Annotated in this window: 53 protein-coding genes (2 of these 53 cut by a window edge); 36 read left to right on the forward strand and 17 right to left on the reverse strand. The window is 66.7% G+C overall.

Features of this window, described 5'->3' with window-relative positions; genetic code table 11:
• The 3 genes from AC5P57_RS16120 to AC5P57_RS16130 all read left to right on the forward strand — a co-directional run.
• A protein-coding gene (locus tag AC5P57_RS16120) for a hypothetical protein (protein WP_099551024.1) crosses the window boundary here: on the forward strand, window positions 1-197 show its 3' portion. 151 nt of this gene lie to the left of the window's left edge; 197 of the gene's 348 nt are visible here — the last part of the coding sequence; its start codon lies beyond the left edge, outside the window; the stop codon is at window positions 195-197.
• Window positions 198-217: 20 nt separating this feature from the next.
• On the forward strand, window positions 218-1,297 hold the full coding sequence (locus AC5P57_RS16125; protein ID WP_099551025.1) for a hypothetical protein: 1,080 nt from the start codon (window positions 218-220) through the stop codon (window positions 1,295-1,297).
• Window positions 1,298-1,509: 212 nt separating this feature from the next.
• On the forward strand, window positions 1,510-1,746 hold the full coding sequence (locus AC5P57_RS16130; RefSeq protein ID WP_142806019.1) for a hypothetical protein: 237 nt from the start codon (window positions 1,510-1,512) through the stop codon (window positions 1,744-1,746).
• Window positions 1,747-1,801: 55 nt separating this feature from the next.
• Here AC5P57_RS16130 and AC5P57_RS16135 read toward each other — a convergent pair whose 3' ends face one another.
• On the reverse strand, window positions 1,802-3,307 hold the full coding sequence (locus tag AC5P57_RS16135; protein ID WP_099551027.1) for a helix-turn-helix domain-containing protein: 1,506 nt from the start codon (window positions 3,305-3,307) through the stop codon (window positions 1,802-1,804).
• Window positions 3,308-3,777: 470 nt separating this feature from the next.
• On the opposite strand from AC5P57_RS16135, the gene AC5P57_RS16140 reads away from it, so the two are divergent.
• From AC5P57_RS16140 to AC5P57_RS16165, 6 genes are all read left to right on the forward strand, one after another.
• Complete coding sequence (locus AC5P57_RS16140; RefSeq protein ID WP_142806021.1) at window positions 3,778-4,038, forward strand: CD225/dispanin family protein; 261 nt, start codon at window positions 3,778-3,780, stop codon at window positions 4,036-4,038.
• Window positions 4,039-4,095: 57 nt separating this feature from the next.
• Window positions 4,096-4,980: an NAD(P)-dependent oxidoreductase gene (locus AC5P57_RS16145; RefSeq protein WP_262235083.1), complete on the forward strand. Its 885-nt coding sequence runs from the start codon at window positions 4,096-4,098 to the stop codon at window positions 4,978-4,980.
• A gap of 101 nt (window positions 4,981-5,081) precedes the next feature.
• A complete protein-coding gene (locus AC5P57_RS16150; protein WP_099551030.1) occupies window positions 5,082-6,221 on the forward strand; it encodes an SPFH domain-containing protein in 1,140 nt (379 codons plus the stop codon).
• 21 nt (window positions 6,222-6,242) lie between these two features.
• Window positions 6,243-7,595, forward strand: coding sequence for a hypothetical protein (locus AC5P57_RS16155; protein WP_099551031.1), 1,353 nt, complete (start codon window positions 6,243-6,245; stop codon window positions 7,593-7,595).
• Entirely contained in the window at window positions 7,592-7,852 is a 261-nt protein-coding gene (locus AC5P57_RS16160; protein WP_099551032.1) for a hypothetical protein, read from the forward strand. The genes AC5P57_RS16155 and AC5P57_RS16160 overlap by 4 nt, the downstream gene beginning before the upstream one ends.
• Before the next feature lie 64 nt (window positions 7,853-7,916).
• The gene (locus tag AC5P57_RS16165; protein WP_143567557.1) at window positions 7,917-8,291 is read left to right on the forward strand and encodes a hypothetical protein; all 375 of its coding nucleotides are present in this window, start codon (window positions 7,917-7,919) and stop codon (window positions 8,289-8,291) included.
• A 101-nt stretch (window positions 8,292-8,392) separates the two neighbouring features.
• Here the strand turns inward: AC5P57_RS16165 and AC5P57_RS16170 are convergent, their stop codons facing one another.
• Together AC5P57_RS16170 and AC5P57_RS16175 are read right to left on the reverse strand one after the other, a co-directional pair.
• Window positions 8,393-9,289, reverse strand: coding sequence for a tyrosine-protein phosphatase (locus AC5P57_RS16170; RefSeq protein WP_262235082.1), 897 nt, complete (start codon window positions 9,287-9,289; stop codon window positions 8,393-8,395).
• Window positions 9,290-9,306: 17 nt separating this feature from the next.
• A complete protein-coding gene (locus AC5P57_RS16175; protein WP_495219666.1) occupies window positions 9,307-11,595 on the reverse strand; it encodes a TonB-dependent receptor in 2,289 nt (762 codons plus the stop codon).
• Between the two features lie 123 nt (window positions 11,596-11,718).
• Between AC5P57_RS16175 and AC5P57_RS16180 the strand changes: the two genes are divergently transcribed.
• From AC5P57_RS16180 to AC5P57_RS16195, 4 genes are all read left to right on the forward strand, one after another.
• Window positions 11,719-12,363, forward strand: coding sequence for a TetR/AcrR family transcriptional regulator (locus AC5P57_RS16180; protein WP_099551036.1), 645 nt, complete (start codon window positions 11,719-11,721; stop codon window positions 12,361-12,363).
• Window positions 12,364-12,433: 70 nt separating this feature from the next.
• Window positions 12,434-13,018: an AprI/Inh family metalloprotease inhibitor gene (locus AC5P57_RS16185; protein WP_142806027.1), complete on the forward strand. Its 585-nt coding sequence runs from the start codon at window positions 12,434-12,436 to the stop codon at window positions 13,016-13,018.
• Window position 13,019: 1 nt separating this feature from the next.
• Window positions 13,020-14,204, forward strand: a complete 1,185-nt coding sequence (locus AC5P57_RS16190) for a M23 family metallopeptidase (protein WP_262235080.1) — start codon at window positions 13,020-13,022, stop codon at window positions 14,202-14,204.
• A gap of 165 nt (window positions 14,205-14,369) precedes the next feature.
• Window positions 14,370-16,079 carry a sensor domain-containing diguanylate cyclase gene (locus AC5P57_RS16195; RefSeq protein ID WP_262235079.1) on the forward strand — a complete coding sequence of 570 codons (1,710 nt, stop codon included), beginning with the start codon at window positions 14,370-14,372 and terminating at the stop codon, window positions 16,077-16,079.
• A gap of 25 nt (window positions 16,080-16,104) precedes the next feature.
• Here the strand turns inward: AC5P57_RS16195 and AC5P57_RS16200 are convergent, their stop codons facing one another.
• Window positions 16,105-18,048 (reverse strand): MacB family efflux pump subunit, encoded by a 1,944-nt coding sequence (locus AC5P57_RS16200; RefSeq protein WP_262235078.1) that lies wholly within the window; start codon window positions 18,046-18,048, stop codon window positions 16,105-16,107.
• 2 nt (window positions 18,049-18,050) lie between these two features.
• Complete coding sequence (locus AC5P57_RS16205; protein ID WP_262235077.1) at window positions 18,051-19,232, reverse strand: efflux RND transporter periplasmic adaptor subunit; 1,182 nt, start codon at window positions 19,230-19,232, stop codon at window positions 18,051-18,053.
• 236 nt (window positions 19,233-19,468) lie between these two features.
• Between AC5P57_RS16205 and AC5P57_RS16210 the strand changes: the two genes are divergently transcribed.
• The 4 genes from AC5P57_RS16210 to AC5P57_RS16225 all read left to right on the forward strand — a co-directional run bounded on the left by AC5P57_RS16210 (window position 19,469) and on the right by AC5P57_RS16225 (window position 22,999).
• Complete coding sequence (locus tag AC5P57_RS16210) at window positions 19,469-20,026, forward strand: hypothetical protein (protein WP_239503775.1); 558 nt, start codon at window positions 19,469-19,471, stop codon at window positions 20,024-20,026.
• Window positions 20,027-20,073: 47 nt separating this feature from the next.
• Complete coding sequence (locus AC5P57_RS16215) at window positions 20,074-20,790, forward strand: response regulator (RefSeq protein WP_099551042.1); 717 nt, start codon at window positions 20,074-20,076, stop codon at window positions 20,788-20,790.
• A gap of 3 nt (window positions 20,791-20,793) precedes the next feature.
• A complete protein-coding gene (locus AC5P57_RS16220) occupies window positions 20,794-21,870 on the forward strand; it encodes an ATP-binding protein (protein ID WP_099551063.1) in 1,077 nt (358 codons plus the stop codon).
• 202 nt (window positions 21,871-22,072) lie between these two features.
• Window positions 22,073-22,999 carry an ABC transporter six-transmembrane domain-containing protein gene (locus AC5P57_RS16225; RefSeq protein ID WP_099551043.1) on the forward strand — a complete coding sequence of 309 codons (927 nt, stop codon included), beginning with the start codon at window positions 22,073-22,075 and terminating at the stop codon, window positions 22,997-22,999.
• 93 nt (window positions 23,000-23,092) lie between these two features.
• Here the strand turns inward: AC5P57_RS16225 and AC5P57_RS16230 are convergent, their stop codons facing one another.
• Window positions 23,093-23,707, reverse strand: coding sequence for a TetR/AcrR family transcriptional regulator (locus AC5P57_RS16230; protein ID WP_099551064.1), 615 nt, complete (start codon window positions 23,705-23,707; stop codon window positions 23,093-23,095).
• 169 nt (window positions 23,708-23,876) lie between these two features.
• Between AC5P57_RS16230 and AC5P57_RS16235 the strand changes: the two genes are divergently transcribed.
• From AC5P57_RS16235 to AC5P57_RS16255, 5 genes are all read left to right on the forward strand, one after another.
• The gene (locus AC5P57_RS16235; protein WP_262235076.1) at window positions 23,877-24,710 is read left to right on the forward strand and encodes a siderophore-interacting protein; all 834 of its coding nucleotides are present in this window, start codon (window positions 23,877-23,879) and stop codon (window positions 24,708-24,710) included.
• A gap of 195 nt (window positions 24,711-24,905) precedes the next feature.
• The gene (locus AC5P57_RS16240) at window positions 24,906-27,083 is read left to right on the forward strand and encodes a TonB-dependent receptor (RefSeq protein ID WP_262235075.1); all 2,178 of its coding nucleotides are present in this window, start codon (window positions 24,906-24,908) and stop codon (window positions 27,081-27,083) included.
• 52 nt (window positions 27,084-27,135) lie between these two features.
• Window positions 27,136-27,435, forward strand: coding sequence for a DUF3649 domain-containing protein (locus tag AC5P57_RS16245; RefSeq protein WP_099551046.1), 300 nt, complete (start codon window positions 27,136-27,138; stop codon window positions 27,433-27,435).
• The gene (locus tag AC5P57_RS16250) at window positions 27,432-29,039 is read left to right on the forward strand and encodes a PepSY-associated TM helix domain-containing protein (protein WP_099551047.1); all 1,608 of its coding nucleotides are present in this window, start codon (window positions 27,432-27,434) and stop codon (window positions 29,037-29,039) included. Before AC5P57_RS16245 ends, AC5P57_RS16250 begins: the two co-directional genes overlap by 4 nt.
• On the forward strand, window positions 29,036-29,314 hold the full coding sequence (locus AC5P57_RS16255; RefSeq protein ID WP_099551048.1) for a DUF3325 domain-containing protein: 279 nt from the start codon (window positions 29,036-29,038) through the stop codon (window positions 29,312-29,314). The genes AC5P57_RS16250 and AC5P57_RS16255 overlap by 4 nt, the downstream gene beginning before the upstream one ends.
• Before the next feature lie 52 nt (window positions 29,315-29,366).
• On the opposite strand, the gene AC5P57_RS16260 is transcribed toward AC5P57_RS16255, so the two are convergent.
• The 3 genes from AC5P57_RS16260 to AC5P57_RS16270 all read right to left on the reverse strand — a co-directional run bounded on the left by AC5P57_RS16260 (window position 29,367) and on the right by AC5P57_RS16270 (window position 32,027).
• On the reverse strand, window positions 29,367-30,044 hold the full coding sequence (locus tag AC5P57_RS16260) for an alanyl-tRNA editing protein (RefSeq protein WP_495219667.1): 678 nt from the start codon (window positions 30,042-30,044) through the stop codon (window positions 29,367-29,369).
• Window positions 30,045-30,249: 205 nt separating this feature from the next.
• The gene (locus tag AC5P57_RS16265; protein WP_262235072.1) at window positions 30,250-31,338 is read right to left on the reverse strand and encodes a DNA glycosylase AlkZ-like family protein; all 1,089 of its coding nucleotides are present in this window, start codon (window positions 31,336-31,338) and stop codon (window positions 30,250-30,252) included.
• Window positions 31,339-31,442: 104 nt separating this feature from the next.
• Window positions 31,443-32,027 (reverse strand): TetR/AcrR family transcriptional regulator, encoded by a 585-nt coding sequence (locus AC5P57_RS16270; protein ID WP_014647283.1) that lies wholly within the window; start codon window positions 32,025-32,027, stop codon window positions 31,443-31,445.
• 259 nt (window positions 32,028-32,286) lie between these two features.
• On the opposite strand from AC5P57_RS16270, the gene AC5P57_RS16275 reads away from it, so the two are divergent.
• Window positions 32,287-34,482: a TonB-dependent receptor gene (locus AC5P57_RS16275; protein WP_262235071.1), complete on the forward strand. Its 2,196-nt coding sequence runs from the start codon at window positions 32,287-32,289 to the stop codon at window positions 34,480-34,482.
• Window positions 34,483-34,638: 156 nt separating this feature from the next.
• Here the strand turns inward: AC5P57_RS16275 and AC5P57_RS16280 are convergent, their stop codons facing one another.
• Entirely contained in the window at window positions 34,639-35,304 is a 666-nt protein-coding gene (locus tag AC5P57_RS16280) for a TraX family protein (protein WP_262235188.1), read from the reverse strand.
• A 114-nt stretch (window positions 35,305-35,418) separates the two neighbouring features.
• Between AC5P57_RS16280 and pip the strand changes: the two genes are divergently transcribed.
• The 7 genes from pip to AC5P57_RS16315 all read left to right on the forward strand — a co-directional run bounded on the left by pip (window position 35,419) and on the right by AC5P57_RS16315 (window position 42,972).
• A complete protein-coding gene (pip, locus tag AC5P57_RS16285; RefSeq protein ID WP_262235070.1) occupies window positions 35,419-36,366 on the forward strand; it encodes a prolyl aminopeptidase in 948 nt (315 codons plus the stop codon).
• A gap of 234 nt (window positions 36,367-36,600) precedes the next feature.
• Window positions 36,601-36,900, forward strand: a complete 300-nt coding sequence (locus tag AC5P57_RS16290) for an EF-hand domain-containing protein (RefSeq protein WP_099551053.1) — start codon at window positions 36,601-36,603, stop codon at window positions 36,898-36,900.
• Window positions 36,901-37,192: 292 nt separating this feature from the next.
• Complete coding sequence (locus AC5P57_RS16295; protein ID WP_099481573.1) at window positions 37,193-37,492, forward strand: hypothetical protein; 300 nt, start codon at window positions 37,193-37,195, stop codon at window positions 37,490-37,492.
• A 63-nt stretch (window positions 37,493-37,555) separates the two neighbouring features.
• On the forward strand, window positions 37,556-40,315 hold the full coding sequence (gene mgtA, locus AC5P57_RS16300; protein WP_262235069.1) for a magnesium-translocating P-type ATPase: 2,760 nt from the start codon (window positions 37,556-37,558) through the stop codon (window positions 40,313-40,315).
• Window positions 40,316-40,346: 31 nt separating this feature from the next.
• On the forward strand, window positions 40,347-41,084 hold the full coding sequence (locus tag AC5P57_RS16305) for an MgtC/SapB family protein (protein ID WP_005416700.1): 738 nt from the start codon (window positions 40,347-40,349) through the stop codon (window positions 41,082-41,084).
• 198 nt (window positions 41,085-41,282) lie between these two features.
• Entirely contained in the window at window positions 41,283-42,338 is a 1,056-nt protein-coding gene (locus AC5P57_RS16310; RefSeq protein WP_262235068.1) for a sensor histidine kinase, read from the forward strand.
• Complete coding sequence (locus AC5P57_RS16315; protein ID WP_142806061.1) at window positions 42,331-42,972, forward strand: response regulator transcription factor; 642 nt, start codon at window positions 42,331-42,333, stop codon at window positions 42,970-42,972. Before AC5P57_RS16310 ends, AC5P57_RS16315 begins: the two co-directional genes overlap by 8 nt.
• A gap of 13 nt (window positions 42,973-42,985) precedes the next feature.
• Here AC5P57_RS16315 and AC5P57_RS16320 read toward each other — a convergent pair whose 3' ends face one another.
• The 4 genes from AC5P57_RS16320 to AC5P57_RS16335 form a co-directional block, all read right to left on the reverse strand.
• Entirely contained in the window at window positions 42,986-43,378 is a 393-nt protein-coding gene (locus AC5P57_RS16320; RefSeq protein WP_262235067.1) for a DUF3224 domain-containing protein, read from the reverse strand.
• 33 nt (window positions 43,379-43,411) lie between these two features.
• A complete protein-coding gene (locus tag AC5P57_RS16325) occupies window positions 43,412-43,846 on the reverse strand; it encodes an EamA family transporter (protein ID WP_071305278.1) in 435 nt (144 codons plus the stop codon).
• Between the two features lie 87 nt (window positions 43,847-43,933).
• Window positions 43,934-45,106, reverse strand: coding sequence for a low temperature requirement protein A (locus tag AC5P57_RS16330; RefSeq protein ID WP_099551060.1), 1,173 nt, complete (start codon window positions 45,104-45,106; stop codon window positions 43,934-43,936).
• 9 nt (window positions 45,107-45,115) lie between these two features.
• A complete protein-coding gene (locus AC5P57_RS16335) occupies window positions 45,116-45,382 on the reverse strand; it encodes a hypothetical protein (RefSeq protein WP_099551061.1) in 267 nt (88 codons plus the stop codon).
• A 202-nt stretch (window positions 45,383-45,584) separates the two neighbouring features.
• On the opposite strand from AC5P57_RS16335, the gene AC5P57_RS16340 reads away from it, so the two are divergent.
• The 4 genes from AC5P57_RS16340 to blaL1 all read left to right on the forward strand — a co-directional run bounded on the left by AC5P57_RS16340 (window position 45,585) and on the right by blaL1 (window position 50,423).
• On the forward strand, window positions 45,585-46,109 hold the full coding sequence (locus AC5P57_RS16340; protein ID WP_099550930.1) for an RNA polymerase sigma factor: 525 nt from the start codon (window positions 45,585-45,587) through the stop codon (window positions 46,107-46,109).
• The gene (locus AC5P57_RS16345; protein WP_099550931.1) at window positions 46,106-46,954 is read left to right on the forward strand and encodes a FecR family protein; all 849 of its coding nucleotides are present in this window, start codon (window positions 46,106-46,108) and stop codon (window positions 46,952-46,954) included. The genes AC5P57_RS16340 and AC5P57_RS16345 overlap by 4 nt, the downstream gene beginning before the upstream one ends.
• 71 nt (window positions 46,955-47,025) lie before the next feature.
• Window positions 47,026-49,455 carry a TonB-dependent receptor gene (locus AC5P57_RS16350; RefSeq protein WP_099550932.1) on the forward strand — a complete coding sequence of 810 codons (2,430 nt, stop codon included), beginning with the start codon at window positions 47,026-47,028 and terminating at the stop codon, window positions 49,453-49,455.
• Window positions 49,456-49,550: 95 nt separating this feature from the next.
• Window positions 49,551-50,423 (forward strand): L1 family subclass B3 metallo-beta-lactamase, encoded by an 873-nt coding sequence (gene blaL1 / locus AC5P57_RS16355; protein WP_262235066.1) that lies wholly within the window; start codon window positions 49,551-49,553, stop codon window positions 50,421-50,423.
• A gap of 125 nt (window positions 50,424-50,548) precedes the next feature.
• Here blaL1 and AC5P57_RS16360 read toward each other — a convergent pair whose 3' ends face one another.
• Both AC5P57_RS16360 and AC5P57_RS16365 read right to left on the reverse strand, forming a co-directional pair.
• Complete coding sequence (locus AC5P57_RS16360) at window positions 50,549-51,085, reverse strand: DUF411 domain-containing protein (RefSeq protein ID WP_099550934.1); 537 nt, start codon at window positions 51,083-51,085, stop codon at window positions 50,549-50,551.
• A 482-nt stretch (window positions 51,086-51,567) separates the two neighbouring features.
• Window positions 51,568-53,853, reverse strand: a complete 2,286-nt coding sequence (locus AC5P57_RS16365; protein ID WP_262235064.1) for an FdhF/YdeP family oxidoreductase — start codon at window positions 53,851-53,853, stop codon at window positions 51,568-51,570.
• Window positions 53,854-54,097: 244 nt separating this feature from the next.
• On the opposite strand from AC5P57_RS16365, the gene fdhD reads away from it, so the two are divergent.
• Window positions 54,098-54,937, forward strand: a complete 840-nt coding sequence (gene fdhD / locus AC5P57_RS16370; RefSeq protein ID WP_126928980.1) for a formate dehydrogenase accessory sulfurtransferase FdhD — start codon at window positions 54,098-54,100, stop codon at window positions 54,935-54,937.
• 71 nt (window positions 54,938-55,008) lie between these two features.
• Here fdhD and AC5P57_RS16375 read toward each other — a convergent pair whose 3' ends face one another.
• Window positions 55,009-55,545 carry a carboxymuconolactone decarboxylase family protein gene (locus AC5P57_RS16375; protein ID WP_262235063.1) on the reverse strand — a complete coding sequence of 179 codons (537 nt, stop codon included), beginning with the start codon at window positions 55,543-55,545 and terminating at the stop codon, window positions 55,009-55,011.
• Between the two features lie 112 nt (window positions 55,546-55,657).
• Between AC5P57_RS16375 and AC5P57_RS16380 the strand changes: the two genes are divergently transcribed.
• Window positions 55,658-56,363, forward strand: partial view of an AraC family transcriptional regulator gene (locus AC5P57_RS16380; protein ID WP_262235062.1) — the 5' portion only. It continues 170 nt past the right edge of the window; 706 of the gene's 876 nt are visible here — the first part of the coding sequence; its start codon is at window positions 55,658-55,660; its stop codon lies beyond the right edge, outside the window.

Raw genomic sequence — 56,363 nt, forward strand, 5'->3', positions numbered from 1 at the left:
CCGACGCGCTGCGCAACGTCTCCACCATCGCCACCACCGCCGCCGGTGTGGCCATGGCCCAGTACCTGGCGACGGGGGACGAGAAGTATGCGAGGGTGCTCACCCAGGCGCAGACCATGATGCAGGGCGCCACCGACGACTTCACCCGCGTCGGCAGTGCGGCTGCGACCGTCCTCAAGGATTTTCCGGCCACGTGAGGCCGCCAGGAGAGCCACGCATGAGCGTTTTCATTGACGGTCGTTCCATCCCCCATCCCGGCCAGCTTGGTTCACGCACCCGACGCGTGCTGCCCTTCATCGACGGCGGCCAGTACTGGCTGCAGTGGGCCATCGATTCGCACGAGCACCGCTACGGGTTCAGCGACGAAGGCATGATGCTCGACGGTGTGCAGCAGGGCCTGCATGGTTCGCGCATGACCTGGCTGCCGAACGCCGGCGTGCAGGTCAGCCCGGTCAAGCTGCTCAGCCTGAACAATGACGAGCTGGACGCACTGCGCCAGCTCGAAGCGGGCCAGCCCAGCAACCTGCTGAGCCATGAGGTGCAGGGCGTGCTGGCCCGCCACAGCCTGCTCAGCAACCAGGCACTGGGCGCGTATCGTGCCTTCCTCGTCGCAGTCGGCGCCGGCGATGCACCGTTGCTGCAGCAGCTGGACTTCCGCGAGTCGCTGGCGCTGTGCCAGCTGGCCAGCGAGCAGGGCGGCCAGGGACACGCCTCCGAGATGCAGGCCGAGGCAGCCCGCTTCGCGTTGCTGCATGCACGCAGGCCGATCGAGTTCGCCGACTACTTCCGTTTCTACCAGCGCTCGCATCCCACCGGCTCCAGCAGCGAGTTGCGCCTTGAACGTGCAACCCATGCCCTGCAGACCCTGTTGCCGATGCTGTTCGGTTACCTCGACGGCCCCCAGCTCCCGCACCTGCCGTCGCCGGACCAGGTGCGCGCGGCGATGGTCGAGACATTGGCGGCGAACCGCCAGATCGGCTACGCCCGCATCTCGCTGGCCGCCCAGCAGGTCGCCCAGTTCATGAGCGATGGCAGCGGCGTACCCCTGGACGGCGAGCGCCTGCGCGAGGCCGCGCGCCGGCAGCTGCGCAGCGCGCAGGAGTTCCTCGACAGTCACCCGGTCTCGCACGGCCGGCTTGGCCAGGATGGTGCCAGCGTCCAGTTTGCCATCGACGGCTCGAAGGAACAGGCGGTCATCCAGGTGGAAGACAACGTCATCAGCCTTCTCGACTACCGCCGCATCCGTCGTTTCGCCGAGGATGAGGCCGAGATCGGCTACCAGGCGGATGCGGTATGAGCTGGGAATCCTCCGCCGCCGGGCCTGATCAAGGTCCGCAGGCGACGACGGCAGCACTGGGATCGGCTGCCGGCGTGGCAGTCGCTGCCGGGCGCGTGGCCGCACGGCAGCAGGCCCAACAGATCCTGGCCGATGCCCAGGCGGCATTGCGCCATATCCTGGGGGACCGCAACGGCGGTCCCCCATCCCCAGCCCCAGAAGGAGTTCCAGCGATGACCTTCCCGATCCCGCCCTCTCCGTTCCCCACACCGGACCATCCCGGCGGCAAGACCCCCATGCAGATCGCGCAGGAGCTGGCCGATGCGGCAATGGCCGCCAGCGAGGAAGGCATCCGCGCGGCAATGGCGGTGTCGCAGCAGGCAGTCGAGGCTGCCAGCCACGCGGCGCGACTTGCCGACGAGGCCGCCGAAGAAGCGGTGCGCCGCGCGACCGAAGCGAGCGCCAGGTAGCGCCCGCTGCGGCGATGACCAGCCCCGGCCAGGCCCGCGCCTGCGCCGGGGTTTTTCATTGCTCCGTCGTGCGGCGATAGCTGCGCGGGCTGACCCCGACCACGCGCCGGAAACTCTTCTCGAAATGACTCAGGTCGCCGAAGCCGACCTGCAGCGCGACATCGGTGATGCGCAGGCGCTGGCCACCGCGCAGCAGTTGCTTGGCGTGTTCGATGCGCAGCTGCTGCAGCAGCAGCTTGAAGGTGGTGCCCAGTTCGCTGCGGAACAGGAAGCCCAGGTGTGACTGGCTGACATGCGCCTGGCGAGCCAGGTCACCCAGCGTCACCGGTTCGGCGGCGTGATCCTTCAGGTAAGCCAGCGCACGTTTGAGGCCCTCGTGCAGGCCCTCGCGTGAAGCAGCCGCGGGGTCCGTCGCAGCCGGTTCCGGCACAGGCGCCGGCACGCCCGCCAGCGGATCGTCCGCACGCCGCAGAGGCATCTCGCTGCCGGCAGGACCGGTGCAGGCCAGCTTCAACCCTGGTGCATGGCGCAGCACGTCCTCGCGGCGGATGTTGCGGCCACCCGTCATCACCGCAAGACGGACCACCACACGCTCCATCTCCAGAAGATTGCCCGGCCAGTCATGGCCGCGCAGCGCTTCCAGCACGTCTTCACTGATGACCTGCGGGTTGAACCCATGCAGCTGCAGCGAACGCGCCACCAGCGCATCGACGTCCTCGCTGCGCTCGCGCAGCGGGGGAATGTCCACGGTCAGGAACTCCAGCCCGGCCAGCAGTGCGCGCGAGAACTGGCGTTCCCGCACGCGCTGCTCCAGGTCGGCACTGGTCGAGGCGATGACCCGGATCGCGCGCGCAGAACCGGCGTCGGTCGAGGCTGGCTGCAGGCCGCGAATGCAATGCGAGAGTTGCGCCTGCAGCGGCACCGGAAGTTCGTCCACCTCATGGAAGTACACGGTTCCGCCACGGGCCCGGTCGAACCAGTCGGCGGGTCCTTCCTGCGGATGGGCGCAGTTGACCTCGACGAAGGGTCCGCGCCGGCGCGGGCCGCAACTGTGCAGGGCAGCGGCCAGCTCCATCTTCTCGGTGCCGAACTCGCCACGCAGCAGCACCGGCAGCCGGCTGGCGGCGGCGCGCTCGACGAACTCCTCCATCCGCTTCAGCGCGTCGCAGGCACCCACCAGCAGCAACGACCGGCTGAGCGTCTGCTCCGCCCAGGCCTGCGCCTCGTAGCGTTTGATCAGGTGCGCGCAACGGTGTGCGAACACCTCGCCCAGCGCCAGCGCACTGCTGTCCAGATCACCGGCGTCCCCTTCCAGTTGCAGCTCACCCAGTACTTCGCCGCCATAGCGGATCGGCAAGCGCTGGCTGCCGCCGCGCGCCCGCGTACCGCCCGCGTCGTGGCCTGCTTCCGACGCGTTGGCGCCAGGGCCGCGCAGATGGACGCGACCTCCGCGCAATGCATGGTGCTGCGAGAACTCCTTGACGAACGCACCCAGCAGGTCGGGCAAGGACCGGTAGGGTTGATAGGCGCGCTGCAACATCTCACTGACTTGCCTGTGCATTGAAACTCCCCTTGCGAATGGCGCCCCGGTGCTTCTGCACCAGGCGATCGCGCAATGCGTAGCGTCTGGCTTCATTGCGTGATGCTGCGATGCCTACGCCGCGCTTCGCGCCAGCCGCTGCACGCACAGATCAACGCGCACGCTGTCCGCCCCCATGCACCCAGGGGGTCGCCGTCGGTGGGTCGACGATGCGGACGTCGGACGGATCAGGAGCCCGACGGCGTCTTCACAGCGCCGGCGTTTCCGATTATCGAATCGGAGTTTCAAGAGAAACATGATGATAATCACGTGAATATCCATGGCATCCAGGCGCCTTCACGCCTCACAGGTTGCCGCACCGGCAGGAAGCACCCTTTTTCACAGGCTCTGGCGCGGCCCAGCGATGTCTGCTCAGCGCGCAGTATTCCGCCCCTGTCCTGCACCGGGAACGGACCACATAATCCGCTCCCCCGATCAAGGAGATTCAATACATGGAACACACCACCCCGGCGGCCCCGAAGAACCATCTGATGTGGGCGATCCTGAGCATCTTCGGTGGCTTCTGGCCCTTCGGCATCGTCGCCACGGTCTACGCCAACCGCACCTCCTCGTTGCTCGCCGCCGGCCAGATCGGCCCGGCCACGGTGGCATCGCGCAAGGCGCTGCGCTGGATGATCGCCTCCTTCGTCACACTGCCGCTGTGCGTCCTGCTGCTGGTGGGCTACGCATTGATCCTGCGTGCGGGCACCTGAGCCACAGGGCGCCCATCTGCGTCATGATGGGCGCCCTGTCCAGATCTGGAGTCGGCCATGCCCGTTGGATTCATCGGCCTGGGCGTGATGGGAACGCCGATGGCGGCGCATCTGGCGCATGCCGGTCACATCGTGCGTGGCTGGTCGCGCTCCGACCGCAACCATGCTGCCGCGCGCACCGCCGGCATCGACGTCTGCGGGACAGTGGACGAGGTATTCGCGGCCTGCGACACCCTTATCCTGATGCTGGCCAATGACGATGCCATCGACAGCGTGCTCGATCGGCATGGTGCGGCGTTCGGCGAGCGGGTCGAGGGCCGCCTGCTGATCAACATGGGCACCAGCTCGGCAGCGTACTCGCAGGCGCTGGACGAGCAGATCCGTGCCGCGGGCGGCCGCTACGTGGAAGCGCCGGTATCCGGCTCACGGGTGCAGGCCGAAGCGGCGCAGCTGGTGATCCTGCTGGCCGGTGCGGATGCCGACCTCGCGGCGGCCGCCCCACTGGTTGCGCCGATGGGCAGGCAAACGGTGTGCTGTGGTGCAGTGCCGTCCGCGCTGCGCATGAAACTGGCGGTGAACCTGTACCTGATCACTCTGGTCACCGGCCTGGCCGAAGCGGTGCACTTCGCCGAAGCCCACGACATCGAGCTGGACCGCTTCGCGCAGGTGCTCAACGCAGGACCGATGGCCAGCGAAGTTTCCCGCATCAAGCTGGACAAGATGGTCCGTGGTGACTTCACCGTGCAGGCGTCGATCACCGACGTGCGCAAGAACAGTGGGCTGGTGGCTGCTGCCGCCCATGAGGTGGGCATGCATGCGCCCTTGATCGACGCCAGCGATGCGCTGTTCGCACAGGCACTTGCGTCCGGGTCGGGGGCGCTGGACATGGCTGCCGTGCTGCAGGCTGTACGGGCCGGGCCAACCGGCCCTGGCCGGCGCTGATCCGGATTCATGTTCCGGCACTACTGCCGCCCCCCACCGCTGCTATATTCAGTCCAGCTCGGCAGGCACGGTGCCTGCCCTCGAATCACAGGGAGTTGGACATGGGTCTGGTACAGGCGGTGAAGGGTGCGGTTGGCGGTGTTCTGGCCGACCAGTGGAAGGACTTCTACACCGTGCCGGCGGGCCTGCCGTCCACGGCGGCCCTGTTCGCGGCGGTGCCGCAGGGCACCAATGCCGGCCGCGGCTCCAACACCAGCGGCTCGTCCAACATCATCACCAACGGCTCGAAGATCATCGTGCCCGAAGGTTACGGCCTCCTGCTGTTCCAGGACGGCGCGATCACTGCGTTCGTCGCCGAACCGGGTGGCTATGAGTGGCGCTCGGACGATCTGAACTCGCAGTCGATCTTTGCCGGCGACGGCCTGGTCAGCACCTTCATCAAGCAGAGCTGGGAGCGTTTCAAGTTCGGCGGCCAGCCGGGCTCGCAGCAGGCCGCCTACTTTGTCTCGCTGAAGGAACTGCCGGACAACCGCTTCGGCACCCAGTCGGAAATCTACTGGGACGACGGCTTCCTCAACACCCAGGTCGGCGCGGTCACCCGTGGCTCGTACACGCTGAAGATCGTCGACCCGATCCTGTTCGTGAAGAACTTCGTACCGGCCAGCTACCTGCGGCCCGGCCAGGTGTTCGACTTCACCGATCTGGACAATGCCGCCGCCAGCCAGCTGTTCAATGAAGTGGTCGGCTCGCTGGCACCGGCCTTCAGCCTGTACACCAACGATCCAGGCAAGGGCAACCGCATCACCAAGCTGCAGCAGGACTCGCTGGGCTTCGCGCAGAGCCTGTCGGCCGCGGTCGAGCAGGGCTACCAGTGGAAGTCGGACCGCGGCCTGGCCATCGTCAAGACCGCCATCGTCTCCATCGAATACGACGCCAACACCCGCGAACTGCTGAAGACCGTGCAGCGCGCCGATGCGCTGTCCGGTGCGCGTGGCAACTCCAACCTGCAGGCCAGTGTTGCCCAGGGCATCCAGTCGGCAGGCGAGAATGGCGGCGCGGCAGGCCTGGTCGGTGTCGGCATGGCATCTGGCATGTTCGGTGTCGGCGGCATGCAGCAGCCGGTGGCCCCGGCTGCGGACGACCCGGTCGCCAAGCTGAAGAAGGCCAAGGAAATGCTGGACCTGGGCCTGATCACGCAGAGTGACTACGACGCACTCAAGGCCAAGGCACTGGGCCTGTAACCGGCAGGACGCATACACAACATGTCCGATCCCCGAAACGGCCCACCGCCGCTGCCCGGATCCCTGCCCGCGACGCCGCCGCCCTTGCCGGCGGCGTCGTTGGATGGGCCGGGTTCGCCGCAGGACGTCCCTCCCCTGCCCGGCAGCTTCCCATTGGACACCTCGAAGCTGCCGCAGGCGATCCGCGATGAAGTGGAAGCGCCTGATCCGGTCGCCATCGACACCTCGGCCAGCGAGCTGAAGGATGGCCTCAACCGCTGCCCGAAGTGCGGCGCCACCGACATCCGGCCCAAGGCCGGCACCGATATCCTGGTCTGCCTGTACTGCCGTCACGAATGGCATGGTGCGCGGGTCGAGGAGGAATTCGGGCTGGGTGAGGCCATCGACCAGCTGCGCGGCACCGTCGTCGCCTCCGGCGCACGCGACATCGACGCCGACACCTCGGCATTGATGACGTTCAAGTGCACCGGCTGCGGCGCCGAAGTCACGGTCAATACCGAAAGCACGATGACAGCCCGCTGCCACTGGTGCCGCCACGTCTTCGGCGTCAACGAACAGATCAGCAATGGCGCGGTGCCTGATGCGGTGCTGCCCTTCCATATCCGGAAGGACGACGCGGTCGCGCGCATCCGCCAGTTCGTCGACAAGCGCCGAATGTTCGCGCTGAAGGCATTCAAGGACCAGTTCACCCCGGAGAACGTGGTGGGCGTGTTCCTGCCCTACATGATCGTCGACAGCAATGTCAGCGCGGCCGTGGCCGGCAAGGGCGAGATCAAGACGCGCGAATACACGGTGGGCAGCGAGAAGAACAAGCGCACCCTGTACGACGCCGATGTCTACCAGGTCGAGCGCCAGGTGGATTTCACCGTCGATGACCTGCCACTGGAATCCTCGGCCGAGCGCGGGAATCTCGATACCCGCGCCAACACCAACAACATCATCAACACCATCCTGCCGTTCGACACCAAGAACGCGGTGAAGTGGAACGCCTCGTACCTGGCCGGCTTCACTTCGGAGAAGCGTAACCTGGACGTGGAGAAACTGCGGCCGCGACTGGAAGACCAGCTGCTGTCGATCGCCCGTTCGCAGGTGGAAGGTTCGGTGAAGCGATACAACCGTGGCGTGCGCTGGGAACAGGAACAGCTGGAGGTGCATGGTACCCGCTGGGTATCGATGTACCTGCCGGTGTGGCTGTACTCCTACCACCAGCCTGGAAAGAACGGCGGCATGCTGCACTACATCGCAGTGAATGGCCGCACCGGCGAGACCATGGGCAGCGTACCCGTGCAGCAATGGAAGATGCTGCTGGCGGCACTGGCCACCGGCACCGTCATTGAAGCCCTCGCAATTGCCTTCCTGGTGGCATCGACATGAGCGACGACAGTGGCCTCTGGCTGTTGGCGGCAGGTCCGGCCGGCGCAACCGCGCTGTACTGGGCGCTGTACCGCTATTACCGCAACACCGACAAATCCCACTCCTTCGAGCATGAAACCGAGATCGAGGCGAAGCCCATCACCGGCTCGGACCAGCAGGTGGGCAGGGTCACCGGCACCGAGGAGAAGCGCATCCGTGGTGACAACGTCTACGAGTACCGGAAGCGAGTGGTGAGGGTGAAGCCGGACGGGGATTGAAAACTTCGGCCAGCGGTTCCACGCTGCGCTACGCTGTTGCACAACCCAACAAGGAAGCAGGTTCATGCAGCGCATTCCAAGAGTGGTCGCGGGGCTTCTGGTCGCCATGGCGGCAGGCGCCGCGACGGGCCCCGCCCATGCCCAGAAGGTGTGCAACGTCATCGGAAAAGTCGCGGGCCTGATCCCGTCGCAGGGCGTCGCTGGTTTCGGCATGACAGTGCCGCTGACCGGCTGCTCCTGCGATCACTCCATGATCTGGATTGATACCTCTACGGATGGTGGAAAGGCCATGTACGCAGCGGTTCTGGCAGCGAAATTGAATGGCAGCCTGGTGCAGGCGACCTTCCAGGATGGCCAGGGCGCCAGCGCACCGGGAAATTCCTCGATCGTGTTCCGCTATTCGGCCACCTGCAAACTGGCGGCGTTCGAAATGCTGTAGCCGGTGTGGGCCTCGGCCCACCACCGGTCAAGACCGGCGCGGAACCCGTGGGCTCGCCCGCAGATCGCTGCGGGGGAGCCCCTACCTGGCCACTGCCCTGCTCAGCCGGCCTGACCCAGCCGCACCTTCAACTGCTGGATCTCCTGCTCGCTGACCCCGATCGACTTCAGGTACCCTTCCGCACCACCGTACTGGCGGTGCAGCGCCGCCAGGAACTGCTCCATGTTGTCCGGCGCGGTACCGGCCATGCCTGCCATCCTGCGGCCGATCTCCGGGTTCTGCTTGACCAGCGCCATGATCTGCGCGTTCATCGCGCTGTCCTTCGGCTGCCCTTCCAGGTAATGCGCGGAGATCGCGTAGTTGTGCACGATCTCGGCCTTGGGCACGCCGGCCAGGTCCAGCAACAGCCCGGCGATGATGCCGGTGCGGTCCTTGCCGGCCGTGCAATGGAACAGCACCGCGCCGTCCTGCTGCGCGGCGATGCGCTGGAACACCTGCTTGAACTGCGGCTGGCTGTGACCCAGCCACTGCACATAGGCTTCGCCCAGCGAATCCGGGAAGCTGGTCATCATCTTCTGCAGGTCCATCTTCTCCGTACCCATCAGCGAGATGCGCTGATAGTTGAAGCGACCGTCCTTGGCCAGCAGGTCCGGTGACTGTGCCTCCTCATCGGCGGTGCGCAGGTCGATGTCCAGCTTCACACCGGCGGCGACCAGCGCATCACGGTCGGCGTCGGTCAGGCGGCCGAGGTCAGCGGTACGCACGAACGCATCGGCCGGAATCGGGCCGTGGCGGCCCTGGAGGCCGGCGAACGTGCGCACGTTCCAGGCGCCCTGCAGCGGGATCACCCGCTGCGCATCGGCAGCGACGGGTTTCACATTGGCGGCGGCCGTCGTCTTCGCGGCGACAGCCTGCGGCGCATCAGCGGCAACAGCCGTCGCGGTCAGCGGCAGGCCCAGCATCAGGGCCAGGGCGAGTCCGGTATGGCGGGTCTTCATGGGGTTCTCCGTTCGAATCAGAAGTTGACGGCCACATCCAGGCCGAAGGTACGCGGGTCGTTGAAGATGCCGCTCTGGCCCGGTGCCGCGCTGTTGATCTTGTAGAACAGGTGCTGCTCATCCAGCAGGTTGCGTGCCCACAACGAGAACGACATCGTGGTGCCGGTGCTGTTGACCGGCACATCCACCAGCGCCACCCGTGCATTCACCACGAACGAACTGTCGGTGAGCATCTGGTCGTATTCGCTGGTGTAGTACCCATCAGACCAGTTGCCGTCCACATGGAACTTCAGCGCCGAGAAGTTGGCGAACGGCACCAGATAGTCGGCCGACAGGCTGCCCGCATTCTTCGGTGCCAGCAGCGGCTGCACGGTCACCTGCACGCCAGCGCCGAACGGGTCGGATGCTGTCTGCGCATCGATCTTCGTATAGGCGTAGTTGAGGCCGAGGGTGAGGTTGTCCACCGGCATCACGTTGAATTCCAGCTCCGCACCCCGGGACTTGCCATCGCTCAGCGCGTTGGTGGTGACCATGGTGGTGCGGGTTTCACCGCTGTTCGGGTCGAACGGCAGCGAGAAGTCCATCTGCTTGTGTGCGATGGTGGAATCGAACACCGCCAGGTTCAGGCGGGCACGGTTGTCCCAGAACTGCGATTTGAAGCCGAGCTCGTAGGCTGTCACCTCTTCCGGGCCGAACGCGCTGTAGTTGGTCGAACGCGAGTTGGCACCGCCGGCCTTGAAGCCGGTGCTGTACTTGGCATAGACCATCGCGTGCTCGCCCAGGTCGTAGGCGATGTTGACCATCGGGTCGAAGCGGCTCCAGCGGTCCTTGAATGCAAGGTTCGTTGCCGTGCCGTTGACGATGTACAGGCTGCCCTTCTTGTCATCACGGGTGTAGCGACCACCCGCGGTCAGGTGCAGGCGCTGCATTGCTTCCGGCGTCCACGTAGCCTGCCCGAACACGCCCAGGCTGTCGGTCCACGCGTTGCTGGCACGGTCGATGCGCACGCGCGAAAGATCCAGCGGATTGGTCGCCGGGTTCACCGTGTAGCTGTTGCCACCCGGCCCCCACACCAGCATGTTCGGGGTCTGCGCATTGTCGCCTGCGGTCTCATGGTAGTAGAACGCACCGCCGAGGAACTGCACCTGCGAGGTGTTTCCAATCAGCTGGAATTCCTGGCTGTACTGGTGCTGGTAGACCTGCGCCAGGCTGTAACGCCCGAACGGCGTGCCGGCGCCACCGTAGGCCGATATCGCATCGACCAGGCCCATGTCGAACTGGCCCTGGGTCAGTTCGCGGTAGGAGCTGATCGACTTCAGCTCAAGGGTGTCACTCAATGTCCACGACAGGTTCAACAGATGGCCACTGGTGCGACCGATGTTGTCTTCCTGCGGCCCGCCCAGGATGGCGCTGTCGCGGCGGTCCTGGCTGGCGCCGGCCTTCTGCAGCGGGCTGAGGTAGGCGCCCGGTACCAGCACCTGGGTGTGGTACGGCGTGGTGGCATCGTAGGAGCGGTCGAAGGCATACAGCAGCGAGAAGTCATCACTCGGCTGCCACAGCGCGCTCAGGCGTGCGCCGCGCTTGTCGTAGCTGTTGAAGTCACGCTCGCCACGCATGGGATTGTCCGTGGTGCCACCCCGCTTGGCCTGCACGGCGTCGATCTTGAAGCTGACATCGCCCACCTTGGGCAGGTCCAGGTGCAGTGCGCTGTTGTAACCGCTGAAGTTGGACACCCCTGCGCTGACGCTGCCACCAAACTCGCCGGTCGGCGCCTTGGTCACGATGCTCACCGCGCCGCCTTCGGTATTGCGGCCGAACAGCGTGCCCTGCGGGCCCTTCAGCACTTCGATGCGCTCCACGTCGTAGAGCATGCTGCCCAGGCCCTGCGCGCGGCCCATGAACACACCATCGACATAGATGCCGACGCCCGCGTCGCGGGCTGGCTGGTTGGCATCACCGGAGGCACCGATGCCGCGGATCCCGATATTCAGCGCCGAACTGCGGGTGGCAAACGGCGTGACCCGTAACGATGGAATGGAACCATCGGACAGGCTGCCCAGTGAGATCGCGCTGCGATCCTTCAGCGCTTCGGCATCGACCACCGACACCGAGATGGGTGTCTCCTGGAGGTTGGTGGCACGCTTCTGCGCGGTCACCATCACCTGGTCGAGGGCGACCACGGTGCGTGCGGCATCGGCGGACGCGCTGGCGTCGGCGCCCGGACTGTCTTCGGCATGGGCCAGCGCCGGCAGCGCGGCGGCGATGGCGAGGGTGAGCAACGGGCGGTGCAGCGTGGCGTGGCGCATCGGACTCATTCGCGGAAGGAGAAGGCCGGCGCAGTCTGGGAGGCGGGAATTACAAATGAATGACCGTTCATTCACACCTTTTGTGACGTACTATCCCGCCTCTGGACGCCCTGACCGCACGCAATGACGCCGAAATCCGCCGAAGCCCCGACCACCGAAGATCCTGCTGCAGCCCATGCCGAGGCCCAGCGCCGCCGCATCCTCGACGCCGCCCAGAAGTGCTTCATCACCCGCGGTTTCCATGCCGGTTCCATCGGCGACATCGCCGCCGAGGCCGAGATCAGCCAGGGGCTGATGTACCGCTATTTCGCCAACAAGCGCGCCCTGATCCTGGCCCTGATCGAACGCCAGCTGCGCCACGACCAGGCATCGATCAGCGCGATGCCGGCCGCGTCCGATCTGGTCGACGGACTGCTGGAGTGCTACCAGCAATGGGCGCGCGGCGAAGTGCTGCCGATCCATGGCAATGCCATCGCCAGCGTGGCGCTGTACGCGGAAATCAACGCCGAGGCCCATCGCGATCCGGAGCTGGCCGGTGTGCTGCGTACCCATGACAAGCAGACCAGCGCCGCCATCCAGGCTTGGCTGCGCCAACGCGATGCCAGCCTTGGCAAGGTTCTGGACGAAGAGCGGATTGCCGGCCGCACCCTGTTGCTGCGGTTGCTGGTGGAGGGCCTGGCGATGCGTGCCGTGCGCGATCCGGACCTGCCGCCGGCGCGCGTGCGCGCCCTGCTGGCCGATGCCATCGGGCGGGTGATGGCCGATTGAGCCGCCCTCACACGGTCTCCCACCCCACCGGCTCGATACTCGCGCGGCCCACCCTTCCGAGGATCCTGCGATGGCTGCCCTGCTTGCCCGTAGCTGCCTGTCCGCGCTGTGCTGCCTGGCCCTGCCCGCCCTGGCCCAGGATGCCTCGTTCGGCTTCGGCGAACAAACCACCCGTACCGAACAGACCACACAATCGAGCAGCACCGAGACCCGGACCAGTGGCGCGATGACCACCCAGACCACCACCAGCGGCAGCTCGCAGTCCGGGACACGCAGCGAAAGCAAAGGGATGGACGTGGACTTCAGCTTCCACGACAACAGCGATGACTGGGGCCATGACCGCCGGCGCGATGACCGCGATGTGCGCGACAGCGACCTGTTCGGCAGCTGGACACTGGGCCAGGAGAACGGCAGCAGCTGCACCATCGAGCTGAAGAACATCGAATGGTTCGGTGGCTACAGTGCCTATGTGCCTGCCGGCTGCCCGGATGGCTTCTTCTCGGCCAACCGCTGGGTGCTGTCGGGCAACCAGTTGCTGTTGACCGACACCAGCAACACCGTATTCGGGCGTTTCCGCGCGTCGGGCGGAGGGCGTTGGTCGGGGTATCGTGAAACGGATGGGGCGCGGTTGTACCTCAACCCCAAGGGGCGTTGAAATGCCCTGTCCACGCAACCTGCTTGGCGTCGGTCGCGGGCTGCTGATGGCTGCGCTGCTGCCCGGCGCTGTGATCACCGCAGCCACCGCTGCAACGCCGCCGTTGGCACCTGTCGAGGCCCGCATACCGTTCGCGCCCGCGCCGTTTACCGGCAGTGACGGCGCACGCCATCTCGCCTACGAACTGCACATCAGCAATTTCTACGGCGACACCGGCACGCTGCGGCCGCAGGGGCTGCAGGTGTTCGCGGACAGCTCTGCCTCGCCACTGCTGGACATGGACGCCAGTGCGCTGTCCACATGGGTGCGTCCCGCCGCTGCCGACGGTGCGTCACCCTCGATCGCTGCCGGCAAGCGCCTGGTCGTGTTCGTGTGGCTGACACTGCCAGCGGATGCACCGATTCCCCACGTGCTTCGTCACCACATCGATTTCGCCACAGAAAAGGCCGGAATCACGACGCTTGATGGCGCAGCGGTCAACGTCGCCACACAGGCGCTACCAGTGCTCGGGCCACCACTGGCGGGAGGCCGCTGGCTCGCGCATGAAGGCCCGGGCGCCGCGCGGTCGCACCATTGGGGTAGCCTGGTTGCGGTGAATGGCGCGCTGACCATCCCGCAGCGGTTCGCACTCGATCTGGTCGGCGTGGATGCACGGGGGCGTGCGGTGCATGCCGCTCCCGAGCATCTGCAGAACGCGCGCCACCAGGATTGGGTCGGCTATGCCGTGCCGGTGATTGCCGTGGCCGACGGGGAAGTCCGCGATGTACGCGATGGCGAGCCGGAGCACCCTCCCCTGACCCCGCAGCCCGAACCGGCGTCACTGACCAGCCACGGCCTGTTCGGCAACTACGTGGTGCTGGAAATTTCACCCGGGGTGTTCGCCAGCTATGCCCACCTGCGCACGGGCAGCATCAAGGTCAAGCCCGGCCAGCGCGTGCAGCGCGGGCAGGCGCTGGGCGCGCTGGGCCAGTCGGGCAACTCCGCGGCGCCCCATCTGCACTTCCAGCTGTCCAACGGCGTCCGCTTCGAAGGCTCGGAGGGCATGCCCTATGTGTTCGATCGGTTCCAGTACTTCGGCCCGGAATCCGAAGCGCAGCTGTTCGGCCAGGGGGAGCCCTGGACCGCGCTGCCCGCAGAGCCACGCCAGCAGCAACTACCACTCAACGATGTGGTGATCGGCTTCTGAGCACGCCTTCAAGGCAGAATTCTGTGCATCCGATCACATGGCAGATGCGGTTGTTCCAGGACTCACACCCACATCACCCAGCTGTGGCGATAGATAACACATGCTCACGTAGCGTCATGCCGACGCCTGTTGCTACCGCCCTCGCCTCCAGTCACGCCACGCGCCATGGACGAAGCCGACCGCCTGCTTGAAATCGACCGCCTGCACCTGCTCGACACGCCAGCCGAACCGGTGTTCGATGCAATCGTTGCTGCTGCCCGCGCAGCGACCGGCATGACCATGGGCCTGATCTCGGTGGTGGCCGAGGAGCGCCAATGGTTCAAGGCCAATATCGGTCTCGAGGGTGTCAGCGAGACTGCACGCGATATCTCGTTCTGCACCCACGCCATCGAGCAGGATGAACTGTTCGAGATCCCGGATGCACGGCAGGACCCTCGCTTCTCCACCAATCCCCTGGTGACCGGTGGTCCGCGCATCCGTCACTACGCGGGAATCCCGCTTGGCTCGGCGCAGGGCGCCCGTATCGGAACACTGTGCCTGCTCGATCCGATGCCGGGCGTGCTGTCGCCCTCGCAGCGCGAACTGATGGTGCATCTGGCGCGGGTCACCACCCAGGTGCTGGAACAGCGCAGCACCCTGATGGCGCAGGTCGGCCAGGCCAAGGCACTGCACCGCGAACTGAAACGCAGCGAGGACTTCCTGGAACGTACCAACCGCGCGGCACGGGTGGGCGGCTGGGAGATGGACCTGCTCTCCCACGAAGTGCGCTGGACCCGCGAAACCAAGCAGATCCACGGCGTACGCGGCAACTATCAACCCACGTTCGACACCGCACTGTCCTTCTATCGCGAGGACAGTCGCAACATCATCCGCAGCGCGGTGCAGCGCTGCATCGATGAAGGCACCTCATGGGACGTGCAGTTGCCGATGACCACCGCCGATGGGCGCTCCATCTGGACCCGGGTGGTTGGAGGCCGTCAGCAGGTGGATGGGCACCCTCGTCTGGTCGGTGCCATCCAGGACATCACCGAGGAGCGTGCCGCGCTGGATGCCCTGGAGGCGAGCGAGACGCGCTACCGGCGCCTGTTCCACTACAGCCTTGGCCTGATCTGCACGCACACGCTGGAGGGCGTGCTGACATCGGTGAACCCGGCGGCCGTGCAGTCGCTGGGCTTCGATGAAAGTCATATGATCGGGCGCAGCCTGTGTGATCTGATGCCTCCCGAGAAGCGTGCTGCATTCAAGGCCTATCTCGCGCGGATCACGGTCAACCACACCGATGCCGGCGTCATCGAACTGATCGCCGCCGATGGCACCCGCCATTTCTGGGCGTATCACAACGTGCTCGACAGTGAGGCGAACCCTCCCTATGTGCTGGGCCATGCGCAGGATGTGACCGCACTGCGGATGCAGGAGCAGCAGCTGCGCGAGATGTCCTTCAAGGATCCGCTGACCCAGAGTTACAACCGCCGCTTCCTGCCGCGCCTGGACGAGCTGGTTGATCAACCCTGGGCCTGCCTGATGTTCGATCTGGATCATTTCAAGCAGATCAACGATACGCAGGGCCATGCGCGGGGTGACACCGTGCTGGTCGAGTTCGCCGCCTTCCTGCGCGCGCCACTGGGGGCAATGGAAAGCGTAGTGCGCATGGGCGGCGACGAGTTCATGGTGGTGCTGACCTGCCCGGAGCCGGGGCGGTTGGCCGCGCTGGAGCAGTGGTATGCGCAGCAGGCCGGTCGCTCGCCCACGCCCTTCTCGCTGGGCGCGACCCACCACACGCCAGGTGAGTCGGTGGCCGACACCCTGCAGCGTGCCGACAGTCGTCTGTACCGCGAGCGCGCACGCGTGCGCACGCACCCGCGACCTGCAACCTGAGACCCTCCCCGCAGCGGCCGCGACCCTACTCCGCCGCCAACGCCTGGATCGGGTCCAGCTGCGCAGCACTGCGCGCCGGGAAGTAGCCGAAACCGAGCCCGATCGCAGACGAACACGCCAGCGCGGCGAGCACCGGTCCAGGCGTGAACAGGAACGGCACGCCCAGCGACAGCAGGCTGGACAGCGCGCCCACGCCGAATGCGAACAGCACGCCCAGCACGCCACCGAACAGGCAGATCAGCACCGCCTCGATCAGGAACTGGCGCAGGATGTCGCCCTGCCGGGCACCCACCGCCAGGCGCACGCCAATCTCGCGCACGCGCTCCTTCACCGATACCAGCATGATGTTCATCACGCCTACGCCTCCCACTACCAGCGCCACCGCAGCAATGGCCGAAACCAGTGCCGCCATGGTCTGGCTGGACTTCATCACCGCCTTGCGGATCTGGTCGGCGTTGTAGATGAAGAAATCACGCCGGCCGTGCAGGCGTTGCAGCTCCGCGCCCAGCGAGGCCTCCGCGGCGGTGGTTGGCACGTCATCCCGCACGCGTACGGTGATGCTCTCCAGCCGCTGGCTGCCAAGCAGGCGCGAGGACGCGGAGGTGTACGGCACATAGACCGTCGGCGTCGCCCCGCCGGCAAACGTGTTTGGACCGACCACGCCGATCACTTCCACCGGCATGCCTCCCAGCAGCACCGTGCCACCGATCGGATTGCCGTTGAACAATGCCTTGGCCGCCTTCTGGTCGACCACGCCCACCGCACGATGCGCTTCCACCTCGGCATCGGTGAAGAACCGGCCCGCCTTCAGTCGCAGCCCGCGTACCCGCGGTAGATCAGCGCCCACGCCAAGCACCTGCGTATTGGCGCGCCGGTTGCCCTGCAGTGCGGCCACCGAACCGCTCAGATTGGGGCTTACGCTGTCTACGTAACTCAATGCAGAAAGGTGATCGGCATCGTCCACGACCAGCGTTTCGATCTCTGTCGAGCGCGGGTCACCAAAGTCCGCGCCCGGGAAGATGTCCAGCGTACTGGCACCCAGCTCGTTGATCTGTGACTCGACCTGCGCCTGTGCGCCCTTGCCCAATGCAACCACGGTCACCACTGCAGCCACGCCGATGATGATGCCCAGCATGGTCAGCAAGGTGCGCAGCCGGTGGGCCAGCATCGAACGCACCGCCATCCGTGCAGCTTCCCTGATTGCATCCAGGCGCGCGCGGCGCGCGGCGCCCGGTTCTGGACTGCGTTCGTGGGCAGCAGCATTGCGTGCAACCGGAGGATCACCCGTACCACGGTCGGATACGACCCGACCGTCTGCGATCTCGATCACGCGTGTAGCGTGCGCGGCAATCGCTGCATCATGGGTCACCAGGATCACGGTATGGCCCTGCGCATGCAGGCGCTTGAGCTCCGCCATCACCTGCCTGCCGCTGGCATGATCCAGCGCGCCGGTCGGCTCATCGGCCAGCACGATGGCGCCGCCGTTCATCAGCGAACGCGCAATGGAAACGCGCTGTTGCTGGCCGCCGGACAGCTGGCTGGGCCGGTTCGTGGTGCGCTCACCCAACCCCAGTGTTTCCAGCAGCATGCGCGCACGGGCGGTGCGCGCATCGGCATCCACGCCGGCATAGACCGCCGGCAGCGCCACGTTCTCCGTGGCGCTCAGGTTCTCCATCAGGTTGTAGCGCTGGAAGATGAAGCCAAAATGCTCGCGACGCAGGTGCGCCAGTTCATCCGGTGACATCTGCTCGATTGCTGCGCCCTGCACGCGGTAGCTGCCTTCGGTTGGCCGGTCCAGGCAGCCCAGGATGTTCATCAGTGTGGACTTTCCCGAACCGGACGGGCCGATGATGGCGATGAACTCGCCCGCCTCGATGCGCAGCGACACGTCCTTCAACACCACCACCTCGCCGGCGGCCGAGCGATAGGCGCGCGAAACGCCATGCAGTTCCAGCAGCGCGTCGGCCATGCTCACATCCCCAGAAGGCTGGTGGGCTCGGCTTCCGCGCCGCTGGGCGCCTGCCCGACCACCACGTTCTCGCCCGCCTTGAGGCCAGACAGGATCTGCACCGCAGTAGCGGTACGCAGGCCGGTCGTCACTGCGCGCTCGCGGGCGCGGCCCTTGGCATCGATCACCTGTACGGTCGCGCGGTAGCCCTCCTTGTCGTCGCTCTCGGACACTGCCGTCAACGGCACCTGCAGCGCATTGGCGGCGCGTGCCAGCTGGATCGTCACCTTCACCGTCATCGACGGCTTCAGTTTCAGGCCTGGATTGGGTACGTCAAACAGCCCGGCGTAGTACACCGCCTTCGGCGTCTGCGCCGATCCGCCGGTATTGCCGGTGGCCACGTCGGCAATCGACGATGGTGCAGGTTCAAGCTGCTGCAGATGCGATTCGTAGCGGCGTCCGCCCGGCCCCAGCGTGGAGAACCACAGGGGTTGGCCAGGCGCGATCAGTTCCACATCGGCCTCCGCGATCTCGGTGCGAACCGTCATCGTGTCCATCTGTGCCAGCATCACGATGGTCGGCGTGGTCTGCATCGAGTTCAACGTCTGCCCGGCCTTGGTGACGATGGCCACGATGTAGCCGTCGGAAGGTGAGACGATGCGGGTGTAGCCCAGGTTGATCCGCGCGGTTTCCACCTGGGTCACCGCCTGGTCGATCTGTGCCTGCAGCGCTGCGACGTCCGAGCGCGCCGCTTCGCGCGCCACCCGTGCGGTCTCGAAACCTTCCTGCGAAACCAGCCGCGACGCCACCAGCTGCGCCTGGCGCTCATGCACGCGGATGGCCTGGGCATAGCGCGCCTCGCTGGCCGCATGCTGGGCACGCAGCGTGTTGGCAGCCGCTTCGGCGCTGCGCAGGGCGATGCGCTGCGGCTGCGAATCCACTTCGGCAATCAGGTCGCCTGCGTGCACACGCTGGCCCAGCACCACATGCAGGCGCTTGACCTGGCCCGATACCTGCGCACCCACCGCCACCAGTTCCTTGGGGTTGACCCGGCCAACGGCCTGCACGGTCTTTTCCAGGTCCGCCACCCTTGCCGGCGCCGTGATCAGCGCGGCATCATCACCCTCGGCAAACAGCCACCAGCCGGTACCCCCTGCAAGAAGCGCAACGATTGCGGCAATGATCCAGGTCCTGCGGTTGTTCATCGGAAGGCTCGCATGCACGCAGCCACCGGATGTGACCGCAGAATCCGCAGTCTGGAAGGTGGTGGTGGATGTTTCTTGGAGCCACTGTGGAGATTGCATGGAGGCCGCACCTCCGTTCAGGCACGGGGCCCGCTCCTGAACGGCACGGATCGCGTCCACGAAATCTCGACACAATCTCGACCAAGTCTCCATCAACGGCCCTTAGCCTTGTCGGCCTCGCCGACTGCGTCCCCGCCGTGTCTCTCCCGTTTCCAGACCTGCCTCCCATCGATGTCCGCCGCGCCTACCTTGCCTGGTGCGTGCCTTCGCCGTGGCTGCTTGCACTGGTACTGGCGTCGACCAGCGCCTGGATGCTTGCCAGCGCGAACCCGGCGCCGCCCCTGCTGGCAGGTGCCGGAGCCGCCGCGCTGGTGGGGTTCCGCAGCGAAGGCCCCGCCCATTCGGCACGCACGGGCACCTTGGCGTCGCTGGCGCTGATCGGCCTCGCGTCCTGGTCCGCCTCCAGCGCCGACGTGAGCCTCATGCCTGCAGGGATAGCAGCTGTCCTCGTCGCCGCGTTGCTTGCCCTGCGCCTGCGGGCCTTGGTCCGCATGGCCCGACGCCTGCAGGACCGGGTAGATGCAACGGGCATGGAATCACGGTGGAACAAGCTGCCTGCGACCGTATCGACCCTGCTCGCACAGCACCTGCACGGGACCGCAACACTGGCGCCTGCCCTGCAGCACACGCTGGTTCTGGCCACGCTCGCGTGGGCAGCCGACGAAGAAGCGCAGACCCTGGAACGGCCGCGATGACACCGTCGCCGGCGTCTCCCATTCCTCACTTGAAACCGCAGCATGCAATGAAATCCGATGCCCGCACGCGCCAGACGCCCCTGGTGCTGATTGCCGAAGATGAAGGTGAAATCGCCGACATCCTCGGCGCCTACCTGGCTCGTTCAGGCCTGCGCAGCGCCCGCGCTGCCGACGGCGAAGCCGCCCTCGCCAGCCACCGCCAGCTGCGCCCCGACCTGGTGCTGCTGGATGTACAGATGCCCAAGCTGGACGGCTGGCAGGTGCTGAGCGAACTGCGCCGGCGCGGCAACACGCCGGTGATCATGCTCACCGCGCTCGACCAGGACGTGGACAAGCTGACCGGCCTGCGCGTGGGTGCCGACGACTACGTGGCCAAGCCATTCAACCCGGCCGAGATCGTGGCGCGCATCCAGGCTGTCCTGCGCCGCAGCGCTCGTACCGTGGTCGAAGAACCCAACGGGCTGATCCGCCAGGGGCCGTTCGAGATCGACCTGCGCAGCCATGAGGTCACCGTGCGCACCCATGACCACGTGCATGCTTTGAGTTTCACGCTCACCGAGTTCCGCCTGCTGGTGCACATGGCCCGCGCTCCCCGCCAGGTGCATGCACGCGTTGACCTGCTGCATGCCTGCCTGCCCGAAGGCGATGCGCAGGAACGCACCGTCGACAGCCACGTCAGCAAGCTGCGCCGCAAGCTGGAAGAGGTGGGCGTGATCGGCATCCCCGCCACCATCCGCGGTGTCGGCTATCGTTTCCTGGACTGAATGATGAACCCCAAAGGCAAGAGCATCGGCCGCCAGATCACGCTGTCCATCACGGTCGCATCGTTGTGTTCGACGGTGCTGTCGATCAGCGGCTTCTACCTGTTCTACTACCTGATGGAGGTGTTCTATCCGCGCTGGTATGACGAGCCGGAAACGATCATGCCGTCCGGGCTGGAATGGCTGTGGATCGGCCTGACCGCCATCGTCGTCGTCATCTTCGCCACGCTGGTCGCCTCGCGCCTGACCCGGCGCATCATCACCCCGTTGAACTCCGTGGCCGAGAGCCTGCGCCGGGTGGCCAGCGGCGATCTGGATGCCCGTGCACGCGGTGGTGATGCATCGATGGCCGAGGCGGCCGCGCTGGTCAGCGATTTCAACTCCATGGCGGAGCGCCTGAGCCGCATGTCGGAGAACAGGGTGTTCTGGAATGCCGCCATCGCGCATGAACTGCGTACGCCGATGACCATTCTGCGCGGGCGTCTTCAAGGCATCGCCGAAGGTGTGTTCGAGCCCGGCCCCGAGCAGTTCAACAGCATGCTGACCCAGCTGGAGGGCCTGACCCGCATCATCGAGGACCTGCGCGTGGTGAGCCTGGCCGAGAGCGGCCATCTCGACCTGCGCCTGCAGCGCAGCGATGTCAGCGTGCAGGTGGCGGCAGTGGTGGAGGCGATGTCCGAGGCGCTGACCGAAAGTGGCTTCTCGGTGAGCCTGGACGCGCGGCCGTCGCTGGCGGACTGCGACCCGGCCCGCGTCCGCCAGGCGGTGCTGGCATTGCTGGAAAACGCCCGTCGCCATGCCATCCCCTGCCCGCTGCGGGTACGCGTCACGCTGGCGGAGGGGCACTGCACGGTGGCCGTGGAAGATGGTGGCCCCGGCGTGCCGGACGAACTGCGTGACAGCATCTTCGAGGCGTTCCAGCGCACCGATGTCTCACGTTCGCGGCAGAGCGGTGGCTCTGGGCTGGGGCTGGCGGTGGTGCGCGCGATTGCCGTGGCACATCACGGAACCGCGCGATGCCGTGCTACCGAACGTGGCGGCAGTGCCTTCGAAATCCGCTGGCCGGTGCACGCGCGCCGTTGAGGGCGCAGCGTTGCGGCAGACGCTGCTCTGGTAGTTGCCCACCGTGGTGGGCACCACGCGCGCCGCTGAACGCCGCCGGTTTCTCCACGCAATCTCCATCGTCCCTCCATGCCCGCTCCAAAGGGCTGCAGATACTGGGCACAACCCGGGAGATGGCAGGCATCCGTCCCCTGCCCTGTCCCCGACCCCACCCAGGCATCCCATGAAACACCCCCACGATCCGGCGGCCGCCGCCGGCAGCATCGGCCAGCAGAATGCGGCCGCCACCCTGAAAGCCATCCTGCGCACCTATCCCTGGCAGCTCACCGGCACCTTCTCGCTGGTCGCATTGGAGAACGCGCTGCTGCTGGCCTATCCACTGTTCGCCGGTTTCGCGGTGGATGCCATCATCCGCGGCGACATCGGCCATGCCATTTCCTACGCCGGCGTGGTGCTGCTGTTCTGGCTGGTCGGTGCCGCCCGCCGCGCGGTCGATACCCGAACGTTCACCCGCATCTATGCCGACCTGGCGGTGAACGTGGTGCAGGCGCAGCGCCGCTTGGGCCAGGCTACATCCACTTCGGCGGCCCGCGTGGTGCTGGCCCGTGAGTTCGTCGACTTCTTCGAGAAGCACGTGCCGATCATCGCCACGGCATTGGTGTCGATGTTCGGTGCAGCGGGGATGCTGCTGGCGATCGAGCCGCTGGTCGGCGCCGCAAGCCTGGTCGCGCTGCTGGGTGCATTGTTGCTGCTGCCGTCGTTCGCACGCCGCAACGAGCAGCTGCATGGACGCCTGAACAACCGGCTGGAGCATGAGATCCGCCTGGTGGACCGGGTCAGTCCCTCGGTGTTGCGTCGCCACTACACCACGCTGTCGCGGCTGCGCATCCTGCTCTCCGATCGCGAAGCGAGTGCCTTTGTGGTCGTTGGCGCGGCGGCAGCGGTGCTGTTCGCGCTGACCATCGGCCGCCTCGCCACCACCGACGGAGTTACTCCGGGCCATGTGTATGCGGTGATGACCTATCTGTGGACCTTCGTCGGCAGCCTGGATGATGCGCCGTCAATGGTGGATCAGCTGGCGCGGCTGAAGGACATCGGCCGGCGAGTCAGCCCGGGCATGGAGGACGCGGAGCACAAGGACGCCGCTTGACCGGTGGATGCCCATCCTGGTGGGCAACGATGTGTCGCGGCGCCAACCAAGGTTGGCGACTACCGGGGCAACGCTGCCAACCAGGATTGGCGGTTACCTCCCGCCTGCCGTGCGCCCGCACATCGTCAATGCACCGATGATCAATGCCTGCATGCTGCGGTCGAACTCGGCCTCCTGTGCTTCCCGATCCCGTGGCCGGCGCGTGGTGTCCGCCACGGCGTGCCGCGAGTACACGGTGTCGGCCAAGGCCACGGCGTGATAGGCCACGGTCGACAGCAGCCATGCTGCCTGTTCCTGCGGCAGATCATGCACACGACTGAACTCGGCATGGTGGCGCTGGATGCGTGCCACCATCTCCGGCGTCTTCGCACCGTGGCTCACCAGGAACGGGGCGAGACCCGGATTCTCATCCACCAGTGTCCGCAATGAACGCTGGAACGCGCACAGATCGTCGTTGATGCTGCATCCCGCACCGACCTCCAATGGCGGTGCCTGCCAACGCTCGAAGATCACCTCAGCCACCAGCTCGCGCAGCGCTGCCAGATTCGCCACATGCTTGTACAGCGCGATGTGGCTGACCCCCAGCGCTGCCGCCACGCCCACGAAGCTCAACCCCGGCAGCGTCATCGCGATGCCAGCGTCGGCGATGCGCTCGCGGGTGATGGTGGGCGGTCGCCCACGGGCAACGGTCTTCTTCGGTGCAGCCATGCTGTTGCGGTTCCTGCGCGGCGCGCTGGCAAGGCCTGTCATGGTGGTCTGCGGCAACGCAATGGTCAACGCGTTGCATACGCCTCCAGCAGGCCTGGGTTGCGGGGCGATCAATTTAGTTTACTATGATGTAACTAATTCGCATTCGCAGCCTTCTGGATCGTTGTCGATGTCCGCGCCCACCCTTTCCACCACCCCGGCCGGGCCGTTGCGCGGCGCCGACCACGACCGTGGCCTGCAGGCGCTGCGCGTCCACGTCGTTGACGTCACGCAGCCCTGTACCAGCCTGCTTCGGCTGGTCGTACAGCTGCCGCCACAGGCCGAGCTGGCACCCTGGCAGCGCGCCAACACCGCCGTGCGCATCCAGCTGGGTACCGCGTTCGGCGATGTGTCACGGATCTACACCGTGCGCAGCGTCGACGCCCGGACCCGCCGTTTCACGCTGGACGTGGTGCTGCACGAGGCACCGGGGCCGATGCTGGCCTGGGTGCGTGCACTGCAGCCCGGTGACGCCATCGATCTCACAGGTCCGCGCCCACATCTGCAGGTGCCGCATCGCGAGGGCAGCGTTGCTCTGCTGTTCGCCGATCAAAGCGCCATCCCGGCACTGTTCGCCTTGCTGCAGCAGTGGCCCAGCGGCCTTCGCGCGCAGGCCTGGATCGCTTCGGATGACCCCTTCCCGGTAGACGAACTGACCGCCGTCGACGGCGTCTGCGTACAGCGCCTGGCCACGGGCGCTACGCCGTTGCTGCAGCAGGCACGCCGGTTGCACATGGGGGCGAACACCGTCTGGGCCGCAGGCGAACGCGAGGAGATGCGCGCCCTGCGCCGCTACTTCCTTGAAACGTGCGGTCTGCCGCGCGCAGACGTCGCCGTGGCCGGCTACTGGAAACACGGCCAGACCACCACCGAAACCGACCAGCGCCGCCGTCGCAACTACGAACGCGTGCTGGCGCGCGGCGGTGGCCTGCAGGACCTCGACGACCTCGCCGACGACATCTGATCCACCCCGCAACACCCGCGCCCTGCGTTTCGTTCCACCCAGCCACAGATCGCCCACGCACCTCGCGTGCAGCATTGCCCCAGCGGCAGTGCCGTGCCCTCTGCAAGCCATTCCACAGCCCGCGTCGTCCTGCCCGTGCAGGCCACCGACGGCGCCGTGCTGGCCGATTGCACGACCCACCACACGAGAACTGCCATGTCCCTCCCCGCCCGAATCCTGCTCTCCCCACGCCGCACGACCCTATCCCTGGCCGCGCAGGCAGCGCTGCTGCCGGCGTTGCTGCTCGCTCCCCTCGCCCATGCAGATGAAGCAACCGACAGCGCCCGCCAGCTGCCCACGGTGAACGTGCGCGCCGACAAGACCGCGCCTGCCGATGCCTATGCCGGCGGCCAGGTCGCCCGCGGCAGTGGCGTCGGCCTGCTCGGTGAGCTCGACTTCATGGACACCCCGTTCAACACCACCCGTTACACCTCCGGGTTCATCGAGAACATCCAGGCACCGGACCTGGTCCGGGTAATTGCGCTGACCGATCCCAGCGTCTACAACAGCGGCTCCAGCGGCGGCATCACCGACTACTTCAACATCCGTGGCTTCGGTGTCGCCTCGTCGGATATCGGGTTTGGCGGACTCTATGGCCTGATCCCCTACTACCGCGTCACCCCCGAACTGGCCGAGAGCATCGAAGTGCTCAAGGGGCCATCGGCACTGCTCAACGGCATGCCACCGGGTGGTTCGGTGGGTGGCGCAGTGAACCTGGTGCCCAAGCGCGCAGGTGATACGCCGTTGACCCGCTTCACGGCCAGCTACAGCAGCGACGCGCAGTTCGGCGGTCATCTGGATGTTGGCCGTCGCTTTGGCGCGCAGCAGCAGTTCGGCGTACGCCTCAATGCCGTGCATCGCGAAGGCGACACCGCCACCGATCACCAGCAGCACAGGACGCAGCTGGCATCGCTGGGCCTGGACTGGCGAGGTGAACGCTCGCAGGTCTCGCTGGACCTGTTCAGCAGCCGTGACCATGTGGATGGCCTCAATCGCGGCGTTTCGCTGGCAGCCGGACTGGCCGTGCCCCGCCCGCCGAAGGCCAGCACCCTGTTCGCACCGGATTGGACCTTCAGCAACGTCAAGGACTCAGCCGCCGCGCTGCGCTGGTCGTTCGACATCAATGACCACCTGCAGGCGCATGCCAGCTACGGTCACGGCCATACCGATTTCGATTCCATCGCCAGCGCCACCACGCTGATCACCAACACCGCCGGCGACTTCCGCAACAACTTCGCCCACCAGCGCTTCATCTACAGCAAGGACACCGCCGAAGCCGGCCTCTCGGCGCGCTTCCGCACCGGCGCGGTCGATCACGCACTGGCGATCAGTGCCGCGTGGTACCAGCACGACCAGAAATTCGGCTTCAAGCGCAATCTGCTGGCCCGCGACTGGGTAACCAACCTGTACGACCCACAGTGGGGCCCGGCCATCGATCGCAGCTTCAGTGATGCGTCGCTGCCGAAGACCGCGGAAGTGCGTACCACCAGCGTCGGCATCGCCGACACGTTGTCCTTCATCGATGACCGCGTGCAGCTGACCCTGGGCATCCGTCACCAGACCGTGCTCAGCGACACCTTCGATGGCAGCACCGGAAAGCGCACCGCACGCTACGACGCCAGCGCCAATACCCCGGCTGGTGCACTGCTGTTCAAGGCCAGCGATCAACTTTCGCTGTACGCCAACTACATTGAGGGCCTGAGCCAGGGCAGCACCGCCCCGGTCAGCGCAGCGAATGCGGGCGACGTGTTCCCGCCGTACAAGACGCGCCAGCGCGAGGTGGGTGCCAAGTTCGACTTCGGCCATTTGGCCAGCGCATTGAGCGTGTACGAGATCGAAAAGCCGAGCGCCTATACCGACCCGGCCACCAATGTGTTCTCATTCGGCGGCCAGCAGCGCAACCGTGGCGTGGAATGGACCGTGTTCGGCCAGGCCACCGAACGACTGCGCGTGCTGGGCGGCATCGGCTGGCTGCAGCCAAAGCTGACCCGCACCCAGGGCGGCATCAACGAAGGCCGGCTGGCCACGGCCACCCCGCAATGGCAGGGCAAGCTGGGCGTCGAATGGGACGTGCCGACCGTGGCCGGCCTCACCCTCACCGGCAACGCGGTCAGCCTGTCCAAGGGCTACATCAATGCAGACAACAGCCAGTGGGTTGCAGGCCGCACCGTGTTCGATCTCGGTGCCCGCTATGCGACGCAGGCGGCCGGCCATCCGCTGGTACTGCGCGCGACGGTGCAGAACGTGACCAACAAGGCGTACTGGGCCGGCAGCCTCGGCTCCGGGCTGGGCACGCCACGCACCGCCCTGCTGTCGGCCACCGTCGATTTCTGATCCTCGTTTCAAGGGCACCACGCCATGGCGCGTGGTGCCCTGGAGAAGTGACTTGACCGTTTCCCGAACTGCTTCCGTGCTGGCCTGGCTGCCCCTGGTCTCACGCATCATCGCCGCGTTGTTCGGCGGCTATGTACTGGCCGCACTGTGCAGCATCGCCACACTGGCGCTGCCCATCGATGTCCGCCAGGCCGTGTTCACCGGCATGTTGGCCAGCTTCCTGCTGTATGCCGGCGCCGTGGTCTGGGTGTTCGCGGTGCGCTCGGCGTGGCGCGCATGGATCGGGCTGATCGTGATCGCCCTGCCACTGTGGCTGGTCGCGCGAGCGGTCGGCCAGGGAGCGGGCGCATGAGCAAGGGCGATCGCACCGCGAAGCCACGCGGCATCCGCCAGACCATGTCCGACCTGCATATCTGGGTCGGATTGCTCGCGGGCTGGATCCTGTATGCGATGTTCCTCACCGGCACCGCCAGCTACTTCCGCGACGAGCTCTCGCGCTACACACGCCCCGAAATCGCTACGCCCTCCAGCCTGCCAGAGGCGGCGGTGGTCGCGCAGCGCACGGTCTCCAACCTCATGGCCGATGCACCGGATGCCAGCCAGATCAACCTGAGCCTGCCAAGTGCGCGCATGCCGTGGGTGTCGGCGATGTGGGCCAGCCCGGGCGGCCGCGGCCGGCATGGTTTCGATTCGGGCCTGTTCGATGCCAGCACCGGTGCGCCCTTGCAGGCGCGGGACACCGGCGGTGGCGACTTCTTCTATGCGTTCCACTTCAACCTGCACTACATGCCAGCCATGTGGGGCCGCTGGATCGTGGGCGTCTGCGCGATGTTCATGCTGGTGGCCATCGTCAGCGGCGTGATCACCCACAAGAAGATCTTCGCCGACTTCTTCACCTTCCGCTGGGGCAAGGGCCAGCGCTCGTGGCTGGATGGTCACGCGGCGCTGTCGGTACTCGGCCTGCCCTTCCATTTCATGATCACCTGGAGTGGCCTGGTGATGCTGGCGGTGCTGTACATGCCGTGGGGGCTGGCCAAACTGCCGGACAAGCGCCAGCAGGCCGAGGTGGTCAGCGAAATGCGGCTGTTCCTGCCGCCGCAGAAGGCCGCAGGGCACACCGCTCCACTTACGGACATCGGCGCACGGGTGCGGCAGGCCGAACAGCGCTGGGGAACCGGCGCGGTAGGCAGCGTGCAGGTGCAGAACCCCGGCGATGAGAACGCACGCGTGGCTGTGGTGCGCGCGCAGTCGAGCCGCGTTTCGACCACGCCGAACTACCTGCTGTTCGATGGCGGTGGGCAGCTGTTGCAGATCAAGGAGCACTCGGGCGTCGCCGCTGATACCCAGGGCGTCCTGTACGGCCTGCACCTGGGGCGCTTTGCTGACACTGCGTTGCGCTGGCTGTACTTCACCGTCAGCCTGGCCGGCACCGCCATGGTCGGCACCGGGCTGGTGCTGTGGACGGTCAAGCGCCGTACACAGCTGCCCGACCCGCAGTGCCCCCACTTCGGCTTCCGCCTGGTCGAGAGGCTCAACATCGCCACGGTGGCTGGGCTGTCGGTGGCGATGGCGGCCTATCTGTGGGCCAACCGCCTGCTGCCCACCGGACTTGATGGGCGTGCCGCGTGGGAGGTGCACGTATTTTTCCTGGCCTGGGCGGCAATGTTCGTTCATGCCACGCTGCGTGCGCCGAAGCGTGCATGGGTCGAGCAGTTCGTGTTGGGTGCGTTGATGCTGGCGTTGCTGCCGGTACTGACGGCGGTGACCACACCGCATCCGCTGTGGCACACGTTGGCCACGGGCGACTGGGCGTTCGCCGGCACCGACCTGACCCTGCTGGCCCTGGCCGCCCTGCACGCTCTGCTGGCGTGGCGAACCTGGAAGCATGCGCCAAAGTTGAAGCGTGCACGGCCGTCTGCAGCGTCATGCAATGCCGCTGCGGAGGCCAGCGCATGATCCACGTCATTCTGTTCGTGTTGTCTCTGGCCGCGTTCACCTGCCTGGCACTGGCAATGGAGCGCCATCAGCGGGACGTGCTGCATCGCGTGTTGAGCGTTGCTACGACGCAGCAGCTGCGCGCGGTCGGATGGGCGCTACTGGTGTTCAGCACCGTGTTCGCGATGCGCGGGTTGGGCCTGGGTCTGGGTCTGGCCGCGCTGTCCGGTCACACCAGCGTCGCCGCTGGCGTGGTCGTGCTGGCGATGGTGGCGCATGGGCGGCTGAATCGGTAGCTGCCCACCTTGGTGGGCACCAACACTGTGCGGCGCCGACCCAGGTTGGCGGCTACCCGGGCAACGTACCGCACGATGCCGGGAACGGCCGGGCTTCCAGGGTGATCTCGATGCGCTCCACGCCCTTGCCCTGGTTCTTCCGCTTCAGCGAGAGCGTGCCGATCTCCCCGGTACGGCGTGGATGGGTGCCGCCACAGCCCATCTGCGCGAAGCCCTCCACCTGCCAGAAGCGGCGGTGGTTGGCCTCGTCGGAGAACGCGGCAATGATCGGCAGGTCGGCAGCGACCAACGCGGCGGACTGGGCCTGCAGCGCATCAAACAGCACCGAGATGCTGCCTTCCCGCGCGAAATCGATGCGGGCCTTGGCCGGGCCGATATGCGCACCGACCTTGTCGATGCCCGGCTCCAGCGCATACACCAGCTGCAGGATCATCTCCGCCGCAAAATGGTGGCGCATCAGGCCGTAGCGGCGCAGGCCATCAACCTCGACCATGACCGCATCGCCTATCCGCAGGCCGTGCCCGTAGGGCAGTCGATAGGCGATGTCCAGTCCATCCCTGCGTGCTTCCAGCACCGGATGGCCACCGATGGACCCGGCGTCGCTTTCCTGGCCACCGGAGAACGCGAAGAAGATGGTCTCGTCCAGCCGGACCTCATCGCCCAAGGCAGAGCTGACCCGCGCCTCCTGGCGCAGGCGGTAGGGATCGTCCCAGAATGCCTTGATCGTCATCGTGACCTCCAGTCCGAAGACGCTAGCACGGTGCAGGTTCGCGAACGCGTTGGCCGGAGCACGAATCCCCGTGCGCGATGACCAATATGATCGGCAAGCGACCGCGGCTTCGGTAGCTGCCCACCTTGGTGGGCACCGATGAAGGGCGGCGCCAACCAAGGTTGGCGACTACCAGGCGCGATGGGTACCCATGCGCCGCTCGGCGCTACAGGAACTCCGCCATGCGCTGCAGTTCGTCTTCGAGCGCGCCACGAAATACCTTGTCGCGGGTCAGCGACTTGCCGGCATAACCGACGTTCGAAACCAACTCACCGTCGCGCACGCTGAGATTGGCCCAGCCCACCACCTGGTCATGCCACAGCACCGGCAGTGCGTAGTAGCCGTACTGGCGCTTCGGCGCAGGCGTGTAGGCCTCGAACTTGTAGACCCAATCCCACAGCAGCTCGAAGCGGCGACGGTCCCACACCACCGGATCGAACGGCGCCAACAGGCGCACGTGCTCGTCCGGCGCATGCCGGCGCGAGCGCGGATTCTCGTCCGCCGGCCAGAACCAGGTGGTGCCCTCCAGCGTGCAACTGGCCAGCTGCTGCTTGGCCAGTGACAGTGCCTTGCGGGTCTGCTCGGCCAGATGCGGCGCGCCATAGCCCAGCAGGCGCACCAGATAGGTCAGGCTGGCCGAGGGCAGCGGCGCGTACTTGCGCACCACCAGGTCGACCAGGGCTGCGGCGCGTTCGACCTGCGCCTGCTCGCTGGCATCCGGTTCGGCGTGCTCTGCCACTGCATAGATGCGGGTGCCACTGTCGCGCCGCTGCACGCGCAGCAGGCCTCGGTAGTGCATGCCATCCAGCAGGTGCGTGCTCGCGTTGCTGGTGCCGCCCCAGTAGTTGGTCACCCGCCCATGCGCGAACGCCTGGTCGACCTCGCGCGGGTGCACGCTGCCGCGCTCGCGCACGAAGGCCAGCACGTCGGCCGCGCGGCGATGGGTCTCGGCGTCCCACTCGCGCCTGGAGACGCGCGGGTGCATCAGTGCCAGGTGCTCGCGAGGCAGGAAACCGTAGTTCACCAGGCAATCCTCTTCCACCGGCAGACGCGTGTAGCGCCGCTCAAGGTCACCGGCGCGGTAGTCCTTCACCCGGTGGCGCAGGGTCAGGTCCTGCGCGCGTGCGGGTGCCCGGATCGGATCGGCCTGCACGAAGCCCAGCCGTCGTATCGCGGTCAGCAGCGTAGTCGGCTTGAACAGGGTGCGCGCCACCGCGTAGCGGCGAAGATCATCGAGAGTGGGGGTGGCAGGCATGGCCGCATTGTATTCTCGACACTACGCGATCGGTCCAGTAGAGCCAGGCCATGCCTGGCTGGCGTCGTGGTGAACGGCCACGATCATCCACGCAGGGCGTGCATCTACCGAAGCCGCGATACTTCCAACGAACCGATCACCAGCGCCCGCATGCCCTGCTTGAACTCGGTGATCACCTGCCCCTCTTCGTCGTCCGCAATCGCATAGATCGTGTCGGCGCCGGCGATGCAGTAGAAGGCGATCGTGGCCAGCAGCCAGCGCGCCTTGTCCACCGGCAGGCCGAACACCTCGGCCACGTGCGCCTGGTGCGAGGCGATCTTCTCCAGCATCGGCGCGGTTGCCACCGTGCGCCGCAGCAGATACGGCGGCAGCCCGGGATGCGCCTTCACCACCTCACACAGTGACTCCACGAACCCCATCAGGTAGGCCTCCAGCCCACCCGGCGCGTCAACCGACGCGCGCGGAATCTGCCAGCGCTGGAACACCGCCTCCGCCACCAGGCGCTTCAGCGCCTCCAGGTTCGCCACGCGCTTGTACAGCGCCGCCTGGGTCACCGCCAGTTCGGCGGCCACGTTGGCCATGGTCAGGTTGGGCAGGCCCAGGCGGATGCCGATGTCGGCCAGGCGCTCCGGGGTGATGGTGGGCGGGCGGCCACGGGTCGGCGCCGTTGGATCGGGGTGCGTGCTCATGCGGTGCCTGCTCTTACGGTGCGCGTCCATACCCTGCTGAGGGTGCCAGCAAAGGGACCCTCTTGTCCGCTTCGATTGATTTAGTTTAATTTACTCAACTAATTCGGAATGCGTCCAGCACGCTGCCCGTAATCGAGCCCATGGCTCACCTCCCGCCAGGTCCCCACCCAGCCAACAACCCTGCGCTGCGCCCTCTCCCCGTGCTTGCCGTCGGCAGCGCGCCAGGCGCGCTCGCGCCTGCGATTCACAGGACTCTGGCATGACCGTTTACAATTTCACTTCTGCGCAGCATCGTGCTGCCGCCGCATCCTCCAGCCTGATGCATCCGCCGGGCATGCCCCTGCGCTACCGGATGTCCGCCCTCGCGCTGGGGCTGCTGGCCTCGTTTGCCGCGCTGGCCGACACCGCACCCTCCACCCTCCCCTCGGTGCAGGTGCAGGAACAGCGGCGGGTCACCGCGGACTATGCAGGCGGGCAAGTGGCTGCCGGCAGCCGCGTCGGCCTGCTTGGCGACAAGGACTTCATGGACACGCCGTTCAGCACGGTCAGCTACACCGAGTCCTTCATCCGTGATCGCCAGGCCAAGGACCTGACCGACGTCATTGCCGCCACCGACCCCACGGTATTCAGCAATGGCGTCACCGGTTCCTGGAGCGAGAACTATGCGATCCGCGGCTTCGCCTCCAGCACCAGCGACACCACCTTCAACGGGCTCAGCGGCATGGCGCCGTACTACCGCACCTCGCCGGAAATGTTCGAGCGCATCGAAGTGCTGAAAGGCCCCTCCGCGCTGCTCAACGGCATGCCGCCGGGCGGCTCGGTCGGTGGCAGCGTCAATCTGGTACCCAAGCGTGCCGGCGATCAACCGCTGCTGCGGGTCAGTGCCAACTTCGCCTCCGATGCGCAGTTCGGCACCCATGTGGATATGGGCCGCCGCCTCGGCGCCGACAAGCAGTTCGGCATCCGCTTCAACGGCGCCTGGCGTGACGGTGATGGCGCCGTGGGCAAGCAGCGCAAGAAGGTACAGCTCGGTTCGCTGGCACTGGACTGGCGCGGCGAACATGCGCGGCTGTCGGCCGATCTGTACAGCGCCGATGACCGTGTCGACGGCCCGGCACGTGGCGTCGGCCTGGCACCGGGCGTGGCCATTCCGCGCCCCCCACGCGGCGATACGCTGATCAACCCGGACTGGGCCTACGTGGACAGCCAGGACAAGGGCGCGATGCTGCGCGGCGAGCTGGATATCAACGATAGCCTTATGGCCTACCTCGCCTACGGCACCAGCAGGACCGACTACCGCTACAACGGTTCGATCAGCGCGCAGATCCTCAATCCGGCCGGCGACTTCACGACGGTGATCGGCCAGCTCGCCTTCGACATCAAGAAGCAGTCCGGTGATGCCGGCCTGCGCGGCTCGTTCCGCACTGGCAATGTGGGTCACCAGTGGGCGGCCAACGTGACCCATTACCAGCACACCCAGAACGACTACGGCCGCCGCAGCGTGCCCGGCTGGGACTGGACCACCAACCTCTACAACACGGTGTGGGGCCCGGCCGCGCCGTTCGTGGCGCCGCACATCTCACATACCGAACTGCGCCTGGACAGCCTCGGCTTCGCCGATACCCTTTCCTTCGCCGATGACCGCGTGCAGCTGACACTGGGCGTGCGCCGCCAGCAGGTGGTCAGTGAGACCTTCAACGTGGCCACGGGCGCACGTACTTCGCGGTATGACGAGAGCGCCACTACCCCGGCAGCAGCCTTGCTGGTGAAGGCCACCGACACGATCTCCCTCTACACCAACTACATCGAAGGCCTCAGCCAGGGCGCTACCGCGCCGATGACTGCCGCCAACGCCGGCGATGTGTTCGCCCCGTTCCGCACCAAGCAGAAGGAGCTGGGCCTGAAGCTGGACCTGGGCAGCTTCGCGCACACCTTCAGTGTGTACGAGATCAAGCGACCGAGCAGCTACACCGACCCGGTCACGAACATCTTCTCGTTTGGCGGCGAACAACGGAACCGTGGCGTGGAATGGGGCTTCTTCGGCGCACCGATGGACGGCGTGCGCCTGCTCGGTGGCGTGGCCTATGTGCAGCCGAAGCTGACCCGCACGGCCGGCGGCGTGAATGAGGGGCGCATCGCCACTGCCGTGGCGCAGCGGCAGGCCAAGCTCGGTGTGGAATGGGATGTGCCGACCTTGCAGGGCCTGACCTTGACCGGCAATGCCACGGCGATATCGAAGCAGTACATCAGTGCGGACAATAGCCTATCGGTGCCGGGACGCACCCTGTTCGACGTGGGCGCGCGCTACAGCACGACGCTGGCGGGTCGACCGCTTGCGCTGCGGGCCACCGTCAACAACCTGACCAACAAGGCGTATTGGGGCATGCCGTTGTTGTCGAGCCTGGCGCTGGGTGCACCGAGGACGGTGCTGGTGTCGGCAACGATGGAGTTCTGAGGCGGGCGAAAAACTGTCAACGGGATCCACGCCTGGCGTGGATCTACCGGGAACTGTAGAGCCAGGCCATGCCTGGCTGGTTCCATGGTGATCCGCCAAACGCATCCACGCCTGGCGTGGATCTACCGGCGCAAGGCACGACCACGCATGCATTGATCACGAAAGCACGCGCGCCACCACCGCCAACACCAGCAGATGTCCCACGTAGTACCCATAGAACATCCAGCGCCAACGTGGCAACTGCCACTGCACGCGCGCAGTCAGCAGCACTACAGGAATGGACAGCAGCGACCAGCCGTTCTGATTGACCCAGCACACCGCCGCCAAGGCAATCAGCAGCGGCCACCACGCGCAACGCCGGAACGCGATCCAGGCCAGCAGCACGCTGCCAACCCCGGCCCACTGGTAGTCCACGAACATCGGCAACACGCCTGCAGCCAGCAACAGCTGCACCGGTCGATTGTTTGCCAGCGCATGCACGGCGACTGCCGCCAGGGCAAAGGTCAGCAGGATGTTGAGCGGCAGCCAGGAACCGAACGCGAGTGCGTGCAATGGCTGCGCGATCAGCCCCCATAGGGCCAGCCGACGCATCGACTTGCGCAGGTCGGCCCCCGGCTGGGCCAGGTTGCAGGCCATCACCAGCGCGAACAGCGGGAAGGCGATGCGCCCCAGCTCACTGACCACCGGCACGTAGCCACCGAACACCACCTTGGCCACGTGATCGCCGGTCATGGCCAGTAACGCGATCCACTTCAGCAGCTCGCGCGCGCCGCTGCTGAGGCCGGGATCGAAGGTGAACATCCGTGTCGGGGTCGCATGCATCATCGAAGCTTATGCGCATCGGCAAGCGCATTTCCATCACCGGGCAGGCAACCAGCGCTGCCGGGTGCCACGGGTGGGGGTATGCTGGCCGCCCCTGCTTGTGAGGCCCCTGCCATGCGCACCCTGTACCCCGCCATCGAGCCCTATCGCGAGTTCACCCTGAAGGTGAGCGATCTGCACACGCTGCACATCGAAGAGTGCGGCACGCCGGAGGGCATTCCGGTGGTGTACCTGCACGGTGGCCCGGGCGCCGGCATCTCGCCGACCCATCGTCGCTTCTTCGACCCGGCGCGCTACCGCATCGTGCTGATCGACCAGCGCGGCAGCGGCCGCTCCACGCCGTTCGGCGAACTGCGCGACAACACCACGCAGGATCTGGTGGCCGACATCGAGAAGGTGCGCGAGCATCTGGGCATCGAGCGCTGGCTGGTCTATGGCGGTTCCTGGGGTTCGACGCTGTCGCTGGCCTACGCACAGGCGCATCCCGAACGCGCCACCGGACTGATCGTGCGCGGCGTGTTCCTCGGTCGCGAGATCGAGAACCGCTGGTTTGCCGAGGCCAACGGTGGTGCGCGCTGGATCTTCCCGGAGCGCTGGGACCGTTATGAGGCCTACATCCCGGAAGCCGAGCGTGGTGACATGATCGCGGCCTATTGGACGCGTATGGATGGCCCGGATGAAGCGACCCGCATCGAAGCCGCACAGGCCTGGCTGGGCTGGGAAGACAACGCCGCCACCCTGCAGCACGACGTGGATGCCGAATCCACCGATGATCCGCTGGCTACGCTGGCGAAGGCCCGCATCGAGGCGCACTACTTCCGCAACGGCATCTTCCTGGAGCCGGACCAACTGTTGCGTGATGTCGATCGTATCCGTCATCTCCCGGGCGTGATCGTACAGGGCCGCTACGACATCATCTGCCCGCCGCGCAGCGCCTGGGATCTGGCCAAGGCCTGGCCGGAAGCCCGGCTGGAGATGGTGACCTCCGGGCACAGCGCCAACGAGCCGGCCACGGTGGATGCGCTGGTGCGCGCGACAGATGCCTTTGCCGACCGCGTCTGAGCAGATGGGTAGTGCCGGCCGCTGGCCGGCATTCCACCGTTCAAGGGTAGAGTCGTCTCCGCCCAACGGCCTCCCCGGGCATCTCTGCGCAATCGCCGCTACGCGGCCCGGTGAATGGCGGCCCACCGACACATGTCCACCCGGTCGGTTCTTCGCAGCCCGCTTACAGCCCCGCGCAGAAGATCCGGCCGTGGCCACCGCACCGGTGGTTCGCCCTTTCCCCAGGAGCACGCCATGACCGGTTTTCGCCACCTCCCCCTCGCCCTCGCGCTCTGTGCAGGCCTGCTGCTCGGCGCGTGCTCCAAGACCCAGGAGGCCAGCAAGGCAACGGCCGCCGAGGACGTGACCGAAGTAAGGCTCATCCCTGCCTACGAATCGTTGGACAAGGACAAGGACGGCATCGTCACGCTGGCCGAGGTGGATGCCGTCGCACCGGACTGGGCCGAACGCCTGCATGCCTGCGATACCGACCGTGACAAGACGTTGACCCGTGGCGAGTACGACGTGTGCAAGCAGACCAGCGCTTCGCATTGATCCATCACTGAACCCTCGATTGGCGCTACCGGTACCCGGCTATACCAAGGTATAGCCGGGCTAACCCACGGGCCTCTAGGACTGCCCCATTCAGGGGCGGACAATAGCGCCACTGGCCAGGGCAATCCTGGCCGGCACCCTCCCCTCATGGAGACGCAGATGGACCCCGACCCTGCCGGGCGCACCGCGCCCCGGATGCCCGCGTGTTGCCTGTTCCTGGCGCCTGCCCGCCGGTCCCTGCCTGCCTGAGTGACGGGGGACCGCCAGGTGCCGCCTGCCTGGAGATCCCCCCATGTCCTACAAGATCCTCTACATCACCCTGCGCCGCCTGATCGGCGAGCGCGATGTTGCCGCGCTGCGCAGCCAGCTGCTGCAGCACGGCCCGGTCACGTTTGCCCGTTCGCTGTCGCTCGGTTCGCCACGCGTGGTGGCCGACGCGCTGTCGCTGCTGCCGATCAGCGAGCGCATCAATGTGCTGCGCCACCTGCCCTATCCCCTGCGCGATGCGATGAAGCCGCTGTGCATCGGTGGCAGCCAGCGGCTGCACATGCAGCCGTGGTCACCGGCGGTGCTGGCGATGCGCCACGCCTGACCTGTTCCAACTATTCCGTTCGTGTTCCGGCCGCGGCCGGCTCTGACATTCGAGGAGAGTCCCATGAGCCTGCTCAACGCCTGGTTCAATGCCTTCCTGCGCAGCCGTCGCGCAGGCAACCTGTTCCGCCGCCGTGCGATGCCCGAAGCCGGCTTTGGCCCGGGCAGCGCCGAAGCGGCGCCGTTCGCGCTCACCACCGGCCTGGTCACCCTTGCCCAGCAGGAGGAAGCCGAACTGCTGGCCACGCTGGAGTCGCATGCCGATGGCCTCAGCCCGCATGAGGCCGGGGAGCGGCTGGCCACGCTCGGCCCCAACGAGGTGGATCACGAAAAGCCGCTGCCGTGGTGGCGGCACCTCTGGCAGTGCTACCGCAATCCGTTCAACCTGCTGCTGACCGTGCTTGCGGCGGTTTCCTGGCTGACCGAGGACATCAAGGCGACGATCGTGATTGGCGCGATGGTGCTGCTGTCCACATTGATCCGCTTCGTTCAGGAGGGTCGTTCGAACCGTGCGGCCGAGCGGCTGAAGGCACTGGTCGGCAACACCGCACGCGTGCTGCGCCGCAATCCCGGTACCGAGGCCGCCGATGTGGCCGACCAGTACTTCGGCGCGCACCTGCACAGCCGTCGCCCGGCACGCCTGCTCGACCTGCCGATCCGCGAGCTGGTGCCCGGTGACCATATCGTGCTGTCGGCCGGCGACATGATTCCGGCCGACTGCCGCGTGCTGACCGCCAAGGACCTGTTCGTGGCGCAGGCCGCGATGACCGGCGAGTCGCTGCCGGTAGAGAAGTTCGCGCACCCCGGCGACGGCCTGGCCGGCCTGCTGGAACAGCACAACCTGCTGTTCATGGGCACCAATGTGGTGTCCGGCACGGCCACCGCCGTGGTGCTGGCCACCGGCAACCGCACCTACTTCGGCACGTTGGCCCAGCGCAGCACCGCCACCGACCGTGCGCCGACCGCATTCCAGGCCGGCGTCAACAGTGTCAGCTGGCTGCTGATCCGCTTCGCGCTGGTGATGGTGCCGTTCGTGCTGCTGATCAACGGCTGGACCAAGGGTGACTGGACCGAGGCATTCCTGTTCGCGCTGTCGGTGGCGGTGGGCCTGACGCCGGAGATGCTGCCGATGATCGTCACCTCCACCCTGGCCAAGGGTGCGGTGCTGCTGTCACGGCGCAAGGTGATCGTCAAGCGCCTGGATGCGATCCAGAACTTCGGCGCCATGGAAGTGCTGTGCACCGACAAGACCGGCACGCTCACCCAGGACAAGATCGCGCTGGAGCGCCACACCGATGTGTTCGGTCACGATTCGGAAGACGTGCTGAAGTTCGCCTATCTCAACAGCCACTTCCAGACCGGCCTGATCAACCTGCTGGATCGTGCGGTACTGGAGCACGTTGAGCTGCAGAGCTCGCTGCGGCTGTCGCAGGACTACCACAAGGTGGACGAGATTCCGTTCGATTTCGAGCGCCGCCGCATGTCGGTGGTGGTCTCCGAGCGCGAGGACCACCATGAGCTGATCTGCAAGGGGGCAGTGGAAGAAATGCTGGCGGTGTGCAGCACCGTGCGCGAAAACGGCCAGGACATGCCACTGGACGAGCACCGCCTGGCCCGCGTGCGGCAGACCACCGAGGAACTGAACGAACAGGGCCTGCGCGTGGTGGCGGTGGCGATGAAGGAGACCGCCGCCAGCCAGACCACCTATTCGCAGGCCGACGAGTGCGACCTGACCCTGGTCGGCTACGTGGCCTTCCTGGACCCGCCGAAGGAATCGGCAGCGCAGGCGCTGCAGGCACTGGCCGCGCATGGCGTGGAGGTGAAGGTCTTCACCGGTGACAACGAGCTGGTCACCGCCCGGGTCTGCGCCCAGGTCGGGCTGGACGCCGACACCATCCTGACCGGCCCGCAGATCGAGCGCATGGATGACGGCGCGCTGTCGCGTGCGCTGCACCACCACCGCGTGTTCGCCCGCCTGACGCCGCTGCACAAGGAGCGCCTGGTGCGTGAGCTGCGCGCACAGGGCAAGGTGGTCGGTTTCCTTGGTGATGGCATCAACGATGCCCCGGCACTGCGTGCGGCCGACATCGGCATCAGCGTGGACAGTGCAGTGGACATCGCCAAGGAGGCGGCCGACATCATTCTGCTGGAAAAGAACCTGATGGTGCTGGAGGAAGGTGTCATCCAGGGCCGGCGCACGTTCAACAACATGCTGAAGTACATCCGCATGACCGCCAGCTCCAACTTCGGCAACGTGTTCTCGGTGCTGGTGGCCTCGGCCTTCCTGCCGTTCCTGCCGATGCTGCCGCTGCAGCTGCTGGTACAGAACCTGCTGTACGACATCTCGCAGATCGCCATCCCGTTCGACAACGTGGACGAGGAGCTGGTGCGCAAGCCACTGAAGTGGAACCCGGCGGACATCGGCCGCTTCATGGTGTTCTTCGGGCCGATCAGCTCGATCTTCGACCTGACCTGTTTCGCGCTGATGTGGTACGTGTTCGATGCACGCACGCCGGCCGACCAGGGCCTGTTCCAGTCCGGCTGGTTCGTGGTCGGCCTGCTGACCCAGACCTTGATCGTGCACATGATCCGCACGCCGAAGGTGCCGTTCCTGCAGAGCATCGCGGCTCCGCCACTGCTGCTGATGACCGGCCTGATCATGGCAATCGGCGTGGCCCTGCCGATGAGCCCGCTGGCCGGCTACTTCAAGCTGCAGGCGCTGCCGGCCGGCTACTGGCCGTTCCTGGTGGCGATCCTGTTCGGCTATGCGGTGCTGACCACTGCGCTGAAGCGGTTCTACATCCGTCGTTACGGCTGGCAGTAAGCGCCCGCCGCTTTGTCCAGGGAGAAAGACAATGGACATCAATCCGAACCTGCCGGCGTTCAACGCCGGCGCCACGCTCAGCTCGCTGATCAGCCTGTCGGTGGCGTTCGTGCTGGGCACGGTCATCGGCCTGGAGCGGCAGTTGCGCCAGCGCACCGCGGGCCTGCGTACCAATACGCTGGTGGCGGTGGGAGCGGCGGTGTTCGTCGATCTGGCCGTGCGCTTCCATGACCTGTACGGTGGCCCGCCATCGCCGCTGCACGTGGTGGCCTATGTGATCTCCGGCGTCGGCTTTCTCGGCGCCGGCGCGATCATGAAGGACGGGGCCCAGGTATCCGGCTTGAACACGGCGGCCACTCTGTGGGGATCGGCGGCGGTGGGTGCCTGCGCAGGTATCAAGCTGCTGCCGGAGGCGGTACTGGCCGCGGTGTTCGTGCTGGCCGCCAACACGCTGCTGCGGCCGGTGGTGAACCGCATCCAGCGGCAACCGCTGCCGGAGGCGTTCAGCGAGGCGACCTATGCGATCAACGTGGTCTGCCAGCGCGAGCAGCAGGCCGAGGTGCTGGACCAGTTGTTGCTGCTGCTTGAGCAGGCACAGTACCCGGTGCGCGCGGTGGACCAGCGCCCGTTCGGCGAGCGCGATGTGGAGATCGAAGCGGTGTTGTATGCCACCACGGTGGATGCCGGCGAACTGGATGCGGTGCTGGCGACGCTGGCGACCACACCCGGCGTACTGCAGGGGTTCTGGAACGCCAGCCTGGAGGAGTAGTGCCGGCCGCTGGCCGGCAAGCTCATGAATTCCGGCAACACCACGCATTTGCCGGCCAGCGGCCGGCACTACCAGGCACCGTTCTGGCTTGTGCCGACGAACGGTCGGCACCCACTCCACGAGAGCACGCCGACCAAGGTCGGCATCTACCGATGATGGCTTTGCTATCCTTTCCCCCCACGCCAGGGAGCTGTCCCGATGCCATCGCTGTCGCCTCGCCGCCCGCTGGTGCTGCTGGCCCTGATCGTCGTGATGGCGGCGATCTTCCTGATCGATACCGTCACCGACTACGCGGTCGCGGCAGCCTGCTTCTACGCCGCGGTCATCCTCGCCGCAGCGCGCGTGCTCAGCGCGCGCGGGTTGATCACGCTTGCCCTGGCCTGCATCGCGCTGACCGGGCTGAGCTTCTTCCTCACCCGCTTCGGCACCTACCGCATCGGCCTGGTCAACTCGGTGATCGGCATGCTGGTGATCGGCATCACCACCTATCTCGCCCTGAACATGGAAGCGGCCAAGGCCGCCGTGCAGGAAGCGCAGGGCCGCCTGCTGCGGGTGGCACGCGCCTCCACCGTGGGCGAGCTCACCACCTCCATCGCGCATGAAGTGAATCAGCCGCTGGCGGCCATCGCCAGCAGCGCCGAAGCCTGCCAGCGCTGGCTGGCACAGGACCCGCCGAACGTGGACAAGGCCCGCCAGACCGTGGCCCGCATCCTGGCCGACGCGCACCGCGCCGGTGACGTGATCGCCCGCATCCGCGGCCTGACCCAGGGCGCGGCACCAGAACGACGGGCCTTCGACCTGAACCAGGCGGTGGAGGAAATGCTCGCGTTGTCGCGCAGCGAGCTGGACCAGCATGGCGTGGCCGTGGCGCTGCTGCTGGACGCCGACCTGCCGCCGGTGCAGGCCGACCGCGTGCAGGTTCAGCAGGTGATCGGCAATCTGATCCTCAATGCGGTGGACGCAATGGAAGCCGTGCCGCCAGCCGACCGGCGCCTTTCGCTGCTGACCCGGCGTGACGGCCAGCGGGTCAGTCTCAGCGTGCGCGACCGGGGCGTGGGCCTGCCCGCCGATCATCCCGAGCGAGTATTCGATGCCTTCTGGACCACCAAGTCACACGGGCTGGGACTGGGCCTCAGCCTGAGCCGTTCGATGATCGAGGCCAACGACGGCCAGATCCGCGCCGAACGACCGGCAGGCGGCGGCGCCTGCTTCGTCTTCGACCTGCCCATCGCCACGGACGTTCAACATGCGTAAGCCCCCTGCCCCTGCCATCGATCCAGCACCCATCGTCTACGTGATCGACGACGACCCGTCGGTGCGCGCCGCACTGGAGGACCTGCTGGCCTCGATGGGCCTGCAGGTGCGCGCCTTCGCTTCCACCCAGGCGTTCCTCGAACACGAACTGGAAGATGCACCGGCCTGCCTGGTGCTGGACGTGCGCATGCCAGGCCAGAGCGGCCTCGAGTTCCATCGCACGATGGGCAGCCACGGCCTGCAGCTGCCGGTGGTGTTCATCACCGGCCACGGTGACATCGCCATGGGCGTCAACGCGATCAAGGACGGCGCCATCGAGTTCCTGACCAAGCCCTTCCGCGACCAGGAACTGCTGGATGCCATCCACAAGGGCATCGAGATCGACCGCCAGCGCCGCCGCGACGGCGAGGCACTCGGCGCGCTGCAGCTGCGTTGGGACACCCTCAACGCCGGCGAACGCGAGGTGGTCGACGGCGTGGTACGCGGCCGCCTCAACAAGCAGATCGCCGGCGACCTCGGGGTGAGCGAGATCACGGTGAAGGTGCGCCGCGCGCAGGTGATGCGCAAGATGGGCGCGCGCACCCTGGTCGACCTGGTGCGGATGTATGACCGCCTGCAGGCGGGCAGCGCTTGAACCCGCAAGCAGCCTATTCCGGCTCCGGCAGCGCGTAGACCAACCGGTAATCGTGGCGGCCTTCACTGATGGAGATCTCCAGTGTGCCACTTAAGCCGAGCAGTCCTTCACTGCCCGAATCGGGCACCACCACCACGCTCAGCTCCGGCGTCCCCCGGGTCATCAGACCGTTGTGCTGCAAGGTGAAAGCACCCTGACGCCCAGCCAGCGTGGCCGTTACCCGTTCCATCGCCACATAGCCCGCCGAGCCCTGCACCGGGCTGCGGAATGCCAGCATCTGGCCGACACTGCTGCCCTGCAGGTCACCATGGAAGATCTTGTCGATCGACATCACCCCGATCGGGCCATCGTTGCCACCGATCGGCAGCAGGTTCACTTCAAAGGTACCGCGCGCTTCGCCCTGCATCCTGCTCTCCCTCGTCGATGGGTTTGAACACTGCTACTTCTTCGTCGCCAGTACGATCACCCCGGCCACCACCAGGCCGATGCCGCTCCACTCCCGCAGGGTCGGACGTTCGCCCAGCAGCAGGTAGGCCAGTACGATCACCAGCACCACACTGAATTTGTCGACCACTGCGACCTTGGCCAGCTCACCACTCTGCAGCGCGCGGAAATAGAACAGCCATGAAGCGCCGGTAGCCAGTGCCGACAGCACCAGGAACAGCTGGGTGCGGCCCGGCAGCAGCAACGGATTGGACCATTTGCCGGTGACCACCACCAGCGGCAGGATCACCGCGGCCACCACCAGGGTGCGGATCGCCATGGCCAGGTCCGAGTCGACGCCCTTGACGCCAACCTTGGCGAACAGCGCGGTCAACGCTGCGAACACGGCAGACAGTCCGGCCCACAACAACCATTGCGGCAGGTTCTGCATGAAGTGCTGCTCCCGGTTCAAAGGGGGGGTGCCGACAACGCTACTCCCATTGCCCGCCCGCGCAAGTACGGCAACGGCACGTGCAGATCATGCGCGCTGCAGGCGACGCTTCAACTGCGTATCCATCAGGCCCACCGCCAGCAGCACCGCGCTGGTCAGCCAGCCAGCGGCCAGCAGATGGGTGTGCGGCAAGACCACGCCCAACACGACCAACGCCGTGGCGCCGATCAGATGCGAATACGGTGCGCGCCCGTACACAATGCGCTTGTACAAGGCGCTGCCCAGCAGATAGATCAACGGCCCCGCTACCAGCACCGTGGCGTAGACCGGGGTCACCGCTGCGCCAGGATGGTCCATGACCAGGTCATTGCCGACCGCGGTGGCGATGATGCCGGCGATCAGCAGCGCATGCACGTAGTGGAAGTTGGCGCCCATCCGCCCGGGGTCCTCGGAATGGGTGATCGCCGCAGTGGCGTCGCGGCTGGAGATGCCAAAGTACAGCCACCACATGGCGATGGTGCCTGCGAAGGTGGCCAGCACCGCCGAGACCACATCGCCGCTCCAGTGCTCGACCTCGCTGAGCACGCCGCCAGTGGCCAGCAGCGTCTCACCCAGGGCGACGATGACGAACAACTGGCAACGCTCGGCCAGGTGCCCGCCTTCGATGGTCCACTCGCGGGTGTGTGAGCGGCCCAACCCCGGAAACGCGAAACCGAACATCGGCGAGATGTACTCGCAGGCCACCGCCACCGCCCACAATGCCAGGCGCAGGTTGCCCTCGGCGGCAGCGCCCGCCAGCCAGAAGCAGGCCGACACGCTCACCCACGCCAGCATGCGGCGGAAATTGGGCGCCAGCGGGTGGCGACGCCCGACCTCCAGCAGCACGAACACCGTACGCCCGACCTGCATGGTGGCGTAGGCCCCCGCGAAGACCCAGGCGCGATCAGCGAAGGCCTCGGGAATGGACGAGGACATCAGCAGCGCCAGCAGCATGGTGACGAACAGCAGGCTGCGGATGCGTGGCGCCTCCGGATCGAACCAGTTGCTGACCCAGCAGGCGTACTGCCAGCCCAGCCAGACTGCGAACCACAGCACCAGCGTCTGCATCACGCCGACCAGGTCCAGGTGATGCAGCAGATGATGGCTGAGCTGGGTAACCGCAAATACGTAGACGAGGTCGAAGAACAGCTCTTCGTAGGTGACGCGGGCGTGGTGGCCATCGCGCTGGCGCAGGGCGGGCAGTCGCAGTCGTGTGCTCATGGCCGTCCTTCAGCGCGCCAGGCGCCAGTACAGCAGACCGGCCAGCAAGGCCGGCACGGCGAACACCAGCAGCAGGATCGGCAGCTCCTCGCGGACGGCGTAGCCTGCCTTGCTCACGCCCACCCACATGTTGGCCACCGTCACCAGCAGCCAGGTGGCGGTGAACGCAATCAGGGCCGCGGGCAGCTGTGACTGGCCTACGCTCCACAGCCGCCCGAACAGCAGGAATACCCCCAACAGCAGAACCCCACCCACCATCACCAGAAGCACGTGCATGGTCCATCTCCTTGAGCCTGCTGGCAGGCTAGCCGCGGCCGATTCTGCGCTCCAGCCGATGATCGTGGTTTCACCTTCCAGCCCCGACGAACAATCCGGGCCTGCGTGCCGCATGGCAAACGAGAACAGTTCCCATTAGTATTGCGTCATCGCGCAGGGATGCCCTCCCTGTGCCCGCCCTTTACCCCCACTGCCGTTCCGGATGTCCCGCCTGCCCTCTCCCTGCCCGCCTGCGCCGCCGCTGATGTCCTCGCTGGTGCGCCATTACGAGGAACTGGTGGAATATCTCCGCCGCCGTTTCCGCTCGCCGGGACTGGCCCGTGAGGTGGTGCACGATGTCTGCGTGCGCCTGCTGGAGCGCCCGGTCGCGCACGACGCACGCCAACCGGTCGCGCTGCTGCGGCGGATCGCACACGATGCCGCGGTGGACCGCTGCCGCGCCGAGGATCTGCGAAGGCACTGGGTGGAGGCACGTGCCGAGCTGCCCGATGACACCTGCCCGCGCCCCGGGCCGGAGCAGCAGGCGCAGGGACAGCAGGCAATGCAGCGACTGGGCGCGACCATTGAGCGCATGCCCTGCCGCCGCCAGCAGGTCTTCGTCCTGCACAAGATCCATGAACTGCCGCAGGCCGAGGTTGCCCGCCGCATGGGCATCGGCCTCAAGGCGGTGGAGCGCCACCTGCGCCTGGCCATGGCCGATTGCCAACTGTCGGCTGGCCTGCGATGAGTCCACAGCCGCCGCCGACACCGCAACCGCCGGTCCAACCCGCCACCACCGACCAGGTGCTGGACCAGCATCGGGATGCCCTGAAGGAACGCTTCCCCATGCCCAGCGCGGAGGCCCTGCAGCGTCGTCGCGGTGGGCGTGCGGCGAAGATCGTCCTGCCGCTGCTGCTGATCGCGGCCACTGGCGTGTTCATTGCCGACCCGGCATGGCAGGCGCATGACTATCGGACTGCGGTAGGCGAACGCCGCGACATCCGACTGCCCGATGGCAGCCATCTGCTGCTCGACGCCGGCACCCATCTGCAGGTCCGCAGGCACATTCGCTCGCGGCAGGTGTTGCTGGTGCAGGGCCAGGCCCGTTTCCAGGTGCAGCACTCGACCTGGCGCCCGTTCGAGGTCGAGGCCGGGCCGGTGCATGTGCGCAACTACGGCACGGTGTTCGACGTTGACCGGCAGGGCAACCTCAGCGAGGTAACCCTGTGGCGCGGCGAGGTGGGCGTGCGTGTGGATGGCGGGGGTACCGAGCAGCGCCTGAAGCCAGGGCAGCGTGTGCTGGCCCAGCCGGGATCGTTGTCGCCACCCGAGCCGGTCAGCCCGGATCGGGCCGACTGGACCCGTGGTCGCCTGCAGTTCGATCGCCTGCCGCTGGCCGAAGTGCTGCGCATCCTGCAGCGTTATCACGACCGCCCCATCGTGCTGGATGACCCGCAGCTGGGACCGCTGCAGGTCTCGGGCGTGTTCGATGCCGATCACGCCGAGACCGCCGTTGCGCTGCTGCCGGAGATCCTGCCGGTGCAGGTGCATACCGGCGCTGATGGCAGCCTGCATCTGCGCGCCCGCGATTGATTGCTCCCGCGAGGGTGGGTTGCGCGCCGTCCCATCCGGCAGGTGCTTGAACCCTTCCGAAGGACCCTTGCATGACCCGCCCTGTTCCGCCTGCCGCCCTGCGTCGGTTGGCCCCTGCCCTGCTCGCCGCCTGCTTGTGCGCGGCCCTGCCCGCCATGGCGCAGAGCGCTGCATCCGCGCCCGTCGAGCTTCACCTGCCCGCCGGCCCGCTGCATGCGTCGCTCAATGCGCTGGCGCGCCAGAGTGGCATCCAGCTGTTGTTCGCCGCCGACAGTGTGAGCGGCCGCAGCGCCCCGGCAGTTGATGGCCGCTACACCCCGCGTGAGGCCCTGCAGCGGCTGCTGGCCGGGCAAGGCCTGGCGATGCAGGAACGTTCGCCGGGTGTGTTCGTGGTGAATGCCGCGCCAGCGCCGGCGAAGCCGCGCACTCCGGCCCGGGCTGCATCATCGGCGCCGTCATCCGCCACGACGACGTCGCTGGCCCGCGTCACGGTGTCGGCCTCGACCGCACGCATGCCGCAGGGCGAGACCGCCATGCCCAACACCATCACGGTGCTGACCCGCGAGGACATCGCCCAGCAGCTGGCGCTGGGTTCGGATGTGTCGCGGGTGCTGTCGTCACAGATCCCGGCGTTCGCCCCGGCGCGCGAGAAGATGTCGAACTATGGCGAAACCATGCGCGGCCGCGGCATCCTGTACATGGTCGACGGCGTGCCGCAGTCGACGCCGCTGCGCGATGGCTCGCGTGATTCGCACACCATCGACCCGGCGATGATCGAACGCATCGAGGTCATCCACGGCGCCAACGCGCTGCAGGGCATCGGCGGTACCGGCGGCATCGTCAACATCATCACCCGCAATGCACCCAGCGAGCCGGGCGCGTTCCTGCTCGATACCAATGTCAGCTACAGCGCTGCCCTGCCCAGCCGCCACGATGACAACGGCCAGCGCGGCTCGGCCCTGGTGGGCGTGCGCGGCGAGCAGTTCGACCTGGTCGCCGGCCTGGCCTATGAGAAGCAGGGCCTGTACCACGACGGCGAGGGCCGATCGATCGGCACCAATGCGCAGGGCGAGCTGATGGACTCGACCTCATCGAACGTGTTCGCCAAGCTGGGCTGGAACATTGCCGAGGGCCACCGCCTGCAGGTGATGGCCAACCGCTACGAACTGCGCGGGCTGGACAACTACCTGGCCATCAATGGTGACTACCGGACCGGTCGCCCGACCATTTCGGTCCCCGGCGATACGCCGCTCGATCCGCCGATGAACCGCTCGCGTTCGCTGACCGTGGACTACAGCGCCGCCGACCTGCTCGGCGGCCGTTTCCAGGCGCAGGCCTTCGCGGTGGATTTCGAAGGACGCTACGGTGCCAGCCAGTGGGACCCGTGGGGCAACACCGGCGCCAATGCCGCCTGGGACCAGACCCAGAACGAATCGGACAAGCGCGGCTTCAAGCTGACCCAGAGCTGGGCCCGCATCGCCGACACCACGCTGGACGTGACCCTGGGCCTGGACGGCCTGCGCGACCGCACCCACCAGGTGCTGCTGGCCAGTGGCATGAACTGGGTGCCGCAGACCACCTACCAGAGCCTGTCACCGCTGCTGCAGCTGCACTGGTGGCCGACCGATCACCTGATGCTGTCCGGCGGCCTGCGTTACGAAAAGGGCGAGCTGGAAGTGGGTGACTACACCACCCTGCCCCGTTACGGCGCACGCAAGGTGGCCGGTGGCAAACCGACGATGAGCGAGACCCTGCCCAACTTTGGCGCGGTCTGGTACATCAACGATCGCCTGAACGCCTATGCCTCGTACTCGGAAGGCTACACCGTGGCCGACGTCGGCCGCGTGCTGCGTGCGATCAACCGCGACGGACAACGCGTGGACAGCCTCATCGACCTGTCACCGGTGGTGTCGGACAACCGCGAGATCGGCCTGGAGTACGACGATGGCCGCTTCAGCGGTGACATTGCCTACTACACCTCCGAATCCAAGCTCGGCTCGGTACTGATCTACGATCCAGGCATCGATGCCTATGCGGTGCAGCGCCAGGCCACCCGTGTGGAAGGCTTTGAAAGCAACCTGCGCCTGCGGTTGGGCGACAGCCGCCTCGGCCTGGGCTATGCACGCGCCAATGGCCGCTACGACGCCGACGTCGACGGTCGCCTCGACAGCGACCTGGCTGGTGTGAACATCGCACCGAACCGGCTGACCGCGTTCTGGGAACAGAGCTGGACGCCACAGCTGAGCACCCGCCTGCAGGCCAGCCATGCGTTCGACCGCGACTTCGACCTGCGTGGCGTGCAGGTGGCCGAGTTCAAGGGTTACACCACCGTGGATCTGGTCGCGCGCTACACGCTGGACAAGCATGCCTTCACGCTGGGCGTGCAGAACCTGGCAGACAAGCAGTACATCAGCTACTACTCGCAGACCACGCCGTCGAACCCGAGCTATTTCTCCGGCCGCGGCCGGGTGCTGACGCTGGGGTGGCAGTACCGGTACTGATCCATGGCGTCCTTATGGGAGCCATGAAATCTATGCGAGACGCGATGAAGGAGGCCCATGCTAGTTTCTGGGCCTCCTTCAAGCGGACGTGAATCATGCGTTCTACCCTGCTCGCCTTCGCCCTGGCCGTCGCTCTTCCGGCCGCCCACGCCAGCGCCGCCGAGGCACCGCTGCCACAACTGCGCGCCTATACCGTGGATGCATCCTGGCTGCAGCCGATGGCACCACTACAGATCGCCGACCACACCTGGCAGATCGGCACCGAGGACCTGACTGCGCTGCTGGTGCAGACCGCCGCGGGCGCTGTATTGCTGGATGGCGGCATGCCACAGATGGCCGGTCACCTGCTGGACAACATGACGTTGCGCGGCGTGGCTCCGCAGGACCTGCGATTGATCCTGCTCAGCCATGCGCATGCCGACCACGCCGGCCCGGTCGCCGAGCTCAAGCGTCGCACCGGCGCGCATGTGGCGGCCAACGCCGAATCGGCGGTACTGCTGGCACGCGGCGGCAGCGATGACCTGCACTTTGGCGACGGCATCACCTATCCGCCCACCAACGTCGACCGCATCATCATGGATGGCGAAGCGGTCACGGTGGGCGGCATCACATTCATCGCGCACTTCATGCCAGGCCATACCCCGGGCAGCACCGCCTGGACCTGGACCGACACCCGCGATGGCAAGCCGGTGCGCATCGCCTACGCCGACAGCCTGAGTGCACCGGGTTACCAGCTGAAGGGCAATCCCCGTTATCCGCGCCTGATCGAGGACTACAAGCGCAGCTTCGCAACGGTGCGGGCGCTGCCGTGCGATCTGCTGCTGACCCCGCATCCGGGCGCCAGCAACTGGAACTATGCCGCCGGCAGCAAGGCCAGCGCCAAGGCACTGACCTGCAACGCCTACGCGGATGCGGCCGAGAAGAAGTTCGACGCGCAGCTGGCCAAGGAAACGGCCGCGACCCGCTGATTCTGCAAATCCTGTAGAGCCGAGCCTACGCTCGGCTTGCCGGCCGAACACAGCCGAGCATAGGCTCGGCTCTACACAAGGCGCGTCGAAAGGTGCCGGCCAGACCGACCGGCACCCACCGCCTATCAGCCACCCTGCCCGTGCTGGGCAAACGGCTCGGTGCTGCCGTCGGTGCGCACCAGCTCGACGGTATACGGCTGCACGTAGCCGTCAGGCATTTCCATTCCCGGCGAACCGGCCGGCATGCCGGGCAGCACCAGCCCGCGCGCCGCCGGTCGTTCGGCCAGCAGGCGCTTGATGTCCTCAGCCGGAATATGGCCCTCGACCACATAACCGCCGATCTCGGCGGTATGGCAGGACGCCTTGCCGACCGGTACACCCAGGCGGACCTTGATCGGGTTCATGTCATCGGTGTCGCGCACATCGACCTGGAAGCCGGCGGCCTTCAGGTGATCGACCCAGATGCCGCAGCAACCGCAGCTGGCGGTCTTGTGCACGATGGCCACCGGCAAGGCCGGGTCGACCTTGGCCGGGCTGGCCTGGGCCTGGGCCGGTGCCTCGCTGGCGACCGGCGCCGCAGAGGATTCTTCGGCGGCACGAGCGCAGGCGGTGGTGGCCAGCACGGTGCCCAGCAGCAGGCCGAGGGAGAGAGTACGGTTCATTGAGTGATTCCTTTGCAGAGGCGGGGAACGTAGCCCGCCGCCCGCGCATCGAAGGCGCGGGCAGAGTCGAGAAGAAGGCGAGCAGCTACGGCAGGCGCGTGAGGCCTGCAGGAAATCACACGATCGGGGGCCGCATCGGGTCCGGCATCGGCGGCGGAGCGCGTTGCTGGGTACTGGCCGGAACGGGCGCCTCGCGCCATGGCGAGGCCGGCATTCCGTTCAATGTCGCCAGCATGCCCAGGCAGGCCGGTGGGCATTCGCACTCACCGCTCTGGCAGGCTGCCGGGACCGCATCATCGCAACAGCCCGCCGCAGCCAACGCGGCCGAGTGCGGTGCAGCGCAATGGTCCTGGCTGGCCGGGCCGCTGTACGGAGACGCCGCGAGCGCCAGCGCTGGTGCATTCAGCACCAGGGCGACAAGCAACATCCATCGCAGCAGCAGGCCAGGCAGGTTCACCCGCCGATGATAGCCGATGCGCGCGTCACGCAGTCGCCGCCGCCATCGCCCGCATCCGCACCGGGATCGACTTGGCGGCGGGCGTGCCGCTGATGCGGTCGTAGTAGTCCAGCGGCAGCAACGGGTTCAGTTCGGGGTAGTAGCCGGCCAGCGCGCCGCGCGGCATCGGGTAGTCCAGCACGGTCAGGCCTTCGATGCGCCGCTGCACGCCATCGCCGCTGATCGTCTCCAGGCTGACCAGCGCTTCCTTGTCCAGCCCGCGCGCCAGCCGGTCCTCGATGTTCATGAACAGCACCATGCGATCGTTGTACACGCCGCGATAGCGGTCGTTGTAGCTGTAGATGGTGGTGTTGTACTGGTCATGCGAGCGCACCGTGGCCAACCGCAGCATGTCCGGATCATGCACGGGATCGTCCACGTCCAGGCCAGGCATCACCAGGATGTTGGCCTTGCCGTTTGGTGTGGGCCAGACGCGGCGGCGCGGCGGGATGTCCAGATGGAAACCATGCGGCTGCTGGATGCGCTCGTTGAAACCGGTGTAGATCTCCGGGTACACGGCCGCGATCAGTTCACGGATGGGTGCGTAGTCGTGCATGCAGCCTGCCCAGTCGACCTTGCTGCGTGGCAACGCGGCCATCGCCATGCGGCAGACGATCTCGACCTCGGGCAACACATCGGCACTGACCGGCTCGAGCACGCCGCGTGAGGCGGTCACATTGGACATCGCGTCTTCGATGGTGACGAACTGCTCGCCGGCCGGCGTAACGATGCGCTCCGAGCGCGCCACCACCGGCAGGATCAGCGCATCGCGGCCATGAACCAGATGACCGCGGTTGAGCTTGGTGGCGATGCCCACGGTCAGGTCCAGGCCACGCATTGCCTCGTACGCGCGCGGCGTATCGGGCACCGCATGGATGAAGTTGCCGCCCAGGCCGATGAACACCTTGGCGCTGCCGTCCAGCATCGCCTCGATGGATTCGACCACATGGTGGCCATGCTCGCGCGGCGGGTCGAAACCGAACACCTGCTGCACGCGGTCCAGATAGACCGGCTTGGGCTTCTCGTCGATGCCGACGGTGCGGTCACCCTGCACATTGGAATGGCCACGGATCGGCCCGATGCCAGCACCGGGCTTGCCGAAATTGCCACACAGCAACAGCAGGTTGGCGACCTGCTGCAGCAGGCGCGAGCCGTACTGGTGCTGGGTCAGCCCCATGCCGTAGCAGATCACGGTGGCATTGGAGCGGATGTAGATCTCCGCACAGCGACGGATCTGCGCCTGCGAAATGCCGGACACCTGCACGATCTGGTCCCAGTCCTGCGCCATCACGTCGTCGCGCAGCGCCTCCAGGCCTACCGTGTGTTCTGACAGGAAATCGTGGTCGAGCACGCGCTCGCCCTGCGCTTCGCGCTCGAACATCACCTTCATCATGCCCTTGATCAGGGCCAGGTCGCCGCCGATGCGGATGTGCACGAACTCACTGGTGATCTCGGTCGAACCGAACGTGGCCATCTGCACCACGTCCTGCGGCTCGGCAAAGCGGATAAGCGCGCGCTCGGGCATCGGATTGACGGCCACGATGGGAATGCCGCGTTTACGCGCCTCGACCAGGTTGCTCATCATCCGTGGCGAGTTGGTGCCGGTGTTCTGGCCGATCACGAAGATCGCCTCGGCGTGCTCGAAATCCTGCAGCACGATGGTGCCCTTGCCCACCCCGATGGCCGGCGGCAGGCCACGACTGGTCGGCTCATGGCACATGTTCGAGCAGTCCGGGAAGTTGTTGGTGCCGAACTCGCGCACGAAGATCGAATACAGGAACGCGGCTTCGTTGGGCGTGCGGCCGGACGTGTAGAACTCGGCCTGGTGCGGGCTGTCCAGCGCCTGCAGGTGGCGGCCGATCAGCGCGAAGGCATCATCCCAGCTGCACGGCACATAGTGGTCAGTCGCCGCGTCGTAGCGCATCGGCTCGGTCAGCCGACCCTGCATCTCCAGCCAGTAATCGGTCTGCGCCATCAGTTCGGTCACGGTGTGCTGGGCGAACAGCTCACGACCGGCACGGAACTGCGTGGCTTCCCAGGCCAGTGCCTTCGCGCCGTTCTCGCAGAACTCCAGCTTCCTGCGTTCGTCGGCGTCGGGGAACGCGCAGCTGGGGCACTTGAAGCCGCCGGGCTGGTTCATCGCCAGCAACGCCTTCGACCCCTTGCCGATCACGCTCTGCTGCAGCAGCACCCTGGCCGTGGCGCCGGCGGCACCCCAGCCACCGGCGGGCTGGTTGTAGGGCTTGTAACGCGGCGGCTTCTGCTCGGACATGTTCGGGAACCTGGCGGGAGGAACGCGGCAACAATGGGCACAACGCGGTCCGGCGGCGCTTTCAATCGCACGGCCAGCCTCACAGTCAAACACGGCCCACGTGGCTTCGCCAGTGGGTGCACGCTGTTTTCAGCGCAGCCTGCCATGACAACGGTTACACCTGCGTCAGCGCATGGCCACTGCGCTATTCTCGATGCCGTGGGTGGTCCACCACCTGCGTATCTCTCTTGTCCGGACGCGCTGCATGCCTGATTCGACCCCACCGCACACCCCGCCTGCCGGCACGGCCCAGCGCCCGTTGCAGCGCTGGCGCAGCGAGGGGCAACAGCCGCAGGTCGACGTGGTGGCCGAGGAAGTGCCGGTGGCGCTGCGCTACAACGGCGCCGCCTTCGCAGTGATGATGGCCACGCCCTGCGACCTGGAGGACTTTGCGCTGGGCTTTTCACTCAGCGAGGGACTGATCGCTACGCCCTCGCAGTTGCTGTCGATCGACATCCGCCCGCAGCTGGAGGGCATCGAACTGCAGATGACGGTGACCGACGACGCGCCCGGCGCCGACCTGGATCCGGCCAATGGGCGCCTGCTGCCCGGCCGCGGTGGCTGCGGCCTGTGTGGCACGCGGCAGCTGGAGGAAGTGCTGCGACCGCTGCCCGAGGTGCGCGAACGGCGGACCTATCCGCCGGCGGCGCTGCAACGGGCGCTGGCCACGCTGGCGCAGCATCAGCCGATGAACGCGGTGAGTGGCTCGACCCATGCCGCGGCCTGGGCCGACGCCAGCGGTCGCATCGGCTGGGTACGCGAAGACGTCGGCCGCCACAACGCGCTGGACAAGCTGATCGGCGCCCTGCATCACAATGAACACACGATCGAGGGTGGGCTGCTGGTGATTTCCAGCCGCGCCAGCTACGAAATGGTCAGCAAGGCCGTGCGGGCCGGGGTCAGCGTGCTGGCTGCTGTCTCGGCACCGACCGCGCTGGCGATCGATCTGGCCCGCAGTGCAGGCCTGTGCCTGGTCGGGTTCGCGCGGGAGAGCGGGTTCAATGTGTATACCCATCCCGAGCGGCTGCAGGCGGACGACAGCTAGAGTCGCCCCACCCCGGCTGCACCCTTCGGACCGGCCCGGGCGGCCCACTGCCACCCGGGCCAGGCCGCATCTCAGCGCAGCGCGACCTTCGGGAAGTCCACCGGCACGTCAAACGCTACGTTGACGTAGTTGGTGAACAGGTTGAGCGCCACGTGGGCGAGGATCTCGACGATCTGCTCATCATCGAAGCCGGCCGCACGCAGCGCCTGCACATCGCCATCGGCGATCTGCGCACGCTGTTCGACCACCTTCAGCGCGAAGTCCAATGCCGCCGAGGTGGCCGGATCGCTGGACTGGCCGATCTGCGCGGCAGCCATCTGCTCGCTGCTGGCACCGGCCTTGCGGCCCAGCGCGGTGTGCGCGGCCAGGCAGTATTCGCAGGCATTGCGGTTGGCGATGGCCACGGCGATCTGCTCGCCCAGCAGCGGCGACAGGCGACCGCCGCCCAGCGCGCCGAACGAACCCCACATGCTCTGCAGGGCGGCCGGCGAGTTGGCCACGGCACGGAACATGGCGGGGGTGGCGCCAAAGGCGGCGTGGACCTGGCCCAGCAGAGCCTGGCGGTCGGCGGTGGTGTTGGTGGCATCGATCAGGGGGACACGGGACATGGTGGATCTCCTTGGGAAAGCGCCCGGGATTGGACGACCCGCTCATCCTAGGTAGACTCTCCGGACGCATCACACGCAATCAGCCGAACATATTGTCCATTCGTCCACGAACATGCCCGCCGACACCTCCGCACCCGACCGCCTCTCCTCCCTGCTGGAACGCTTCCGGGTGCAGGCCGCGCTGTTTCACAGCGGTCCGCTGTGCGGGCGCCATGTCTTCGAGCCGCAGCCCGGTCGTGCGTTCCTGCACATCCTGCGCCAGGGTGAAATGGAGGTCCGTCATCCCGGGGGCGATACCGCGCTGCCCCGGTTGAAGATCGACACACCCAGCCTGCTGCTGTATCCGCAGCCGCTGCACCATGTGTTCTTCAACGCACCGCTGGATGGGCCCGATTTCACCTGCGCCACGCTGGACTTCGATGGCGGCGCGCGCAATCCGATCGTGCAGTCACTGCCACCGGTGATGGTGGTGCCGCTGGCGGCGATCGGCGAACTGGATGACACCCTGCACCTGCTGTTCGCCGAGGCCGATCGCCAGCGCTGCGGGTCACGGCTGCTGACCAACCGCCTGTTCGAGGTGGCGCTGATCCAGGTCCTGCGCTGGGTGGTGGACCACCCGGATGCGGCCGGCGTCAGCCATGGGTTGATGCGCGGGCTGTCCGATGCGCGGCTGGCCCGTACGCTGGTGGCGATGCACCAGGCGCCGCAGGACGAATGGACGCTGCCGCGCATGGCTGCGACTGCCGGCATGTCGCGCAGCGCGTTCGCGGCAGTGTTCAAGGAGGTGATGCAGGCGACGCCGGCCGCTTATCTGCTGG

This window comes from Stenotrophomonas sp. YJH_SMC_79, from assembly GCF_059367995.1.

Coding starts and splice junctions, on each gene's coding strand:
- AC5P57_RS16125 (WP_099551025.1), top strand. CDS start 218: ATGAGCGTTTTCATTGACGGTCGTTCCATCCCCCATCCCGGCCAGCTT.
- AC5P57_RS16130 (WP_142806019.1), top strand. CDS start 1,510: ATGACCTTCCCGATCCCGCCCTCTCCGTTCCCCACACCGGACCATCCC.
- AC5P57_RS16135 (WP_099551027.1), bottom strand. CDS start 3,307: ATGCACAGGCAAGTCAGTGAGATGTTGCAGCGCGCCTATCAACCCTAC.
- AC5P57_RS16140 (WP_142806021.1), top strand. CDS start 3,778: ATGGAACACACCACCCCGGCGGCCCCGAAGAACCATCTGATGTGGGCG.
- AC5P57_RS16145 (WP_262235083.1), top strand. CDS start 4,096: ATGCCCGTTGGATTCATCGGCCTGGGCGTGATGGGAACGCCGATGGCG.
- AC5P57_RS16150 (WP_099551030.1), top strand. CDS start 5,082: ATGGGTCTGGTACAGGCGGTGAAGGGTGCGGTTGGCGGTGTTCTGGCC.
- AC5P57_RS16155 (WP_099551031.1), top strand. CDS start 6,243: ATGTCCGATCCCCGAAACGGCCCACCGCCGCTGCCCGGATCCCTGCCC.
- AC5P57_RS16160 (WP_099551032.1), top strand. CDS start 7,592: ATGAGCGACGACAGTGGCCTCTGGCTGTTGGCGGCAGGTCCGGCCGGC.
- AC5P57_RS16165 (WP_143567557.1), top strand. CDS start 7,917: ATGCAGCGCATTCCAAGAGTGGTCGCGGGGCTTCTGGTCGCCATGGCG.
- AC5P57_RS16170 (WP_262235082.1), bottom strand. CDS start 9,289: ATGAAGACCCGCCATACCGGACTCGCCCTGGCCCTGATGCTGGGCCTG.
- AC5P57_RS16175 (WP_495219666.1), bottom strand. CDS start 11,595: ATGCGCCACGCCACGCTGCACCGCCCGTTGCTCACCCTCGCCATCGCC.
- AC5P57_RS16180 (WP_099551036.1), top strand. CDS start 11,719: ATGACGCCGAAATCCGCCGAAGCCCCGACCACCGAAGATCCTGCTGCA.
- AC5P57_RS16185 (WP_142806027.1), top strand. CDS start 12,434: ATGGCTGCCCTGCTTGCCCGTAGCTGCCTGTCCGCGCTGTGCTGCCTG.
- AC5P57_RS16190 (WP_262235080.1), top strand. CDS start 13,020: ATGCCCTGTCCACGCAACCTGCTTGGCGTCGGTCGCGGGCTGCTGATG.
- AC5P57_RS16195 (WP_262235079.1), top strand. CDS start 14,370: ATGGACGAAGCCGACCGCCTGCTTGAAATCGACCGCCTGCACCTGCTC.
- AC5P57_RS16200 (WP_262235078.1), bottom strand. CDS start 18,048: ATGGCCGACGCGCTGCTGGAACTGCATGGCGTTTCGCGCGCCTATCGC.
- AC5P57_RS16205 (WP_262235077.1), bottom strand. CDS start 19,232: ATGAACAACCGCAGGACCTGGATCATTGCCGCAATCGTTGCGCTTCTT.
- AC5P57_RS16215 (WP_099551042.1), top strand. CDS start 20,074: ATGAAATCCGATGCCCGCACGCGCCAGACGCCCCTGGTGCTGATTGCC.
- AC5P57_RS16220 (WP_099551063.1), top strand. CDS start 20,794: ATGAACCCCAAAGGCAAGAGCATCGGCCGCCAGATCACGCTGTCCATC.
- AC5P57_RS16225 (WP_099551043.1), top strand. CDS start 22,073: ATGAAACACCCCCACGATCCGGCGGCCGCCGCCGGCAGCATCGGCCAG.
- AC5P57_RS16230 (WP_099551064.1), bottom strand. CDS start 23,707: ATGGCTGCACCGAAGAAGACCGTTGCCCGTGGGCGACCGCCCACCATC.
- AC5P57_RS16235 (WP_262235076.1), top strand. CDS start 23,877: ATGTCCGCGCCCACCCTTTCCACCACCCCGGCCGGGCCGTTGCGCGGC.
- AC5P57_RS16240 (WP_262235075.1), top strand. CDS start 24,906: ATGTCCCTCCCCGCCCGAATCCTGCTCTCCCCACGCCGCACGACCCTA.
- AC5P57_RS16250 (WP_099551047.1), top strand. CDS start 27,432: ATGAGCAAGGGCGATCGCACCGCGAAGCCACGCGGCATCCGCCAGACC.
- AC5P57_RS16255 (WP_099551048.1), top strand. CDS start 29,036: ATGATCCACGTCATTCTGTTCGTGTTGTCTCTGGCCGCGTTCACCTGC.
- AC5P57_RS16260 (WP_495219667.1), bottom strand. CDS start 30,044: ATGACGATCAAGGCATTCTGGGACGATCCCTACCGCCTGCGCCAGGAG.
- AC5P57_RS16265 (WP_262235072.1), bottom strand. CDS start 31,338: ATGCCTGCCACCCCCACTCTCGATGATCTTCGCCGCTACGCGGTGGCG.
- AC5P57_RS16270 (WP_014647283.1), bottom strand. CDS start 32,027: ATGAGCACGCACCCCGATCCAACGGCGCCGACCCGTGGCCGCCCGCCC.
- AC5P57_RS16275 (WP_262235071.1), top strand. CDS start 32,287: ATGACCGTTTACAATTTCACTTCTGCGCAGCATCGTGCTGCCGCCGCA.
- AC5P57_RS16280 (WP_262235188.1), bottom strand. CDS start 35,304: ATGCATGCGACCCCGACACGGATGTTCACCTTCGATCCCGGCCTCAGC.
- pip (WP_262235070.1), top strand. CDS start 35,419: ATGCGCACCCTGTACCCCGCCATCGAGCCCTATCGCGAGTTCACCCTG.
- AC5P57_RS16290 (WP_099551053.1), top strand. CDS start 36,601: ATGACCGGTTTTCGCCACCTCCCCCTCGCCCTCGCGCTCTGTGCAGGC.
- AC5P57_RS16295 (WP_099481573.1), top strand. CDS start 37,193: ATGTCCTACAAGATCCTCTACATCACCCTGCGCCGCCTGATCGGCGAG.
- mgtA (WP_262235069.1), top strand. CDS start 37,556: ATGAGCCTGCTCAACGCCTGGTTCAATGCCTTCCTGCGCAGCCGTCGC.
- AC5P57_RS16305 (WP_005416700.1), top strand. CDS start 40,347: ATGGACATCAATCCGAACCTGCCGGCGTTCAACGCCGGCGCCACGCTC.
- AC5P57_RS16310 (WP_262235068.1), top strand. CDS start 41,283: ATGCCATCGCTGTCGCCTCGCCGCCCGCTGGTGCTGCTGGCCCTGATC.
- AC5P57_RS16315 (WP_142806061.1), top strand. CDS start 42,331: ATGCGTAAGCCCCCTGCCCCTGCCATCGATCCAGCACCCATCGTCTAC.
- AC5P57_RS16320 (WP_262235067.1), bottom strand. CDS start 43,378: ATGCAGGGCGAAGCGCGCGGTACCTTTGAAGTGAACCTGCTGCCGATC.
- AC5P57_RS16325 (WP_071305278.1), bottom strand. CDS start 43,846: ATGCAGAACCTGCCGCAATGGTTGTTGTGGGCCGGACTGTCTGCCGTG.
- AC5P57_RS16330 (WP_099551060.1), bottom strand. CDS start 45,106: ATGAGCACACGACTGCGACTGCCCGCCCTGCGCCAGCGCGATGGCCAC.
- AC5P57_RS16335 (WP_099551061.1), bottom strand. CDS start 45,382: ATGCACGTGCTTCTGGTGATGGTGGGTGGGGTTCTGCTGTTGGGGGTA.
- AC5P57_RS16340 (WP_099550930.1), top strand. CDS start 45,585: ATGTCCCGCCTGCCCTCTCCCTGCCCGCCTGCGCCGCCGCTGATGTCC.
- AC5P57_RS16345 (WP_099550931.1), top strand. CDS start 46,106: ATGAGTCCACAGCCGCCGCCGACACCGCAACCGCCGGTCCAACCCGCC.
- AC5P57_RS16350 (WP_099550932.1), top strand. CDS start 47,026: ATGACCCGCCCTGTTCCGCCTGCCGCCCTGCGTCGGTTGGCCCCTGCC.
- blaL1 (WP_262235066.1), top strand. CDS start 49,551: ATGCGTTCTACCCTGCTCGCCTTCGCCCTGGCCGTCGCTCTTCCGGCC.
- AC5P57_RS16360 (WP_099550934.1), bottom strand. CDS start 51,085: ATGAACCGTACTCTCTCCCTCGGCCTGCTGCTGGGCACCGTGCTGGCC.
- AC5P57_RS16365 (WP_262235064.1), bottom strand. CDS start 53,853: ATGTCCGAGCAGAAGCCGCCGCGTTACAAGCCCTACAACCAGCCCGCC.
- fdhD (WP_126928980.1), top strand. CDS start 54,098: ATGCCTGATTCGACCCCACCGCACACCCCGCCTGCCGGCACGGCCCAG.
- AC5P57_RS16375 (WP_262235063.1), bottom strand. CDS start 55,545: ATGTCCCGTGTCCCCCTGATCGATGCCACCAACACCACCGCCGACCGC.